General features: G+C 62.8%; 56 protein-coding genes and 1 tRNA gene. 40 read left to right on the forward strand and 17 right to left on the reverse strand.

The window, feature by feature from the left end:
- Positions 1-150 precede the first annotated feature (150 nt).
- From A11A3_RS10650 to A11A3_RS10680, 7 genes are all read left to right on the forward strand, one after another.
- On the forward strand, positions 151-1,536 hold the full coding sequence (locus tag A11A3_RS10650) for a YncE family protein (RefSeq protein ID WP_008929306.1): 1,386 nt from the start codon (positions 151-153) through the stop codon (positions 1,534-1,536).
- Between the two features lie 140 nt (positions 1,537-1,676).
- A complete protein-coding gene (gene gloA, locus A11A3_RS10655; RefSeq protein ID WP_008929307.1) occupies positions 1,677-2,060 on the forward strand; it encodes a lactoylglutathione lyase in 384 nt (127 codons plus the stop codon).
- A 7-nt stretch (positions 2,061-2,067) separates the two neighbouring features.
- Positions 2,068-2,502, forward strand: a complete 435-nt coding sequence (locus A11A3_RS10660) for an ATP-dependent zinc protease family protein (protein WP_008929308.1) — start codon at positions 2,068-2,070, stop codon at positions 2,500-2,502.
- Positions 2,499-3,407 (forward strand): 30S ribosomal protein S6--L-glutamate ligase, encoded by a 909-nt coding sequence (gene rimK / locus A11A3_RS10665; protein ID WP_008929309.1) that lies wholly within the window; start codon positions 2,499-2,501, stop codon positions 3,405-3,407. Before A11A3_RS10660 ends, rimK begins: the two co-directional genes overlap by 4 nt.
- A gap of 91 nt (positions 3,408-3,498) precedes the next feature.
- Positions 3,499-4,557 carry a succinylglutamate desuccinylase/aspartoacylase family protein gene (locus tag A11A3_RS10670; protein WP_008929310.1) on the forward strand — a complete coding sequence of 353 codons (1,059 nt, stop codon included), beginning with the start codon at positions 3,499-3,501 and terminating at the stop codon, positions 4,555-4,557.
- A gap of 134 nt (positions 4,558-4,691) precedes the next feature.
- Positions 4,692-5,207 (forward strand): PraA/PraB family alkane oxidation protein activator, encoded by a 516-nt coding sequence (locus tag A11A3_RS10675; protein WP_008929311.1) that lies wholly within the window; start codon positions 4,692-4,694, stop codon positions 5,205-5,207.
- Between the two features lie 128 nt (positions 5,208-5,335).
- Positions 5,336-6,013 (forward strand): hypothetical protein, encoded by a 678-nt coding sequence (locus A11A3_RS10680; protein ID WP_008929312.1) that lies wholly within the window; start codon positions 5,336-5,338, stop codon positions 6,011-6,013.
- Positions 6,014-6,057: 44 nt separating this feature from the next.
- Here A11A3_RS10680 and A11A3_RS10685 read toward each other — a convergent pair whose 3' ends face one another.
- Both A11A3_RS10685 and A11A3_RS18165 read right to left on the reverse strand, forming a co-directional pair.
- A complete protein-coding gene (locus A11A3_RS10685) occupies positions 6,058-7,416 on the reverse strand; it encodes a DEAD/DEAH box helicase (RefSeq protein ID WP_008929313.1) in 1,359 nt (452 codons plus the stop codon).
- 85 nt (positions 7,417-7,501) lie between these two features.
- On the reverse strand, positions 7,502-7,633 hold the full coding sequence (locus A11A3_RS18165; RefSeq protein ID WP_272942974.1) for a hypothetical protein: 132 nt from the start codon (positions 7,631-7,633) through the stop codon (positions 7,502-7,504).
- A 128-nt stretch (positions 7,634-7,761) separates the two neighbouring features.
- On the opposite strand from A11A3_RS18165, the gene A11A3_RS10690 reads away from it, so the two are divergent.
- Entirely contained in the window at positions 7,762-8,199 is a 438-nt protein-coding gene (locus A11A3_RS10690; RefSeq protein ID WP_008929314.1) for an MgtC/SapB family protein, read from the forward strand.
- Here the strand turns inward: A11A3_RS10690 and recQ are convergent, their stop codons facing one another.
- Positions 8,200-10,338 (reverse strand): DNA helicase RecQ, encoded by a 2,139-nt coding sequence (gene recQ, locus A11A3_RS10695; RefSeq protein WP_008929315.1) that lies wholly within the window; start codon positions 10,336-10,338, stop codon positions 8,200-8,202. It lies immediately after the preceding gene.
- Between the two features lie 295 nt (positions 10,339-10,633).
- On the opposite strand from recQ, the gene A11A3_RS10700 reads away from it, so the two are divergent.
- The gene (locus tag A11A3_RS10700; RefSeq protein ID WP_008929316.1) at positions 10,634-12,325 is read left to right on the forward strand and encodes an acyl-CoA dehydrogenase family protein; all 1,692 of its coding nucleotides are present in this window, start codon (positions 10,634-10,636) and stop codon (positions 12,323-12,325) included.
- 64 nt (positions 12,326-12,389) lie between these two features.
- Positions 12,390-12,983 (forward strand): TetR/AcrR family transcriptional regulator, encoded by a 594-nt coding sequence (locus tag A11A3_RS10705; protein ID WP_008929317.1) that lies wholly within the window; start codon positions 12,390-12,392, stop codon positions 12,981-12,983.
- Positions 12,984-12,994: 11 nt separating this feature from the next.
- On the opposite strand, the gene A11A3_RS10710 is transcribed toward A11A3_RS10705, so the two are convergent.
- The gene (locus A11A3_RS10710) at positions 12,995-13,741 is read right to left on the reverse strand and encodes a ParA family protein (protein ID WP_008929318.1); all 747 of its coding nucleotides are present in this window, start codon (positions 13,739-13,741) and stop codon (positions 12,995-12,997) included.
- A gap of 197 nt (positions 13,742-13,938) precedes the next feature.
- Between A11A3_RS10710 and A11A3_RS10715 the strand changes: the two genes are divergently transcribed.
- Complete coding sequence (locus tag A11A3_RS10715) at positions 13,939-14,976, forward strand: DUF4062 domain-containing protein (RefSeq protein ID WP_237738856.1); 1,038 nt, start codon at positions 13,939-13,941, stop codon at positions 14,974-14,976.
- 147 nt (positions 14,977-15,123) lie between these two features.
- Here A11A3_RS10715 and A11A3_RS10720 read toward each other — a convergent pair whose 3' ends face one another.
- Entirely contained in the window at positions 15,124-16,848 is a 1,725-nt protein-coding gene (locus A11A3_RS10720; protein WP_008929320.1) for a proline--tRNA ligase, read from the reverse strand.
- Between the two features lie 199 nt (positions 16,849-17,047).
- Between A11A3_RS10720 and A11A3_RS10725 the strand changes: the two genes are divergently transcribed.
- Entirely contained in the window at positions 17,048-17,467 is a 420-nt protein-coding gene (locus A11A3_RS10725) for a PaaI family thioesterase (RefSeq protein WP_157375602.1), read from the forward strand.
- Positions 17,468-17,779: 312 nt separating this feature from the next.
- On the opposite strand, the gene A11A3_RS10730 is transcribed toward A11A3_RS10725, so the two are convergent.
- The 8 genes from A11A3_RS10730 to A11A3_RS10765 all read right to left on the reverse strand — a co-directional run bounded on the left by A11A3_RS10730 (position 17,780) and on the right by A11A3_RS10765 (position 27,660).
- Positions 17,780-21,223 (reverse strand): translocation/assembly module TamB domain-containing protein, encoded by a 3,444-nt coding sequence (locus A11A3_RS10730; protein ID WP_008929322.1) that lies wholly within the window; start codon positions 21,221-21,223, stop codon positions 17,780-17,782.
- Entirely contained in the window at positions 21,220-22,923 is a 1,704-nt protein-coding gene (locus tag A11A3_RS10735) for an autotransporter assembly complex protein TamA (protein WP_040297071.1), read from the reverse strand. Before A11A3_RS10735 ends, A11A3_RS10730 begins: the two co-directional genes overlap by 4 nt.
- A 111-nt stretch (positions 22,924-23,034) precedes the next feature.
- Complete coding sequence (locus A11A3_RS10740) at positions 23,035-23,589, reverse strand: response regulator transcription factor (protein WP_008929324.1); 555 nt, start codon at positions 23,587-23,589, stop codon at positions 23,035-23,037.
- Complete coding sequence (locus A11A3_RS10745) at positions 23,579-24,766, reverse strand: sensor histidine kinase (RefSeq protein WP_040297060.1); 1,188 nt, start codon at positions 24,764-24,766, stop codon at positions 23,579-23,581. The genes A11A3_RS10740 and A11A3_RS10745 overlap by 11 nt, the downstream gene beginning before the upstream one ends.
- Positions 24,767-24,818: 52 nt before the next feature.
- Positions 24,819-25,436 carry a class I SAM-dependent methyltransferase gene (locus A11A3_RS10750; RefSeq protein ID WP_008929326.1) on the reverse strand — a complete coding sequence of 206 codons (618 nt, stop codon included), beginning with the start codon at positions 25,434-25,436 and terminating at the stop codon, positions 24,819-24,821.
- Between the two features lies 1 nt (position 25,437).
- Positions 25,438-26,661, reverse strand: coding sequence for a tetratricopeptide repeat protein (locus tag A11A3_RS10755; RefSeq protein WP_008929327.1), 1,224 nt, complete (start codon positions 26,659-26,661; stop codon positions 25,438-25,440).
- A gap of 186 nt (positions 26,662-26,847) precedes the next feature.
- Positions 26,848-27,144, reverse strand: a complete 297-nt coding sequence (locus tag A11A3_RS10760; protein WP_008929328.1) for a PA4642 family protein — start codon at positions 27,142-27,144, stop codon at positions 26,848-26,850.
- 132 nt (positions 27,145-27,276) lie between these two features.
- Complete coding sequence (locus A11A3_RS10765) at positions 27,277-27,660, reverse strand: HU family DNA-binding protein (RefSeq protein WP_008929329.1); 384 nt, start codon at positions 27,658-27,660, stop codon at positions 27,277-27,279.
- A 367-nt stretch (positions 27,661-28,027) separates the two neighbouring features.
- On the opposite strand from A11A3_RS10765, the gene aspS reads away from it, so the two are divergent.
- From aspS to A11A3_RS10840, 15 genes are all read left to right on the forward strand, one after another.
- On the forward strand, positions 28,028-29,791 hold the full coding sequence (gene aspS / locus A11A3_RS10770) for an aspartate--tRNA ligase (RefSeq protein WP_008929330.1): 1,764 nt from the start codon (positions 28,028-28,030) through the stop codon (positions 29,789-29,791).
- Between the two features lie 176 nt (positions 29,792-29,967).
- Complete coding sequence (locus A11A3_RS10775) at positions 29,968-30,702, forward strand: YebC/PmpR family DNA-binding transcriptional regulator (RefSeq protein ID WP_008929331.1); 735 nt, start codon at positions 29,968-29,970, stop codon at positions 30,700-30,702.
- A gap of 86 nt (positions 30,703-30,788) precedes the next feature.
- Entirely contained in the window at positions 30,789-31,307 is a 519-nt protein-coding gene (ruvC, locus tag A11A3_RS10780; RefSeq protein ID WP_008929332.1) for a crossover junction endodeoxyribonuclease RuvC, read from the forward strand.
- A 10-nt stretch (positions 31,308-31,317) separates the two neighbouring features.
- A complete protein-coding gene (gene ruvA / locus A11A3_RS10785; RefSeq protein ID WP_008929333.1) occupies positions 31,318-31,920 on the forward strand; it encodes a Holliday junction branch migration protein RuvA in 603 nt (200 codons plus the stop codon).
- 38 nt (positions 31,921-31,958) lie between these two features.
- Positions 31,959-32,990, forward strand: coding sequence for a Holliday junction branch migration DNA helicase RuvB (gene ruvB / locus A11A3_RS10790; protein ID WP_008929334.1), 1,032 nt, complete (start codon positions 31,959-31,961; stop codon positions 32,988-32,990).
- On the forward strand, positions 32,983-33,426 hold the full coding sequence (ybgC, locus tag A11A3_RS10795) for a tol-pal system-associated acyl-CoA thioesterase (RefSeq protein ID WP_008929335.1): 444 nt from the start codon (positions 32,983-32,985) through the stop codon (positions 33,424-33,426). Before ruvB ends, ybgC begins: the two co-directional genes overlap by 8 nt.
- Entirely contained in the window at positions 33,419-34,105 is a 687-nt protein-coding gene (tolQ, locus tag A11A3_RS10800) for a protein TolQ (RefSeq protein WP_008929336.1), read from the forward strand. Before ybgC ends, tolQ begins: the two co-directional genes overlap by 8 nt.
- 3 nt (positions 34,106-34,108) lie before the next feature.
- Positions 34,109-34,546, forward strand: a complete 438-nt coding sequence (tolR, locus tag A11A3_RS10805; RefSeq protein ID WP_008929337.1) for a protein TolR — start codon at positions 34,109-34,111, stop codon at positions 34,544-34,546.
- Entirely contained in the window at positions 34,539-35,330 is a 792-nt protein-coding gene (gene tolA, locus A11A3_RS10810; RefSeq protein WP_008929338.1) for a cell envelope integrity protein TolA, read from the forward strand. The genes tolR and tolA overlap by 8 nt, the downstream gene beginning before the upstream one ends.
- On the forward strand, positions 35,327-36,604 hold the full coding sequence (gene tolB, locus A11A3_RS10815) for a Tol-Pal system beta propeller repeat protein TolB (RefSeq protein WP_008929339.1): 1,278 nt from the start codon (positions 35,327-35,329) through the stop codon (positions 36,602-36,604). Before tolA ends, tolB begins: the two co-directional genes overlap by 4 nt.
- A gap of 46 nt (positions 36,605-36,650) precedes the next feature.
- Positions 36,651-37,223 (forward strand): peptidoglycan-associated lipoprotein Pal, encoded by a 573-nt coding sequence (gene pal / locus A11A3_RS10820; RefSeq protein ID WP_008929340.1) that lies wholly within the window; start codon positions 36,651-36,653, stop codon positions 37,221-37,223.
- A gap of 3 nt (positions 37,224-37,226) precedes the next feature.
- A complete protein-coding gene (gene ybgF / locus A11A3_RS10825) occupies positions 37,227-37,985 on the forward strand; it encodes a tol-pal system protein YbgF (RefSeq protein WP_008929341.1) in 759 nt (252 codons plus the stop codon).
- 110 nt (positions 37,986-38,095) lie between these two features.
- On the forward strand, positions 38,096-38,737 hold the full coding sequence (gene queE, locus A11A3_RS10830) for a 7-carboxy-7-deazaguanine synthase QueE (protein ID WP_008929342.1): 642 nt from the start codon (positions 38,096-38,098) through the stop codon (positions 38,735-38,737).
- Positions 38,738-38,757: 20 nt separating this feature from the next.
- A complete protein-coding gene (gene queC, locus A11A3_RS10835; RefSeq protein WP_008929343.1) occupies positions 38,758-39,426 on the forward strand; it encodes a 7-cyano-7-deazaguanine synthase QueC in 669 nt (222 codons plus the stop codon).
- A 71-nt stretch (positions 39,427-39,497) separates the two neighbouring features.
- Positions 39,498-39,573: transfer RNA gene (locus A11A3_RS10840), tRNA-Lys, on the forward strand.
- A gap of 1,020 nt (positions 39,574-40,593) precedes the next feature.
- Here the strand turns inward: A11A3_RS10840 and A11A3_RS10845 are convergent.
- A complete protein-coding gene (locus A11A3_RS10845; RefSeq protein WP_008929344.1) occupies positions 40,594-40,998 on the reverse strand; it encodes a DUF2493 domain-containing protein in 405 nt (134 codons plus the stop codon).
- A gap of 200 nt (positions 40,999-41,198) precedes the next feature.
- Here A11A3_RS10845 and A11A3_RS10850 point away from each other — a divergent pair, with 200 nt between their 5' ends.
- From A11A3_RS10850 to nadA, 7 genes are all read left to right on the forward strand, one after another.
- The gene (locus A11A3_RS10850) at positions 41,199-42,158 is read left to right on the forward strand and encodes a YbgA family protein (protein WP_008929345.1); all 960 of its coding nucleotides are present in this window, start codon (positions 41,199-41,201) and stop codon (positions 42,156-42,158) included.
- A complete protein-coding gene (locus A11A3_RS10855; protein ID WP_008929346.1) occupies positions 42,155-43,006 on the forward strand; it encodes a MerR family transcriptional regulator in 852 nt (283 codons plus the stop codon). The genes A11A3_RS10850 and A11A3_RS10855 overlap by 4 nt, the downstream gene beginning before the upstream one ends.
- On the forward strand, positions 43,003-44,469 hold the full coding sequence (locus tag A11A3_RS10860; RefSeq protein WP_008929347.1) for a cryptochrome/photolyase family protein: 1,467 nt from the start codon (positions 43,003-43,005) through the stop codon (positions 44,467-44,469). Before A11A3_RS10855 ends, A11A3_RS10860 begins: the two co-directional genes overlap by 4 nt.
- Positions 44,466-45,725, forward strand: coding sequence for an NAD(P)/FAD-dependent oxidoreductase (locus tag A11A3_RS10865; protein WP_008929348.1), 1,260 nt, complete (start codon positions 44,466-44,468; stop codon positions 45,723-45,725). The genes A11A3_RS10860 and A11A3_RS10865 overlap by 4 nt, the downstream gene beginning before the upstream one ends.
- Complete coding sequence (locus A11A3_RS10870) at positions 45,722-46,480, forward strand: DUF1365 domain-containing protein (protein WP_008929349.1); 759 nt, start codon at positions 45,722-45,724, stop codon at positions 46,478-46,480. Before A11A3_RS10865 ends, A11A3_RS10870 begins: the two co-directional genes overlap by 4 nt.
- Positions 46,481-46,501: 21 nt before the next feature.
- Positions 46,502-47,737 (forward strand): SAM-dependent methyltransferase, encoded by a 1,236-nt coding sequence (locus tag A11A3_RS10875; protein WP_040297061.1) that lies wholly within the window; start codon positions 46,502-46,504, stop codon positions 47,735-47,737.
- A 184-nt stretch (positions 47,738-47,921) separates the two neighbouring features.
- Positions 47,922-48,974, forward strand: a complete 1,053-nt coding sequence (gene nadA, locus A11A3_RS10880; protein WP_008929351.1) for a quinolinate synthase NadA — start codon at positions 47,922-47,924, stop codon at positions 48,972-48,974.
- A gap of 56 nt (positions 48,975-49,030) precedes the next feature.
- On the opposite strand, the gene A11A3_RS10885 is transcribed toward nadA, so the two are convergent.
- On the reverse strand, positions 49,031-50,461 hold the full coding sequence (locus A11A3_RS10885) for a M48 family metalloprotease (RefSeq protein WP_008929352.1): 1,431 nt from the start codon (positions 50,459-50,461) through the stop codon (positions 49,031-49,033).
- Between the two features lie 123 nt (positions 50,462-50,584).
- Here A11A3_RS10885 and A11A3_RS10890 point away from each other — a divergent pair, with 123 nt between their 5' ends.
- Positions 50,585-50,830 carry a sulfurtransferase TusA family protein gene (locus tag A11A3_RS10890; protein WP_008929353.1) on the forward strand — a complete coding sequence of 82 codons (246 nt, stop codon included), beginning with the start codon at positions 50,585-50,587 and terminating at the stop codon, positions 50,828-50,830.
- Positions 50,830-51,924 (forward strand): AI-2E family transporter, encoded by a 1,095-nt coding sequence (locus A11A3_RS10895; RefSeq protein ID WP_008929354.1) that lies wholly within the window; start codon positions 50,830-50,832, stop codon positions 51,922-51,924. Before A11A3_RS10890 ends, A11A3_RS10895 begins: the two co-directional genes overlap by 1 nt.
- Here the strand turns inward: A11A3_RS10895 and bcp are convergent, their stop codons facing one another.
- Entirely contained in the window at positions 51,925-52,389 is a 465-nt protein-coding gene (gene bcp, locus A11A3_RS10900) for a thioredoxin-dependent thiol peroxidase (protein WP_008929355.1), read from the reverse strand. It abuts the gene before it with no gap.
- A 20-nt stretch (positions 52,390-52,409) separates the two neighbouring features.
- The gene (locus tag A11A3_RS10905; RefSeq protein WP_008929356.1) at positions 52,410-52,937 is read right to left on the reverse strand and encodes a glycine cleavage system transcriptional repressor; all 528 of its coding nucleotides are present in this window, start codon (positions 52,935-52,937) and stop codon (positions 52,410-52,412) included.
- Positions 52,938-53,122: 185 nt separating this feature from the next.
- Here A11A3_RS10905 and dapA point away from each other — a divergent pair, with 185 nt between their 5' ends.
- The 4 genes from dapA to purC are packed head-to-tail and all read left to right on the forward strand — an operon-like array spanning position 53,123 to position 56,134.
- A complete protein-coding gene (dapA, locus tag A11A3_RS10910; RefSeq protein WP_008929357.1) occupies positions 53,123-54,004 on the forward strand; it encodes a 4-hydroxy-tetrahydrodipicolinate synthase in 882 nt (293 codons plus the stop codon).
- On the forward strand, positions 54,004-54,612 hold the full coding sequence (gene bamC, locus A11A3_RS10915) for an NlpB/DapX family lipoprotein (protein WP_008929358.1): 609 nt from the start codon (positions 54,004-54,006) through the stop codon (positions 54,610-54,612). Before dapA ends, bamC begins: the two co-directional genes overlap by 1 nt.
- Entirely contained in the window at positions 54,612-55,385 is a 774-nt protein-coding gene (locus A11A3_RS10920; protein WP_008929359.1) for an MBL fold metallo-hydrolase, read from the forward strand. Before bamC ends, A11A3_RS10920 begins: the two co-directional genes overlap by 1 nt.
- Positions 55,386-55,417: 32 nt before the next feature.
- Positions 55,418-56,134: a phosphoribosylaminoimidazolesuccinocarboxamide synthase gene (purC, locus tag A11A3_RS10925; RefSeq protein ID WP_008929360.1), complete on the forward strand. Its 717-nt coding sequence runs from the start codon at positions 55,418-55,420 to the stop codon at positions 56,132-56,134.
- Positions 56,135-56,159: the final 25 nt, after the last annotated feature.

Raw genomic sequence — 56,159 nt, forward strand, 5'->3', positions numbered from 1 at the left:
CGAGCCATGCAGCTCGCGGCGTTTTTTTATGTCCGCTGCCGGGGGGTGGCGTTACATAATGACAAGCAAAGCCTATTTAGTTTGCACGATGGTCTCATTTAGGCTCGTTGACTCTATAGCAATAACAACGGGCTGATTGAGGACACTGCCATGACCACCGGGCAACGCCATCTCCCCCTGGCTTCCCTGAGATTCACCACCTTTCTTGCCGCCCTGTTGCTGGCCGCCTGTGGCGGCAGCGAATCGGGCGCCACCAGCAATGCCACCTCCGGTGAGACTCCCCGGCAGGAAGAGCGCCCCGACGAGGTGGCCGACGATACGCCGGCGGAGCCCCGTGACGGGCCGCGCCAGGTGATTTTCGTGGGCAACAACTGGGAAGGCATGATCGATGTGATCGATGCGCAGACCTATCAGCGGCTGGGGCGTATCAACGGCATTCCGGACCAGCAGGCACGTGAGCAGGCCATTGCCTCCAACCCGCTGGATCTGCTGTTTTTCCAGGGCATTCGCGTGCTCATCGGCGAGGGCCATCACCAGTACGTGGATGATATGTACAGCTCCACGGACGGGCGCCTGCTGATCGTCTCCCGCCCCAGTTATGCGGATGTGGTGGCCATCGACGTGGCCAGCGGCGAGATTGCCTGGCGTTTCAAGGTAGACGGTTACCGCTCGGATCACATGGCCCTGTCTCCGGATGGCCGCCAGGTGGCGGTGTCCGCGTCCACCGGCAATGTGGTGCACCTTCTGGATGTGGAAACCGGCGAAGAGCAGGGCCGTTTCGCCTCCGGGGATTCACCCCACGAGAATGTCTACTCCGACGATGGCCAGCGTATCTACCACGCCAGTATCGGCACGGTTTACACGCCGCTGGACAACAAGCTGGTGGGCGATCTCACCGATGGCCTGCTGGGCCAGAATCTGCTGGATGCCACCAAGGGCGAGCGGGTGTTTCAGGTGGTGGATGCCAACAGCCTGGAAATCATCAAGCGTCTGGACCTGGCTGCGGACCTGGAGGCTGCCGGCTATGGCAACCTGAGCACGGCGGTGCGGCCCATGGCCCATACCTCCAATGAGCGCTACTTCTATTTTCAGCTGTCTTTCCTGCACGGCTTTATTGAATACGACATGCAGGAAGAAAAAGTGCTGCGCCTGGTGGAACTGCCGGACCTGACCAATGGCTTGCCCCGGGCACTCTACGTGAACGATTCTGCCCACCACGGCATTGCCATGAGCGACGACGACAAGACCCTCTGTGTGGCCGGCACCATGAGTGACTATGTGGCGCTGGTGGACCGCCGCTCCTCCCAGTATCAGCTGAAGACCGGTATCGGTGAAAAACCCTACTGGGTGACCACCAGCGAGGATGGCGAGCATTGCTATGTGTCCTGGAGCGGCACCGATCAGATGTCCGTGTTCCACTATGCCAGCGGTGAAGAAGTCGCCCGCGTCAACGTGGGCGACCATCCCCAGCGCATCCGCGAGGGCAGCGTGCCCGAGCGCTGGGTGGCAGAGCAGGACAGCGTCTTCCTGCCCTGACCGGGCACTGCGGGAGCGGCGCCTGGGTCGCTCCCGTTTTTTTGCCACTTTTTTATTGTCAATCCTGTCCGCTGCTCCCACTATTCGCCCTGACACGAGAGGGGGCTCCCTGGCCCGCTGATAACAGGAGCGAACTCATCATGCGAATTCTGCACACCATGCTGCGCGTGGGCGATCTGGAACGGTCCGTGGCCTTCTACACCGAGGTGCTCGGCATGCAGGAACTGCGCCGCAAGGATTACCCGCAAGGCCGTTTCACCAATGTGTTTGTCGGCTATCAGCCGGAATCCGAGGGGGCCGTGCTGGAGCTGACCTGTAACTGGGATCAGCAGCATTATGATCTCGGTGATGGCTATGGCCATGTGGCCCTGGCGGTGGACGACGTGTACGCTGCTTGTGAGCGTATTCGCGAACGGGGCGGGGTGATAAGCCGTGAGCCGGGCCCCATGAAACACGGCACCACGATCCTGGCCTTTGCCCAGGACCCGGATGGTTACAAGATCGAACTGCTGCAAAGGGACTGACAGGCTGATGACACAAACCACCGTAGGCTGGCGGGAATGGGCACAATTGCCTGAACTGGGTATCGACACCATCAAGGTCAAGGTGGATACCGGGGCCCGCACCTCGGCACTGCATGCCTTCGCAGTGGAAAGCTTTCAGCGTGACGGCGCCGACTGGGTGCGCTTTTCCCTGCATCCGCTGCAGGACAACGACACGGTGGTGGAATGCGAAGCCCCGGTGCTGGATCGGCGCGTGGTGTCCGACTCCGGCGGTCACCGTGAGGAGCGACCGGTGATTCGCACCGAGATTGTCATGGGCACGCAACGCTGGCCCATTGAAATTACGCTCACTGATCGCGACACCATGAAATTCCGTATGCTGCTCGGTCGCACGGCTATGGGCCGTTTGCTGGTCGATCCGACGGCATCCTTTCTGTTAGGCGGAAACCAAGAGCAACCATGAAAATTGCAATCCTGTCCCGCAACAAGCGGCTTTATTCCACCCGACGTCTGGTGGAAGCCGGCGAGGCCGCCGGCCATGAAATGCACGTGATCGACACCCTGCGCTGCTACATGAGCATGGTGTCCCACAAGCCGGAGATTCACTTCAAGGGCGAAGTGCTGGAAGGCTTTGATGCGGTGATTCCCCGTATTGGTGCATCCATTACCCAGTACGGTACCGCCGTGCTGCGTCAGTTCGAGATGATGGGCGTGTTTCCGATCAATGAGTCGGTGGCCATTTCCCGTTCCCGTGACAAGCTGCGCTCGCTGCAGTTGCTGTCGCGCAAGGGTGTGGGCCTGCCGATCACCGGGTTTGCCCACTCCCCGGATGACATTCCCGACCTGATCAACATGGTTCGTGGTGCACCGCTGGTGATCAAGATGCTGGAAGGCACCCAGGGCATCGGTGTGGTGCTGGCGGAAACCCGCAAGGCCGCCGAGTCAGTGATCGAGGCCTTCATGGGGCTGAATGTGTCGGTCATGGTGCAGGAATATATTCAGGAGGCCGGCGGCGCCGACATCCGCTGTTTCGTGGTGGGCGGCAAGGTGATCGCCGCCATGAAGCGCCAGGCTCTGCCCGGCGAATTTCGCTCCAACCTGCACCGTGGCGGCAGTGCCAGCCTGATTCGCATCACCCCGGAAGAGCGCGCCACCGCCGTGCGTGCGGCGCGCATCATGGGCCTCAATGTGGCCGGTGTGGATATTCTGCGCTCCAATCATGGCCCGCTGGTGATGGAAGTGAACTCCTCGCCGGGGCTGGAAGGCATCGAAAATGCCACCCACAAGGACGTGGCCGGCATGATCATCAAGTTTATCGAGAAGGATGCGCGCCCCTACCGTACGCAGACCAAGGGCGCCAAGGGGTAGACGCCGTTAACAGTGAAGCGGAAATCCCCACTGCGTGCAGGAGGGTGTCGTTGAGCATGGCTCGTGGTGCATTTCAGGTTTGTGGTGAAAAATGAAAAACACAAAAGAACCCAGGAACAAGCCCTTCGAGATTGATGGTGTGACGGTGCAGCCGGGCACCCGGGCCAAGGTGGAACTGCCGCTGGCCCAGCTCTATACCCAGACGCCGTTGAATGTGCCGATCCATGTGATCCATGGCCGCCGCCCGGGACCGGTGCTGATGGTCAGTGCCGCCATTCACGGTGACGAACTTAACGGCGTGGAGATCATCCGGCGCCTGCTGCGCCATTCCGCCCTGAAAAGCCTCAACGGTACCCTGATGGCGGTGCCGGTGGTGAACGTGTTTGGCTTCATCCACAAGACCCGTTATCTGCCGGATCGCCGTGACCTCAATCGCTGTTTCCCCGGCTCGGAAACCGGCAGCCTCGGCGCGCGCATGGCCTGGCAGTTCAAGAGCCAGGTGCTGGACCGTGCCACCCATGCGGTGGACCTGCATACCGGTGCCATTCACCGGGCCAACCTGCCACAGATCCGTGCCGACCTGTCCAGTGACGATACCGCTGCCATGGCCAACGCCTTCGGCGTGCCGGTGGTGATCAATTCGGTGCTGGGCGAGGGCACCTTGCGCGAGGTGGCCGAGGCCCAGGGCATTCCGGTGATTACCTACGAGGCCGGCGAAGCACTGCGCTTTGACGAGGGCAGCATCCGCGCCGGGGTCAAGGGGGTACTCAATATCATGCAGCACCTGGGCATGACCGGCTCGCGCCGCACCAAGGCGCCGGCGGAGCCCTACATCGCCCGCTCTTCAAGCTGGGTGCGGGCCGAGCGCGACGGTGTCTTCCTGTCACTGGTGGCGCTGGGCGCCTGGATCAAGAAGGGCGATCTGATCGGCCGCATCTCCAGCCCCTTCGGTGGTGAGGATGTGGATATCCATTCGCCCGCTGCCGGCATTCTGGTGGGTCGCAACAACCTGCCGCTGGTCAACGAAGGCGAGGCGCTCTATCACATTGCCCGCTTCGAGGAAGTCAGCGAGGTGGCCCAGTCCCTGGAAGAGTTCACCTCGGATATCGAAAAGGGCCCGACCCTGGCCGGCCAGCCTCCCATCGTCTGAGGCGCCGCTGTGGCGGTAATCACATCCTTGTGTATGCATGTCTTGGCATTTTTGCCGCAGCATGCCAGCATCAAACTGGATAGATACCGCCGGGGGGAATGACTGGCGGCTAACGCAACCAGGGAAGAACAATAATGCGAACCTGTAGCCTGCCAGCCGCCATGCTGGCCTGCGGCCTGTTGCTGACCGTGTCAGCCGGTGCTGCCGAGGTGTCGGTCTCTCCGGCCGGTGCCTTTTCCGCCTCCGGCGATCTGGCCATGAAAAAGGGCCATATCCCGGTCACCTGCGCCACCACCTTCGACGGTACCGTGGCCGGCGATGGCGCCATTGAAGTCACTGCGGTGCACTTCGGCGGCCTCAACCCCCTGTGCAAGAGCATCAAGGCCCTGGGCCTGCCCTGGCAAGGCCAGGTGGACAGCCCGCATCAACTCACCGTGCAGGATATGCAGGTGAAGGTGCGGGTCCCGGTGCTGGGCGGAATCTGCGGGCCCGGCCCGGTGTCGCTGGTGTGGCGCAATGCCCGGGCCTCCGCCGCCTTCGAGCAGGTCACCCTGGGACCGGACTGTGCCATGGATGGCACCATGATCACCTCGCCGTCGGTGGATATCCGCGCCGTGGACACCCTGTCGGTGGCAGAGCAAACCCGGTAAGGGTTTGTTGAGCTATTTGCCTCTGCGCGTATGAGCTTTGTTATTCCGGCCTGATCGGCGTTTCCCCTGACGGGAAACGCCCTATATCATAGCGCCCCACTGATACAGGCTGATGCAAGGACATAACGATGCAAAATGTGGTGGCGATTCCTGCCAATCCGGCGCTGGTTAACAGCACCGAAGATTTCCTGCACGCGGTGGAGCATGACCGCAAGGACAGCGCAGAAAAATTCATCCACATGGTGGATCATCTCACCGATCGCATTCTCAGCCTGTTCCTGGTGGAGCCGGCCAATATGGCGCAGCTGAGCTCCGGCCAGCAGAAGATCATCGACTTCGCTGTCAGCACCGGCGGCAAGGCCTCCAGCATGCTGACCCGGCAGATCTTCAAGAAGGTCACCAACAAGGAATTCGCGCCGGTGGTGGAAAACGTCAAGGCCATGTACTGGCAGGCCGGTGCCGACAATGACAACCACGCCTATATTGCCTTTCCGGTGGACGATGCCTTCGCCGCCCAGTTCCGCCAGGCCGCCGAGCTGTGCGCCGAGGGCAAGGGCACCCAGGACGTGGAGCTGGTCACCCGTGCCATGGGGTCCGTGGCGGACAAGATCATTGATGAGGTGTTTGTCGCCAATACCAAGGTGGTGAAGATCGGTTTCGTTACCCAGAAAGCCCTGAACGTGGGCGTGGACGGCAGCCGCAAGGCGGTGCATGCGGTCAACAACAAGGTCCTGCGCAACCTCAGCGATGAAGAGCTGAAAGGCTACATGGCGCACTATCAGGGGATCCTGCGCCAGCGCGGTTAATGACCGGGCGGCAATGAAAAACGGGGCCATCTGGCCCCGTTTTTTTATGCCTGGCTGGCAGGCTTGCGTGCCGGGCGCCGGCGGCGGCGCGGCGGGCCCTTGCGGGCGGGCGCACCATCGGCGCGACCGGCGGGTTTGTTGCTGCCGCGCGGTTGGCCGTTGCCGGCGCCGCGCTTCTGGCCGTTATTCTGGCCGGCGGGCTTATCGGACTTGGGCTTCTTCGGCCGCCGACGTTTCGGTGGCAGTGGCTCGCCGGCGTCCGGCACCACTTCCGAGGGCACAAAACCGTCGATCTGGCGACGTTCCAGTTTTTTCTGGATCAGTCGCTCGATGTCTTTCAACTGCTTGCTCTCGTCGGCGCTGACCAGGGATACCGCCTGGCCGCTGGCGCCGGCCCGGCCGGTGCGGCCGATACGGTGAACGTAGTCCTCCGGCAAATTGGGCAGGTCCACGTTGACCACCTGGGGCAGCTGGTCGATATCCAGACCGCGGGCGGCAATGTCGGTGGCTACCAGGGCCCGCAGTTTGCCGCTCTTGAAGTCCGCCAGGGCGCGGGTGCGGGCATTCTGGCTCTTGTTGCCATGGATGGCGGCGGCCTCGATACCACCGGCTTCCAACTGCTTGGCCAGCCGGTTGGCGCCGTGCTTGGTGCGGCTGAATACCAGCACCTGGTACCAGTTGTGGGTATTGATCAGGTGGGCGAGCAGGGCCGGCTTGTGTTTCTTGTCCACCGGAATGATCCATTGAGTGACCAGCTCGGTGGTGGTGTTGCGCGGGCTCACGTCAATTTCCACCGGCTGGTTGACCAGCCCCTTGGCCAGCGCCCGGATCTCCGGCGAGAAGGTGGCCGAGAACATCAGGTTCTGCCGCTTGGGCGGCAGCTTGGCGAGGATTTTGCGGATATCGTGGATGAAGCCCATGTCCAGCATGCGGTCGGCTTCGTCCAGCACCAGAATTTCCAGCTGATCGAAACGCACGGCATTTTGCTGGTAAAGGTCAAGCAGACGGCCGGGGGTGGCCACCAGCACATCCACGCCGCCGCGCAGACGCTGCATCTGCGGATTGATCTTGACTCCACCAAAGACCACGGTGCTGCGCAGGGGCAGGTTCTTGCCGTAGGTTTCCACGCTTTCGGCCACCTGGGCGGCCAGTTCGCGGGTGGGGGTCAGTACCAGGGCCCGTACCTGATTGTGGCGTACCTTGGGGCCATGGCTCAGACGTTCCAGCAGCGGCAGGGTAAAACCGGCGGTCTTGCCGGTGCCGGTCTGGGCGGCGGCCATCACGTCCTTGCCGTCCAGTACGGCGGGAATCGCCTGGGCCTGGATCGGCGAGGGTTGCGTATAGCCTTTTTCGGCCACGGCCGACAACAGGGCATCACTGAGCCCGAGATTGGAAAAACTCATGAAGGGGAATCGAATTATCGAGAAGGGGCGCGAAGACTAACCGATATCTTCGCGCAACACGAGCGCTTAATGGGACAGTTTTCGATCAGGCTGCCAGGATGGCGGCACGGATTTCAATGGTCTGCCAATCGCTGTGATGGTCGGCATGGCTGTCTTCAAATACCTGGGCCAGTTCGTCCGGTACCCAGTCGAAGGTGCTGATGTCGTCCTGTTCCATGGTAGTTTCCCCTTGTATGACAGCTTTACAGTAAGGGGTGGGCGACAATCGGGTCTGTTGCCCTGTTGTAAGCTTTTGCTTACAGAGCGTGACGATATTGGCTTTTTGTGCATGGCAGGGAGGTGGCAATGGAAGACCTGGACTGGGCCCAGATGGGCACGCACCTGTACCAGCTGGGGCTGGCATTCCTGCTGGCGCTGCCGGTGGCCTGGAACCGGGAGCGCCGGGCCCGGGGCGCCGGCCTGCGTACCTTTCCGCTGGTATCGGTGGCCGCCTGTGGCTACATGCTGGTGGGCATGCAGACGTTCAGCGGCTCGGATGCCGAGGCGCGGGTGATGTACGGCATTATCACCGGCATGGGCTTTATCGGCGGCGGGGCGATCCTCAAGGAGGGGGCCAATGTCAGCGGCACGGCGACTGCGGCCAGCCTCTGGAATACCGGTGCCATCGGCGTTTCCGTGGCGTTCAGCCGTTACGAGATCGCCGTGGTGCTGTCACTGATCAACTTCATCATTTTGCAGTTCTTCACCTCGTTCAAGCGCCAGCCCCGGGAACCCTTGGACTGATCAGCATTGCGCCAGAATGGCCTGGCGCACGCAGTGCAGTACCCCGGTGGGCCAGTCATCGCTCAGATGATCGCGTAGCTGGCGGTAGCTGAAGGTATCCTCGGCCAGGTTGGGCTGGCTGAGCAGGGCATCCTGAATGATGCCGATTTCCACCTCTGACAGGCCCAGTGCCTGCTCCAGTGTCAGCTGGCCGCTGGCCACCAGTTCCGCCAGCTGGCGGTAGACCGTCTGTTCGTTGATGCCCTGCTGGTTGGCGATCTGTGCCGGGCTCATATTGGCCTGGGCCAGTGCCAGTATCTCGTTACTGTCCGGGCCGGCGGGTTCCGCCACGCCATCGGCCGCATCGTCGTTGTCGTTCAGTACGGCCAGAAAATCATCGCCGTAACGCTCCAGTTTGCGATCGCCCACGCCGCTCACCGCGGCCAGTTCCCGGCGGTTGCGGGGGCGTACGGCCAGCATGTCCATCAGGGTGGCGTCATGGAAGACCACGTAGGGCGGCACCCCTTCTTCCTCGGCCAGGCGCTTGCGGCAGGCGCGCAGGGCTTCCCAGAGTACCCGGTCGGCCTCGGCCACGGCGGAGTGGCTGCGACGGGTGGTGGTCTTGCTGGCCTTGGCCAGCTCCCGGCGCAGGTGCAACGGCTTTTCGCCGCGCAGGTAGGGGCGGCAGGCTTCGGTGAGTTGCAGGGCACCATAGCCGTTCATATCCACGGTCAGCAGGCCCTGGGCCACCAGCTGTCGATAAATGCTCTTCCACTGGGTGGCGTTGAATTCGTTGCCGATGTTCCAGGTGGACACATGGTCGTGGCCGGCGCTGGCCACCTTGTCGGAGCGGTTGCCGGTGAGCACGTCGATCAGGTGGTTGACGCCGAAGCGCTGGCCGGTGCGGTAGACGCAGCTGAGCGCTTTCTGGGCGGCCTCGGTGGCATCGAACGTCTGTGGTGGGTTCAGGCAGGTGTCGCAGTTGCCACAGGGCTGGGCCAGGGTTTCGCCGAAATAGTGCAACAGGGCCTGGCGGCGGCAGCGGGTGATCTCGCATAGCCCCAGCATGGCCTCCAGGCGCTGGTGCTCGTTGCGTTTGTGCTGCTCGCTGCCGTTGCTCTGCGCCAGCATCTGCTTGAGCTTGATGGCATCTTCCAGGCCATAGGCCATCCAGGCGGTGGCTGGCTCGCCGTCACGGCCGGCGCGACCGGTTTCCTGGTAGTAGGATTCGATGCTCTTGGGCAGGTCCAGGTGCGCCACAAAGCGCACATCCGGTTTGTCGATGCCCATGCCGAAGGCAATGGTGGCGACAATGACCAGGCCGTCTTCGCGCAGGAAACGCTGCTGGTTCTTTTCACGGGTGCCGGCGGGCAGGCCGGCGTGGTAGGGCAGGGCGTTGATGCCCTGCTGGCAGAGCCAGTCGGCCACCCGCTCCACCTTGTTGCGTGACAGGCAGTAGACAATGCCCGCCTCGCCGCTGTGCTCGGTGCGCAGCAGGCGCAGCAACTGATTGCGCGCACCGTCCTTGCGTTCGATGCGGTACTGGATATTGGGCCGGTCGAAGCTGGAGACAAAATGGCGCGCCTGGGTCAGATCCAGCCGTTCGGCGATTTCCGTGCGGGTGCGGTTGTCGGCGGTGGCGGTGAGCGCGATGCGCGGCACGCTGGGGAATTCCCGGTGCAGCAGTGACAGTTGCAGATAGTCGTTGCGAAAGTCATGACCCCACTGGGACACGCAGTGGGCTTCGTCGATGGCAAACAGGGCAATGTCAGCCTGCTTGAGCAGCGACAGGGTTCGCGGCTGTATCAGGCGCTCCGGGGCAATGTAGAGCATGTCCAGCTCGCCCTGCAGCAGCGCCGCTTCCAGTTCCCGCACCTGATCAAAGGCCAGGGTGGAGTTGAGAAAGCCGGCCCTGACGCCCAGTGCCTTGAGAGCATCCACCTGGTCCTGCATCAGGGCAATCAGCGGGCTGATCACCACGCCGGTGCCCGAGCGGACCAGGGCCGGTATCTGATAACACAGGGATTTACCGCCACCGGTGGGCATCAGTACCAGGGCATCGTCGCCCTGGATCAGGGTATCGATGATGGCCTGCTGTTCACCGCGGAACTGGTGGTAGCCGAAGACGTGCTCGAGAACGGAATGGGCATCGGATTGCATGGCGCGAGTATACCTGCCGGGCCTGCGGTGTGACATCCATGAACCACTGCCGGGCATGAAATCCCGGCTGACAATGGTTGTCCGCCAGAGGCCCCGGGGGTTGTCAGCCAATCGCTTGCTCAAAGGTAGGAATTATGATTCACTTCTTTTAAAGAAATGAACTCAAGTTCCGATTAACTGCCGACTCCGGCGTCCGACAGGCGTGCACCCTGGTCGATGGCGGAGGGCGTAGACTGGCGAGAGTGCCGGCCGGGGGTCACTGACCCGGCGGCAAACTGCCCTGTGGAGAGCCACCATGAATGCCAAGCATGACACCCTCAACGCTGACCCCATGGCCATGACCCATGAAGTCTTCAACCAGGCCCGGGCGCTGGAAGACTACAACGCCTATGACAGCGACACGGCTCTGCGCGAGGCGGTGCGCCGCCATGGTGCCGGTTGGGCCGAGCCCCAGCTGTCCGCCCACGGCGCCCGCACCGGCAGCGCCGAGGTCATTGAGTGGGGGTTTCTGGCCAATGAACACAAACCCCAGTTCTTCAGCCATGACCGTCAGGGTTACCGGGTGGACTACGTCAAATACCACGAGGCCTACCACCGGCTGATGGCGCTGGGCCTGGAGGCCGGCATTCATTCGGCGCCCTGGGCGGCGCCACGGGCCGGGGCCCATGTGGCCCGGGCCGCACAAAGCTACCTGCAGGCCCAGGCGGAGGCCGGGCATGGCTGCCCGCTGACCATGACCTTCGCGGCGGTGCCGTCCATCAAGCTGACCCCGTCACTGGCCAAGGAATGGTTGCCGAAAATCCTCAATAACGCCTATGACCCGCGCAACGTGCCCCACACGGAAAAGCAGGCGCTCACCATCGGCATGGGCATGACCGAGAAACAGGGCGGCTCCGATGTCCGGGCCAACACCACCCGCGCTTACCCGATAGGTGCCGAAGGGCCCGGTGAGGCCTATGAACTGGTGGGCCACAAGTGGTTCACCTCCGCGCCCATGTGCGATGCCTTCCTGGTGCTGGCGCAGACCGGGGCCGGCGTCAGCTGTTTTCTGGTGCCGCGCTGGCGCCCGGATGGCAGCAAGAACCCGATCCAGGTGCAACGTCTGAAGAACAAGATGGGTAACGTTTCCAACGCCTCGTCGGAAATCGAGCTGCGTGGCGCCCTGGGCTGGCTGGTGGGCGAAGAAGGCCGTGGCGTGCCGGCCATCATCGAGATGGTGGCCATGACCCGTTTCGACTGCATGATTGGTTCCACCTCCGGGCAGCGCCAGGCCGTTGCCCAGGCCGTCAACCATGCCCAGGGCCGTGCCGCTTTTGGCAAGACACTGATCGATCAGCCGCTGATGCGTAACGTGCTGGCGGACCTGCAGCTGGAAGTGGAGGGCTCACTGGCCATTGCCATGCGCATGGGCGAGGCACTGGACAACACCACCCTGGACCCGGCCAATAGCCACGAAAAGCTGCTGCTGCGCCTGGGCCTGCCGGCGGGCAAGTACTGGATCTGCAAGCGCACCCCCTTCCATGCCTACGAGGCCATGGAATGCCTGGGCGGTAACGGTGTCACCGAAGACTTCATCATGGCCCGTCTCTACCGGGAGGCACCCATCAATGCCATTTGGGAGGGGTCCGGCAATGTGCAGGCGCTGGACATGCTGCGTGCCCTGGCCAAGACGCCGGCGGTGCTGGACACCTGGTTTGCCGAGCTGGGCAAGACCGCCGGCAGTGATGCCCGTCTGGACAAGGCGGTGAATGCCCTCAAGCAGGAATTCACCGACATGGACGATGCCGAATACCGGGCCCGGGATATTGTTGATCGCCTGTCCTTGACCATGCAGGCCAGCCAGCTGGTGGCAGCGGGCAACCCGGCCGTGGCGGATGCGTTTATCGCCTCCCGCCTGGGCCAGCACGGTGATCGCAACTACGGCACCCTGCCGCGGGGGCTGGACCTGGACACCCTGCTGCAGCGCGCCAATCCCTGGCAGGCCTGATGTTGGCCACTGACAGAGGCCCGGTGGGTCGGGATAATGTCGGTTTTGTCTGGAAGGCCGATTGATGGCGTACCGTGAAACTGATCAGGTCAGGGCCAGAAAGGCGGCGCAGCGCGAGCACCTGCTGGTCAGTGCCGAGCAACTGGTCCGTGAGGGCGGCTTTGCCAACCTGACCATGCAGACCCTGGCCCGTCAGGCGCGCGTGGGCGTGGGTACCCTTTACCGGTACTTCGATAACAAGGGGCGGCTGGCCGCGGAGGTGTTCCGCCGCGCCACCGAGCGTGAGGTGGCGGCGGTGGCGCAGGCCATGACCCACGGCGACACGGTGGTGGCGCGTCTTACCCATGTGCTGCAGGAATTTGTGCGGCGGGCCCAGTCGGCCCCCAAGCTGGCCTGGGCACTGATTGCCGAGCCGGTGGACCCGGAAGTGGACAGTGAGCGTCTGCATTACCGACGCCAGTACGCCAGCCTTTACCAGGCGCTGTTGCGTGAGGGCGTGGCGAGCGGCGAGCTGCCCGAGCAGAATATTGCGGTGGTGGCGGCGGCCATGGTGGGCGGCATTGCCGAGGCCCTGGTCGGGCCCCTGTCCGAGCCACTGGAGCAGGATGACGTGGCCGAAGCCCTGGTGGGCTTCTGCCTGCGTGCCATCGGTCTATAACCCGCGACGGCTCAGAGTTTCAGCTTGCCGGCAATCTCGAACCACAGGGCGCGATAGGCCTGGGCGGAGGGCGTGTAGGGCGCGAATTCGCCCACCGGAGCCCGGTGATCGCCCATCTGTTCCACATGGGTGGAGTAGGGGATCCAGGTTTTCAGCCCGCCTTTCATGCTTTTCGGGCGCTTGACCAGCATTTCCACGTGCAGGTCTCGGTGGCGGTCGACCATGTTGAAGAAAGGCACCACCGTCAGGTGGCCGAATTTCTTGTTGTCCAGCCATTCGCGTACCTGGTCGAAGGCACGCAGGGACAGGTGGGTGGGAATCACCGGCACGAACAGATAGTCCGCCGCTGCAAAAATGCTTTCCGCCACCGGGCTCAGGGTCGGCGGACAATCCAGAATCACCAGCTCGTAGCTTTCCCCCAGGGGGGCAATCAGCTGCTTGATACGGTTCCTGGCGCCGCCGTTTTCCACCAGCTTGATATCGGCGTTGCGCATGCTCAGATCCGCGGGGATGGCATCCAGATTGGGCCAGCGGGTGGCACACTTGAGCCGGCCAACGGGCTGTTTGCCCTTGAGCACGGTACCGGCCTTGTAGCCCTCGCCCTGGTCCACGCCCAGATAAAAACTGGCCGCCCCCTGGGGGTCCAGATCCCACAACAGCGTACGGTGTTTCCAGCGGGAGGCGTGCCAGGCCACGTTGACCGCCGTGGTGGTTTTCCCGACACCGCCTTTCAGATTGTAAAAGGCAATGGTTTGCATGACTCGGCTTTCCTGTAAGCTGTATATGTAGCGCAGACGACGGCGGAACCACAACGCCAGTGTGGGGTCAGGCTAGCATGAACCGGCCAGCCTGTCTCACGATGGCTTGTGGTGCCGGCCTGGTGGCGCTTTAATAGCGGTCCATACACGGGACCAGAAGAGTCCGAACGGCCACGGAACCGGTGGAAGAGGTCAGGGTGACAGCCGACAATCGCTATCAAGTTTTTATCAGCGCTACCTATCCGGATATGCAGGAGGCGCGTCAGGCGCTGATGGTGCCGCTGATGGACATGGGTCTGATGCCCACCGGGTTCGACAGCAGCGCCGCCGACGGCAACACCCTGTTGCCGGTCATTCAGCGGATGATCGAGGAAAGTGACTATTTCATTCTGCTGGTGGGCGGCCGTTACGGCACTCTCTCGCCCATGGGGCTCAGCGAGATTCATCGCGAATATATCTTTGCCGCCACCAAGCGCAAACCGGTAATCGCCCTGATCCACGACAACCCTGCCATGCTGCCCGAGAGCCGCCGGGAAACCACCCGTGAAGGCCAGGTACGTCGCGAGGATTTCGCCCGCCTGCTGGAGAACAAGGCCATCTGTTACCGCTGGAGCACCGAGAAGGGCCTGGCGGAACTGATCAGCAAGGTGATGCCCGAGGTCATGCGCGAGCACCCGGCGGATGGCTGGATCCGCGCCGACCGGGCCGGGCAGGGTGGTGGTGCCCAGAGCGCGGCGCTGAAGGAGCGTATTGCGGTGCTGGAGAAAGAGCGAGAAGAACTGCTCGCCCAGGCCCGCCCGCCGCTCAAGAGCCTGGCCCGCGGCAGTGACCAGGTCAGTCTGGATTATTCCTGCAATGTCTACGAAGGCGGTGACTGCAAGCTGGCCATGGCCAGCACCCGCATTAGCTGGGACCAGGCCTTTGCCTGCGTGGCGCCCCTGATGCTCAACCCGGCCTCGGAAATGTCGCTGCAGAAAGCGCTGGAAGACTACATCGGCCGGCGGGCGCTGGCGGACGTGCAGGGTGATTTCCCCAAGGCCCACGCGGTGCGCAACGTGGTCATGGCCAGCCATGCCTTCAACCAGGTCAAGGTGCACCTGCGTGCGCTGGGGCTGATCAACAAAAGCCAGGAAAAGGACAGCCGCGGCCTGCCCATGTGGCAACTCACCGCCCACGGCGATAACACCATGAGCCAGGTAATGGCGGTGAAGCGGTCGGTGAGGGTTAAGATTTAATTGATAATTTAGAATGGATAATTGATAACGGCGCGAAGGCGCTATTCAACTGTCTGAAAGCAAAGAGGCCGCGTCCATAGTCTGGACGCGGCCTCTTGCGTTTGATAACCAAGGAACTGGCTCGCGCCAGTTATCAATTATCCATTATCAATTATCAATTAACCCCACCTTACTCTTGATAAACGCCACAACCTCATCCAGCGGCACATCGGTATTCTCCGCGTCCCGACGCCCCTTGTATTCCAGCACGCCGTTGTCCATGCCGCGCTCGGCAATGACAATGCGGTGAGGGATGCCCAGCAGTTCGCTGTCGGCCAGTTTTACGCCCAGGCGTTCCTTTTCCCGGTCGTCAAACAGAACCTCGATGCCGGCGGCGGTGAGGTCGCGGTAGAGCTGCTCGGCCAGCTCGCGCTCGCGGGGGCTCTTCTTGATGTTCACCGGCACCAGGGCCACCTGGAAGGGGGCGATGGTTTCCGGCCAGATGATGCCGCGATCATCGTTGTTCTGCTCGATGGCGGCGGCCACCACCCGGGTGACGCCGATGCCGTAGCAGCCCATGGGCATGACCACGGACTTGCCGTTTTCATCCAGCACCTTGGCGCCCAGCGCTTCGGAGTACTTGGTGCCCAGCTGGAAGATATGACCCACTTCGATGCCGCGTTTGATGGTCAGGGTGCCCTTGCCGTCCGGGCTCGGGTCGCCTTCCACCACATTGCGCAGGTCGGCGACCTGCGGCAGCGGCACATCGCGTTCCCAGTTGATGTTGAAGAAGTGTTTGCCGTCTTCGTTGGCGCCGGCACTGAAATCACTCATCACTGCCACGCTGCGGTCGGCGATCATCGTGATGGGCAAATTGACCGGGCCCAGGGAGCCGGGGCCGGCACCGATTGCCTTGCGGATCTCTTCCTCGCTGGCGAACGCCATGGGCGAGGCCACCGCATCCAGCTTTTCTGCCTTGATATCGTTGAGCTCGTGATCGCCACGCACCAGCAGGGCGACCAGCTCACCGTCCTCGGCGCCTTTTACCACCAGTGTCTTGACGGTTTTCTCGATGGCCAGGTCGAACTGCGCCACCAGTTCTTCAATGGTTTTGGCATTGGGCGTGTCCACCTTTTCCATGTCGGCGGTGGCTGCCGCCCGTTCGGTGGTGGGAGCCAGGGCTTCGGCCAGCTCCACATTGGCGGCGAAGTCGGAGCTGTCTGAGAAGGCGATATCGTCCTCGCCGGAGTCCGCCAGCACATGGAATTCGTGGCTGGCGGCACCGCCGATGGCGCCGGTGTCCGCTTCCACCGGGCGGTAGTCCAGGCCCAGGCGGTCGAAGATGGCGCAGTAGGCCCGGTGCATGATCTGATAGGTCTCGGCCAGGGAGGCTTCATCAATGTGGAAGGAGTAGGCGTCCTTCATGATGAATTCCCGCGAGCGCATGATGCCAAAGCGCGGACGGATCTCGTCACGGAACTTGGTCTGGATCTGGTAGAAGTTGGCCGGCAGCTGTTTGTAGCTGTGTACCTCGTTGCGCACCATGTCGGTGACCACTTCCTCATGGGTGGGGCCCAGGCAGAAGGCATTGTCATGGCGGTCGGTGATACGCAGCAGCTCGGGGCCATAGGCCGGTGCCCGGCCGGATTCCTGCCACAATTCCATGGGCTGAACCACCGGCATCAGCACCTCCTGGGCGCCGGCCCGGTCCATCTCTTCACGGATGATGGTTTCTACCTTGCGCAGTACCCGCAGGCCGGTTGGCAGCCAGGTATAAAGCCCGGAGGCCAGTTTGCGAACCATGCCGGCACGCAGCATCAGTTGGTGGCTGATGACAACGGCATCAGCGGGGGTTTCCTTGACGGTGGCAAGCAGGTATTGGGAGGTGCGCATAATCGCTCTTAGTGACCAGTGAATGCGGAAACGCCGATTCTAGGGCCTGAGCCGGGGATTGGAAACCGGCATGCCGGTTTTCCGGTATGGCCGTAACGCCGTCAGCGGTTGTGAAGCGGTCAGGCGAAAATGGATGGCGAACTGCTATCATGGCGTTTTCGAACCATGTTCATTTGTGATCGAGGATCAGGGCCTCCTTATGCTGAACGCACAACAAGTACAAGAAATCATTTATCAGGGATTGCCGGCGGCCTCCGAGGAAGGGCTGCGGGTCGAGCAGGTCGGCGATCATCGCGCCCGGGTCAGAACCCCGTTTCGCGAGTCAGCACTGCGCCCCGGCGGTACCCTGTCCGGGCCGACCATGATGGGGCTGGCCGATGCGGCCATGTACGCGGCCATCCTGGCGGCGCTGGGGCGGGTGGAAATGGCTGTCACCCAGAACCTCAATATCAACTTCCTGTCCCGCCCGGCGCCCCGCGACCTGATTGCCGAGGCAGTAATCCTGCGTCTGGGGCGCCGCTCGGCGGTGCTGGAAGTGCAGCTGTTCAGTGAAGGCGGTGAAGAGATGGTCGCCCATGTCACCGGCACCTATGCGCTACCGGCATCCACCAGGGCCTAGGGTCTGTTAAAAGGCCCATCGCGGATTCGCTGGAAAACGTACAAGGCCTGACGTCAGGCGTCTGACTCCAGGCTCAACCCCTTACAGCTGGCGCGGCGGTGATGTTTCGGGGTGACCCTTGCATGCGCACGCCTGTCCCCTTCACCTGCAAGCCCTCGCTTTGCCTGTGGGAGCGTGCTTGCACGCGAACAAGCCCTGTTGGTTGACAAACAAACGCCCGCAGGGGGGTAGCCGGTGAAGGTTTTGGCGTTGGGGTCTTTGGGGTTTCAGTCTATCGCGTCTGACGTCCGACCTCTGGCGTTGGACCAGGCTCTAATGCAGCTCTTTTTCCCAGATCAGGTCCAGGCTGTTGGCCTTGCTGCTTGAACGTGCCTCCAGGTGCAACTGGGTGGTCAGGGTATAGCGCAGCATGACCGTGGAAACGGCATCGAACAGCCCCACCGCATAGGACAGGTAAAGCCGGTCGGAAATCTGTTTGCCGAGCATCAGAGCTGCATCATTGGTTTCCCAGTCGCTGCCCACGGTGACCTCATCCAGGCCCAGCTTGTCGCCGATCTTCTCGGTCACGCCGCTGCCTTTTTCCAGCCCGTACAGGGCCAGGGCCTGGGCCACCCGGGCGCCATCGCTGTTGGAGCCCCGCTCCAGGGGGCGACCGGTGAGCAGGTAGGACATGGCCTGGCTCTGTTCCAGATTCGGTTCCGAGAAGATGGTCGCTTTCGGTTCCTGCAGGGTACCGGTCAGGCGCACGCCCACGGTCTGGTTCTCGCTGGGGATCTTGCGGATGGCACGGATATCCAGGCCGGGGTTGTCCGGTGCGCCCTGAAAGACAAGACGCCCGTCACTGATGGCCAGGTTCTGGCCGTAGGCCCGGTAACGCCCCTTGCGAATCAGCAGCTCGCCATTGAGCTGTAACGGCTCGCCGGGCTGTTGCTGCACCTGCACGCTGCCGCCCAGGTCCGCATTCAGGCCGAAGCCATTGAAATGCACCTGCTCACCCAGCGTCAGGGTAACCAGCAAGTCCAGGTCGGTACCGCGGCGGGTGTCTACCTGCTGGTGCACCAGCACCTGGTCGTCGCTGACGGTGATGGCGCCGGCGGGCAGTTCCACCGGGCGGATATCCGCCTCGGGAATGGCCAGTTTGCCACGCAGGGTCAGTACGCCGTCGCGGCTACCCAGGGTCAGATCCGGGCTGACCCAGGCCTTGGCATCGGGCCGGTCTGCCACCAGTAGATGGTCGCCGCGGATCTGGATGGCCATATCCAGCGGTTGCCGGGCCGGGTTCATGTTGCCGGTGATGTGCACCGTGCCATCGCCCAGCCGCGCCTGGCCCTTGAGGTTCAGTTCGCCCAGCGGTGAGCCATCCAGAGTCAGGGCCAGGTCATTGACCTCCACACCCAGGCGCGGCACCAGCGCGTGGCCGCCGGTCAGGCGTGCCTGGCCCTGGATGATCGGTTGGTGCGGTGTGCCGCCCAGGCGAAACTGGCTGTTGATGCGGCCTTCCACATTGCGCACATCCGGCGACAGAATGGACAGGGCGGACAGATCATCAATGTTCATGGTCAGGTCGCCGTCCATGGGCGCGGTGGCAGACAGGCCGTTTTGCAGGTTCAGTTGCACAATGCCATGGGGCGTGCGTGCATCCAGCTTGCTGGTCAGCCGGCCGTTATCGAGCTGGCTGTCCAGTTGCAGCTGTTCGATGGCCAGCGTCTGTGGCTGATCCGGATCATCAATCAGCAAATGAGCCTGGCCGGTGCGGGCACTCAAGGTGCCCCGGGGCGCGTCCACCGTGCCACTGAGGGCCAGTTTTGCCGTCAGGTTGCCGTCCAGGCGTGCCAGCGGTGCCATCAATCCATTGGCCAGCGACAGCGGCAGGGCATCCAGTTGCAGGTCGGCCTGAATGCGCCCGTCGTTACCGTGCTGGCCGGCCAGGCAGAGGTCACTGTCGCCGTTTTTCAGACACAGCGAGCCCAGGGACTGCTGATCGGCGCTGACGGTCAGCGCCGCCGGGCTGGCCTGCTGCCAGCTACCCAGTTGCTGTTGTTGCAGGCGGGTCTGATCAATCCGGCCCTGCCAGACCCACGTCTCGCTCAGGGCGCCTTGCAGACGCGTGCTCAGACCTACATCGTCATGCTCCAGGCGCACCGCCACACGGTGTTGCTGGCGACGGCCGTCGGCGTCCACGGTCAGATCGCCCAGTACGCTCTGGCCTTGCTGCTGTATTCCCCGGGCCGTCAGTTGCAGGGCCATGGGCTGCTTGCCCGGGCCCAGTTGACGAAACTGGCTGTCCACATGATCCACCTGCCATTGTTGCCAGCGCAGCCGGTTGCCTTGCAGTTGGCCGCTGACTTGCGGAGCCTGCGGGCTGCCGGTGAGGCGAAGGTCCGCGTTGAGTTGTCCGCCCAGGCGGCGGTCCAGCAGGCCGGTGCGGGGCAGGGTGGCGCGGGCATGCAGTGCCAGGCTGTCGCCGGCACGGCCCTCAAGCCGAATCCGGTTATCGGCCCAGCTGGCCTGGCCCTGCAGGTTCAGCGCCCGGGCGTTGCCGGTCACGCTGGCGCTGGCATGGGCGGGCTGATCGCGCAGCGTACCGTCCAGGGTCAGGTGGGTGTCTTCCAGCTGCCAGCCCTGTTCGGTCAGCTGCCCGCGGCTGTTGCCGTTGAGAGTCAGGGAGCCGGGCAGGCTGGCCAGCAGCCATTGCGGGTTGAGCTTGCCCTGCAGATCCAGTTGCCAGCGCCGGGTGGTCAGTGCCAGTTGTCCGCTGGCGGTGATGCTTTGCTGACCGTCGCTGAGGGTCAGGGGGGACAGGCTCAACTGCTGGTTGGCCAGCTTGCCGTCCAGCGCCACCGTCAATGCCTGCTCGCCGCTTTTCAGGCCGGTACGCAGTTGCAGCTGCTGGGTGTTCAGGTCGCCCCGGGTAATCAGTTGGCCCTGCCCCAGTGCCAGCGGTTGCGGCAGCTGCAGCGGCAGTGGCTGGGCCTGCCAGCGATGGGTCAGATCGAAACGCCAGTGACCGTCTTGCAGGGCCAGCTTGCCCTGGCTTTGTACCTGTACCGGCGCGCTGAGGCGATGTTCGATGGCCAGGTTTTCCAGCGGGCCGGATAACACTAACTGGCCGCGGGCCTGGCTGGCCTTAAGGGTGTCACTGTCCGCCAGCGGCATTTGCCAGTTGAGCTGACCCTGCATCGGGTAGGGCTGTGTCAGTTGCCCCTGCAGGTTGGCATCCAGCTGTACGCCGGCCACCTCCGCGCTCAGGCGGGCCAGGTTGAAGCGGCGCCAGGCCACCAGCTGCTGGCCTTCCAGATCAGACACCAGGGGCCGGTCATTGACGATCAGTTGCTGCAACAGCAGGTGCTCAATGCGCACGCCAAGGGGCAGCGCCAGGCTGTCGGGCAACGTGAAGGGGGGTTGCTGTTCGGTGGGTTCGGCCGGCGCCGTGTGAATCTCAAGGCGGCCCAGCTGTAGCTGATCCACCGTCAGCCAGCCTCGCAGCAGGGCGCTGGGCTGATAGTCCAGGCCCAGCCGGTCCAGCGTGACGGTGGTGCCGGCATAACGGTAATCGATACCGCCCAGTTGCAGACCGGTGAGCAGGGTGCCCTGCCATTGTGTCACGCTCAGTTCGCCGGGAATCAGCGGGCGCACCCGCTCCAGCAGCCAGCGGTTGCCGGTTTCGCTGCCCAGTAGCAGGGCCGCCCCGGCCAGCAGCAGGGCCATCAGCGCCAGCAGGGTCGCCAGGGTGAGGGTCAGGCCACGTCGAATCACAGGTCAGGCCCCATGCTCAGGTGAATGCGCCAGCTGCGGGACTCATCCAGGGCGCGGGCGAAATCCAGCCGGATCGGCCCCAGGGGCGAGCGCCAGCGAATACCGGCGCCGGCGCTGTATTTGGGGTCGAAGTTGTTCAGCTCGTTGAAAGCATTGCCGCCATCGGTGAATACCGCGTAATGCCACTGCCGGGTAATCGGGTGGTCGAATTCCAGGCTGGCGGTGGCCAGGTCCCGGCCACCGATCACATCACCATTGCTGTCTTCCGGGCCCAGGGCTTCATAGCCGTAGCCACGCACGCTGGAGTCGCCCCCGGCGAAGAAGCGGATGGACGCCGGCAGGTCGGTGACATCGGCCACATCGGTGTAGCCCAGGTCCAGCCGGGTGAGAATCCGCCCGCCGAGGACCGGCTGAATCAGCTTGCCGCTCAGGGTGGTCTGCACAAAGCTGGTGGACGATAGCAGGGCATCGTCGGCAAAGCGGATCTTGCCGCTCAGGCGCCATCCCTGGCGCGGGTAGATGGGATCATCGGCTTTCACGCGGCTGAGCTGAAAGCCGGGAATCAGCAGTTCGGCACGGTCGATCTGGTCGGCCACCTGATAGGTTTCATGCAGCCATTCCAGTGAGGTAGTGGCCACCCACTTGTTGTTCAGCTCGACAATATAGTCGGCGCCGGTGCTGAAGCGCTCGTTGTCATTGCTGTCGGTGGTTTCGTTCACGTAGCTGGTATGCAGATCCAGCCGTTCATGCACCGGGTCCTTGAGCGGAATCTGGTAACTGGCGCCGGCACCCTGGCGCACTTCCGACAGTTCGCTTTCCACGCTGAAACGGTGGCCGGCGCGGTTGACGCGGCGGTTCTCCACCCCCAGTCGCAGGCGCGGGCCGGTGTCGGTGCTGGCACCGATACCGGTGAGCAGCGACCAGCGATTGTTGTCGGTGAAGGTAATGTCCACCGGGATGCTGTGGCTGGCCCGGTCCGGCTCACCGCGTTGTACCCGTACGGCACTGAAATAGCTGGTACCCAGATAGGCCTGCTGGGTGGCCAGCAGGTCGCCATTGTCGAACGGGTCATCCTGCCGGTATTGCAGGTAGGCCCGCAGCAGCCGGTCGTTGAGGTTGCCGCCATGCAATGTGGTCTGGCCAAAATGGTAGCGCGGACCGCTGTCCACATGCAGGGTGACGGTGGCGGTATTGGCGCGGGTATCCACGGTCAGCCGGTGTTCGGTGAGCGAGCCTTCCACATAACCGCGGCTGATCAGGCTCTGTTGCAGGGCCTTGCGCAGGGAGCTGTAGTGATCATGGCGCAGCGGGTCATCCACGTTCAGGCCGGCCTTGTCCTGCAGCTTGCGAAACGCCGGGTCGCTGGCAGCATCACCCTGGATGCGAATATCCACCGCGCTGATGTGCACCACCGGGCCGGGTTGCACGTCCAGATTGACACTGGCGCAGCTGTCCTGATGTTGCGGGTTGAGGGTCAGGGTCAGGCGTGGGTGGTAATAACCCATGGCCTGCAGGGCGTCACTGGCGTGGCTGCGGATCTGCTGGCGCAGCAGGCCGTACTGGGCACGCGGCGGGTGACAGGGGTAGCGCTCGATATTGACCAGGTTGCGGATATTGCTGATGACGGCGTCATCCGCCGTGCCGCTGAACGTCATGGCGGGCACATCATCTTTGGCCTGTACCAGGGCCGTTGCCAGCATCAGGCATACAAAAAGTCCCGGCCAGATGCCGCCTCTGAATACCAAGCCTTGCCGTCCTGTGGTTGTTCGGTTTCGCACCGGCACAGTGTACGGCAAGGGGCGGGAAAACAGTTAGCGTTCGCGGTCGTAATTGCTGGCGCTGGGACGTTTTTTCAATCGCCGTTGCAGGGTGCGCCGGTGAATGCCCAGTGCCTGGGCGGCGCGGGAGATGTTGCCGTCATGGGCGTCCAGGGTGCGCTGGATATGTTCCCATTCCAGCCGCTGTAGTGATGGTGGTGTTTCGGGCAGGGTGGGCGGTTGGCTGGCCGGGTCCATGTGCAGGGCGGCGAGAATCTCGGTCACATTGGCCGGCTTGGTCAGGTAATTGTGTGCGCCGCGGTGGGTGGCGGCCACCGCGGCGGCAATGCTGCCATAGCCGGTGAGGAGCAATACCCGGCAGTCCGGGAAGCGCGCCAGGATCGGTGCAATCAAATCCAGGCCGTTATCCTGGCCCAGGTTCTGGTCCAGCACCGCGGCATCCAGCCGTTCGCTCCGGTTCAGATGCTGGCTGGCTTCGTGATGGTTGTGGGCCACCTGCACGGTAATGCCGTGACGCTCCAGGGCGCGGGCGGTCTGACGGGCCAGCAGGTCGTCATCTTCCACGATCAGCAGGTGTTCAATGTCCATGGTGGCTCCAGCGTATGCGTGCCTCGGTCCATTGGCTGCCGAAGTCCAGTTCCAGTTCGGCGCCCAGTTGCTCCAGGGTGGTGGTGATCAGTGCCAGCCCCAGGCCCAGTCCCTGGCGCTCCGAGGCGCTGTGTGCCGGGCCATTGTCGCTGACCTGCAGCAGCCAGTGCAGCGGCTGGCGTTGCAGGCTGATATTCAGTTCCGTGGCGCCGGCATCCATGGCGTTATAGGCCAGGTTGGTGAGCACCCGCAACCAGCTGTCCGCATCCGATAGGGGCTGCTGGTCCTCGCCTTGAAAGTGAATACGCAGCGTTGGCGCCAGATGATTGAGATGCTGCTGTAGCCTGCCCACCAGTGCCCCGGCCGGCAGTTGTGCTGGCAGGTCGGTGTGGTTACTGCTCTTGAGCCGGTTGGCCACGCGCCGGGCCAGGGCATCCACCTGTTGCAGATCGTCGCGCAGCGGGGCGGGCAGGTCCGGGGTCTGCAGCATGTTGTCGGCCAGCATCACCAGGGTGCCCAGGGGGGTGTTCAGTTCATGGGCCTGGTCGGCCAGGGTGGCGGCAATCTGGTACATGCGCTCGCGCCGGCCGGCCAGGGCCAGGGCCTGTTCCTGCTGGCGGCGCTGTTGGCGCATCAGATGCTGAATGATCTGGCCCAGCAGGGTCAGCACCATCAGCAGGGCAATGAATACCGCGGCCATGCCGACACTGTGCAGGGCGCTCAGCTCCAGGCTCAGGGCATGCATGGGGCTGTCCATGGCCGGCATCTGATACCAGCTCAACGACAGCAGGTAGCCGCCCAGCACCAGCACGGTGATCAGCAGGGTGTTGGCCAGTGGCAGGGTGATGGATGCCAGCAGGGCCAGTACCAGCAGGTAGAAGGACAGCGGGTTGCCGCCGCCGCCAAAACCCTGCACCAGACCGATGAACAGAAGCACATCCAGCGCCAGCTCCAGCGTCAGCATCTGCCGTTGCCGGCGGATCGGCAGACGCAGGGTGACGGCGGTGAGCAGACAGGGCAGCAGCAGGGCGCCCAGCCACAACAGTTCCGGGCGGTGGTAGCCGCTGTGGCCCAGGGTACGCAGTGCCAGCAGGGCCAGGGCGATAATCAGCACCAGACCACAGCGCAGCCAGATCAGGCGCAGGCGCCAGTTGAGCAATGAAGGTTGAAAGTCCATGGCGCCATTGTAGAGGGTTTGGCGGTTGGCGGGGTGTGGCAGTTTGTCCGGGTCAGGGGCGTATCAGGGCGCCGTCCAGCAGCTCTGAGGCAAAGGCCGGCAGTTTCGGGTGGCGACGGTGAACGCTGTCGACATGGCGGAAACCGGCATTGAGAAAGGTGCGGGTAGTGTCGCGGGTCAGCTGACAGCCGCAGGCCAGGTGGCGCCAGGCCGGATTCATGCCTTTCTGCACCCGTTGTACCCAGCGCCGTTCGCTCAGTACATGCTCCAGGGCCAGCAGGGTGCCGCCGGGTTTGAGCACACGATAGGCTTCGGCGGCGGCCTTGTCCGGGTCGGGGATGGTGCAGAACACCAGACAGGCGATCACGGTGTCGAAGTGCTGGTCCGGGTAGGGCAGTTGCTGGGCGTCCCCGGTTTGCAGGTGAAAGCGTTGCGGTTGCTCACAGTGGTCGGCGGCCTGGCGGGCCAGGCCCAGTAATGCCTCGGCCGGTTCGATGCCGTGGATCTCGGTGGCCTTGTCACTGTAGAGGGGGAAGTTGGCGCCGGTACCGACGCCCAGTTCCAGCACCCGGCCGCTGGCCCTGGCCAGCAGCCGTTGCCGGTCCCGGTAGAGAGGACGGGTGGCCCAGTCCAGCAATACCGGGAAGAGTCGGTCTTCGTAGAGACTCATGCTATTTCTTTTCGGGCAGTTTGTACTTTTCCGGGTGGTTGAGCATGTCCATGGTGATCGGGTCGCTCAGCACACTGGTCAGGTTGCGGTCGGTGATCTTGCTGAACTTGCGGCGCAGTTTCTCGAACTTGCGGAAGCTGCGGAAGTTCAGGGCATACAGGCGCACTTCCTGCAGGCGCTTGTAGGAATACATCACGTCCAGCGCGTCCATGGAATACTCCGGGCGGATCTTCATGGCCTTTTCCAGGTAGCTGATGGCCTTGTTCAGGTCACGCTTGCGGTTCATGTAGATCAGGGCGTTGGCGTATTCGTAATTGATGATGGGGATGTCCGGGGCCAGTTCCAGCGCCTTGGCAAAGGAGTCTTCCACCGTGGTGGTACGGGCGCCGTAGGTCATGCGGCCGGTGAACTTGCCCACCCGGCGCATGATGCCCGCGTCCACGCCGGCGCGGAAGGCATAGGCCAGCGGCTGGGTCGGCATGATCTTGACGATATCGTCGGCGCTGTTCTTGATCTTGCCAATGTAGCGGCGGGCAACGATGATCGGCACCGGTGACTCTTCGGCAATACGGGCGATGGCGTAGGCATAGCCCAGCTCCACCACGGCAATAATGGGCGCCACCTCCGGGTCACCCCGGGCCTCGTCCATGTCGTCGAAGTATTCCTCGGCGGTGTTGGCCACATCCTGCAGCAGCATGTACTTGGTGCTCTGCCGCTCCGTCAGGTAGATGGCGTTCATCAGCTGGGAGAACAGTGCCGGAATCTTGCCGATGGTGCCCAGTTTCAGGCCTTCCACGCGGGCCTTCTGGAAGTCGCCGGCGAAGAACAGCCGCCACACGTCCAGGTAGCGTTGCTCCAGCTCGTTGTAGTCACCATGGAAATTCTCGATCCCTTCCTTCATGAAGGGATACTTTTCCATTTCCTTTTTCAGGTAACTGGCGGACGGGTAGGGCACCTTCAGGCCGCGCATCAGATAATCCCACTTTTGGCGGATCTGGGCGTCGGTGTAGGTGAAGTAGCTTTTCTTGTAGGGAACGTCGTTCCACTTTTCCTGGAAGATACGCTGGTCTACCGGAATGTCCTGCATTTGCAGTTCTTCCGCGGTGACTTCGTCCATCTCGTCGTCGGCTTCATCGTCATCGACGGCAGCATAGACATGGAGACTGAACAGGCACAGCACAAACAGGCACAGATAGCGCCAGTGGGATTGAGCGGATGCGGTCATGATCTTGCAGCTCTTGTTGTTGTTGTTTGTTCAGGCGCGCGGGCGCCATGAATGGGTCTTCCCTCGGAGGTTCCCCTTTATGATGTCCTAACAATGCCATGGGGTTACCCGGCGGACAAGTTCTCGCCGGTATGTGAAATGTAAAGTGGCGGGTGAGGCACCCTGTGCCAGGGTGCCGGAGGGCGGTTAGCGGGCGCCGGCCTCGCGCAGGGCGCGGGCGTAGTTTTCACTGCGGCCATGCTGCTCAATGATGCTGAGCATGGTGCGGCCCTTGGGGTCGCAGGCATCGATATTGCGGCCCTGGTCCTGAAAGAAGGCCACAAAACGGGCGAAATCCTCGGCGCGCAGTGCCCGGTAGGCTTTTTCCAGCACATGGAAATCCGCATCCACGCCGTCTTCGGCGGGGAAATCCAGAAATACCTTGATCTGCTCATCGGTCATCGGCTCGCCGATCACCTTCTGTTTGTCTTTACGCTCTGCCATGGGTTACTCCTCACTGTGCGGCGCGCATTATAGGCGCTGACAGCGGCCCGGGGCCAGTGGTGGGGAGGTTGGCGGCAGGATGTGGCGGGAAGCGGGAACACCGGGCGGCACGCCGCCCGGTGGGCAGGTCTGTCAGAGCACCATGTCCTTGAGCTTTTTCAGCGGACGAACCTTGACCGTGGTACGGGCCGGTTTGGCCGCAAAGGTGGTTTCTTCGCCGGTGAAGGGGTTGATGCCCTTGCGTGCCTTGGTGGCCGGCTTCTTCTGGGTCACGATTTTCATCAGACCGGGCAGGGTGAACTGGCCGGCGGCACGTTTTTTCAGGTGGCCTTCCATGATCACGCCCAGCTCGTCGAAGACGGCATTGACGTCTTTCTTGGCCAGGCCAGTGGTTTCACTGATCTGGTTGACGATCTGGGTCTTGTTCATGGGTTCGGTGATGGTCTTGATCTTGCGAGCCGGTGCGGCAGCCTTCGCCGCGGTTTTCTTGGCAGCGGCTTTTTTCTTTGCAGCCATGGATTGCTTACCCCTTTTTGGTGTCTTCCTGTGGTTCGGGCTCAACCCTTCCCCGGAAACAGGGGGGTGCCCTTTGCTTGGCTTCCTTGTCAGGTACGCCTCCGGACTGCACAACTCAGAGGGTCACTGATAGTGTCCGCATCCTGTTATATGCCAAGCCATTAGCGGGTACAAGGCGTGAAACCCCGGTTTTTTGCGATGATTTGCAGTTATTGGCGTCATTGCACCACCGTGGACCCCGAATGCACGGCCGGCATGGCCCGGCGGCGGTGGAATCGCTATACTGTGGCGCCTTTTTCAGCGGCCGGGGGGATCAGCGCGTCTGACCCGGGCTGCTTCATCGGAAATACAAGCGGATAAGAGAAGCATGCGAAGCCATTATTGCGGTGATTTGCGGGCCTCCCATGACGGAGAAACGGTTGAACTGTGCGGTTGGGTACACCGCCGCCGGGACCACGGCGGGGTGATCTTCCTGGACCTGCGCGACCGTAATGGTCTGGTGCAGGTGGTGTTCGACCCGGATACCGAGGAAGCCTTTGCCCGAGCCGACAAGGTGCGCAGCGAATACGTGGTGCGTTTGAGCGGCCGCGTACGTATGCGTGACGAAGCCGTGCGCAACGCCAAGATGGCCACCGGTGACATCGAGGTACTGGGCAAGGAGCTGACCATCCTCAACGAAGCCGCCACGCCACCGTTCGAGCTGGACGAGCATGGCGGTGCCGGTGAAGAGGTGCGCCTCAAGTACCGCTACATGGACCTGCGCCGCCCGGACATGCTGCGCAACTTCCAGTTCCGCTCCCGCCTGACCCACGTGGTGCGTGCCTTCCTGGAAGGCCAGGGCTTCATGGATGTGGAAACCCCCATCCTGACCCGCGCCACCCCGGAAGGGGCCCGCGACTATCTGGTGCCCAGCCGTACCCATGCCGGCAGCTTCTTTGCCCTGCCGCAGTCGCCGCAGCTGTTCAAGCAGCTGCTGATGGTGGCCGGCTTCGACCGCTACTACCAGATCGCCAAGTGCTTCCGTGACGAGGACCTGCGCGCCGACCGTCAGCCGGAATTCACACAGATCGACCTGGAAGCCTCCTTCGTGGAAGAAGAGGACATCATGGGCATCACCGAGAACATGGTGCGCTCCGTGTTCAAGGAACTGCTGGATGTGCAGCTGCCCGAGTTCCCGCGCATGCCGTTCTCCGAAGCCATGCGTCGTTTCGGCTCCGACAAGCCGGACCTGCGCATCCCGCTGGAGCTGGTCGACATCGCCGACCTGCTGGCCAATGTGGACTTCAAGGTATTCTCCGGCCCGGCCAATGATCCCAAGGGCCGGGTGGCGGCCATGAAGGTGCCCGGCGGCTGCAAGCTGTCGCGCAAGGATATCGACGGCTACACCAAGTATGTGAGCATCTATGGCGCCAAGGGCCTGGCCTACATCAAGGTCAACGACCTGGAGGCCGGTGCCGAGGGCCTGCAATCGCCGATCCTCAAGTTCCTCACCGAGGACGCCATCGAAGGCATTCTGTCGCGCACCGGTGCGCAGACCGGCGACCTGATCTTCTTCGGCGCCGACAAGGCCAAGATCGTCAACGAAGCCCTGGGCGCGCTGCGCGTCAAGGTCGGCCACGATATGGGCCTGGTGGAAGGCGACTGGGCGCCGCTGTGGGTGGTGGACTTCCCCATGTTCGAGGAAGAGGACGGTCAGTACTACGCGCTGCACCATCCCTTCACCATGCCCAGCTGCAGTCCGGAAGAGCTCAAGAGCAACCCGGAAGGCGCCCTGTCCCGGGCCTACGACATGGTGCTCAACGGCACCGAGCTGGGCGGCGGCTCCATCCGTATTCACAACCCGGCCATGCAGCGTACCGTGTTCGAGGCGCTGGGCATTTCCGACGAGGAAGCGGAAGAGAAATTCGGCTTCCTGCTCGACGCCCTGAAATACGGCGCGCCGCCCCATGGTGGCCTGGCCTTCGGCCTGGACCGTATGGTGATGCTGATGACCGGCTGCGACTCCATCCGTGACGTGATCGCCTTCCCGAAAACCCAGACAGCGGCCTGCATGATGACCAATGCCCCGTCCCCGGTGGACAACAAGCAGCTGCGTGAGGTGGGCGTCCAGGTCCGCAAGGAAGACGATTGAAAGGCGATGTCGGACGTCGGATGTCTGACGCGGGACACGTAACCGGTTCTGAAATCGTGGCAGTGCTTCCTGTTGATCGCTCATGGATTGGCAGGACGCTCAGTCTCTAATTGCGGGTTTTGGCGCTCGACGTCAGACGTTTGACATCCGACCTCAAGCAGCAAGCGGAGAATTCAATGGCAGGACATAGTAAGTGGGCCAACATCAAACACCGCAAGGCGGCCCAGGATGCCAAGCGAGGCAAGATCTTCACCAAGCTCATCCGTGAGCTGACCGTGGCCGCCAAGATGGGCGGCCCGGAGCCGGCGGACAACCCGCGCCTGCGGGCCGCCATGGACAAGGCCCTGGGTCAGAACATGACCAAGGACACCATCGATCGCGCCATCAAGCGCGGCGCCGGCGGTGACGACGGCGGCAACATGGAAGAGATCACCTACGAAGGCTACGGCAAGGGTGGCGTGGCGGTACTGGTGGAAACCATGACCGACAACGTCAACCGTACCGTGGCCGAGGTGCGCCATGCCTTCTCCAAGTTTGCCGGCAACCTGGGCACCAGCGGTTCGGTGGCCTTCCTGTTCACCAAGCGTGGCGAGATCTTCTTCGAGCCCGGCGTGGATGAAGAGAAGCTCATGGAAGTGGCGCTGGAGGCCGGTGCCGAAGACGTGGAAGAAATGAATGATGGCAGCTTCCTGGTCATTACCACCCCGGACAAGCAGTTTGGTGAGGTGGTCGATGCCCTGCGCGAAGCGGGCCTGGAATTTGCCGATGCGGAAGTGACCATGCACCCGTCCACCGAAGCGGAGATGGATGCGGACACCGCCGAGACCGTGCAGAAAATGATCGACATGCTGGAAGACCTGGACGACGTGCAGAACGTCTACACCAATGCCAGCTGGCCGAGTGAGGAATAAATCTGTTACTGGACATTTGGACAGCTGACAGGTACAAGATAGGCAGGTACGCAGTACCTGCCTTTTTTATTGCTGGTCAAAGGGTTATGGCACTCATTCTGGGTATTGATCCGGGTTCGCGGCGCACCGGTTACGGCCTCATCGAGCAGGTGGGCAACCGCAGCCGGGCGCTGGATTTCGGCACCATCAGCACCACCCACAAGGACATGCCGCCGCGGCTGGGGGACATCTTCGCCGGTATCGAGCAGGTCATGCGTCAGTTCGGCCCGGCGGAAGTGAGCGTGGAAAAAGTGTTCATGGCCCGCAATGCGGATTCCGCGCTCAAGCTCGGTCAGGCCCGCGGTGCTGCCATTGCCGCAGTGATGCAGGCGAAGGTGCCGGTGTTCGAATACTCCGCGCGCCAGGTCAAGCAGGCGGTGGTGGGCAAGGGCAGTGCCGAGAAAGTGCAGGTGGCGGAAATGGTCAAACACCTGCTGGGCCTCGACGCGCGCCCCCAGGAAGATGCCGCCGATGCCCTGGCCATTGCCCTGTGCCATGCCCACATGCGGGTATCGCTGGCGCGCATGGCCGGCGCTACGGCGGTGAGAAACAGAAGAATACGATGACGGGACAACCATGATTGGACAACTGCGCGGCACCCTGCTGGAAAAACGCCCGCCGCTGCTGCTGCTGGAGGTAGGCGGCGTGGGCTATGAAGTGGAAGCGCCCATGACCGTATTTTATGACCTGCCGGAAACCGGCGCCGAACTCACCCTGCATACCCACTTCGTGGTGCGCGAGGACGCCCAGCTATTGTATGGCTTTGCCTCACGCTACGAGCGTGAGCTGTTCCGCTCGCTGATCAAGGTCAACGGCGTGGGCCCCAAGATGGGCCTGGCGATCCTGTCCGGCATCGAGGCGGATCGACTGGCCCAGTGCATCCGTGATCAGGACACGACCTCGCTGGTGAAGGTGCCGGGCATCGGCAAGAAAACCGCCGAGCGGCTGGTAATCGAAATGGGCGACCGGCTGGACAAGATCGACGGCGCACCGGCCAGCCTGCCCGGCAAGATCAGCATCGCCGGCCCGGATGATGCGCGCAGTGATGCCATCGCCGCGCTGGAGGCACTGGGCTATCGCAACAAGGATGCCGCCAGCGCCGTGGCCAAGGTGACCAGTGAAGAAGAGCTCAGCAGTGAACAGCTGATTCGCCGGGCCCTGAAAAGTCTGGCAAGGTAAGCGCAGCACGCGCTAGTGCCTGATGTGAAAGTGGGAACATGGATAACGAGCGTTTGATATCGCCGGCCACGGTCGGCAGCCAGGAAGACCTGCAGGACCGGGCCATCCGCCCCGCCAGCCTGGCCGATTATCACGGCCAGCCGAAGGTCCGTGAGCGCATGGAAATCTTTATCGATGCCGCCCGCGGTCGCCGCGAAGCGCTGGATCACACCCTGATCTTCGGTCCGCCGGGCCTGGGCAAGACCACCCTGGCGCACATCATCGCCCGGGAAATGGGCAGCGAATTGAAATCCACCTCCGGGCCCGTGCTGGAAAAGGCCGGTGACCTGGCCGCCATCCTCACCAACCTGGAAGAGGGTGACGTGCTGTTCGTGGACGAGATCCACCGCCTGTCGCCGGTGGTGGAGGAAATCCTCTACCCGGCCATGGAGGACTACCAGCTCGACATCATGATCGGCGAGGGCCCCGCCGCCCGCTCCATCAAGCTGGACCTGCCGCCCTTTACCCTGGTCGGTGCCACCACCCGCGCCGGCCTGCTCACGGCGCCCCTGCGCGATCGCTTTGGTATCGTGCAGCGGCTGGAATTCTATTCGGTGGATGATCTGGCCGGCATCGTCACCCGCGCCTGCGAAATTCTGCAGATCCCCATTGAAAACGAAGGGGCCCGGGAAGTGGCCCGCCGGGCCCGTGGCACCCCGCGCATCGCCAACCGACTGCTGCGAAGGGTGCGCGATTATGCCGAGGTCAAAGGGGAGGGCGTGATCACCGAGGCCATGGCCCAGCGCGCCCTGGACATGCTGGAAGTGGACAGCTGTGGCCTGGACGGCACCGACCGACGATTGCTCAATACCATCATGCACAAATTTGATGGTGGCCCGGTGGGGCTGGACTCGCTGGCTGCGGCCCTCAACGAGGATGCCGGCACCCTGGAAGAAGTGGTGGAGCCCTACCTGATTCAGCAGGGGTTTATCCAGCGCACGCCGCGCGGGCGCATGGTCACCAACCACGCCTGGCGCCATTTTGGCCTGAGCCGGCCGGGCAGCGGCCCCGGGGATTTGTTTAATGAGTGAAAAATCTCCGCAATATGCGGAATTTACCCTGCCGGTGCGCGTCTACATCGAGGACACTGATGCCGGTGGCATCGTCTATTACGTGAATTACCTGAAATTCATGGAGCGGGCGCGCACCGAGTTCATGCGCGGCCTGGGCTATCAGCACTACGCCCTGGCCGACCAGAACTTTCAGTTTGTGGTGCATTCCGCCGAAGTGCTCTATAAACAGCCGGCCAGAATCGATGATGCACTGACTGTCAGTGCCCGCATTGAAAAACTCGGTCGAGCGGCCCTGGTATTTGACCAGCAGGTTCGCCGCGACGGCCAGCTGCTCTGCCAGGCCCGTATCAAGGTGGCCTGTGTCAGCGCCGATACATTGAAACCGGTGGCCTTGCCGCCGGCGTTATACCAACAATTTAACGCAGCCTGTGAAGGAGAGGCGGCCCATGGTTGAAGCATCGAGCATGTCCATTGTCAGTCTGATCATGAATGCCACCATCGTGGTGAAACTGGTGATGGCCCTGCTGATTGTGGCGTCGCTGATGTCCTGGTACATGATTGCCGGGCGCTTTCGGGTATTGGGCCGGGCCCACCGGGCCGGGCGAGCCTTCGAGGAGCGGTTCTGGTCCAGCGATGACCTGGCCTCGCTCTACAATCACTGCCGCCAGAATGCCAACCAGGATTCCGGTACCGAAGCCATCTTCCGTGCCGGCTTCCAGGAATTCGTGCGCCTGTCCAAGAGCACCCGCGGCGCCGCCGCCGTCATGGATGGTTCCCAGCGCGCCATGCGCGTGGCCCTGCAGCGTGAGCAGACCCGCCTGACCCGGCACCTGCCATTTCTGGCCACGGTCGGGTCCACCAGTCCCTATGTGGGCCTGTTCGGGACCGTCTGGGGCATCATGCATTCCTTCATGGCGCTGGCCAACGTCAAGCAGGCGTCACTGAGCGTGGTGGCGCCGGGTATTGCCGAAGCGCTGATTGCCACCGCCATCGGCCTGTTTGCCGCCATTCCTGCGGTGATGGCCTACAACCGCTTCTCTGCCCAGAGCGATGCACTGCTCACCGAGAACGAAATGTTCGCGGAGGAATTTTCCTCCGTGCTGCACCGCCAGGCCCACGGCCGCGAGGGGTAAGTCATGAGTGGCGTGAAGGTAAGGGTGCCACGCAAGCTGGTGGCGGAAATGAATGTGGTGCCCTACATCGATGTGATGCTGGTACTGCTGGTGATCTTCATGACCACCGCGCCGATGATGACCCAGGGTATCAACGTGGATCTGCCGGATACCGCCAGTGAGTCCATAGATACCACCAAGGACCAGACGGTGATTATCTCGGTGGCAAGGGACGGTAACTACTTTATCAATGTGGGTGGCGACACCCGCAAGTCCGCCAACCTGGAGACGGTCAAGGGCCATGTGCTGAGCATTCACAAGCACAAGCCCGATACCCTGTTTCTGGTGGAGGGCGACACCAATGTGCCCTATGGCAAGGTGGTGGCACTGATGGGGGCGCTGCAGGGCGCCGGCATTACCCAGCTGGGTCTGGTGACCGAACCGCAGGGCAACGATGAGTGATCGTGCGGCGGCGCTGCTCTTTACCCTGTTCCTTCACCTGCTGGTGGTGTGCCTGCTGGTGTTCAGCTGGAGCAGCCACCCGGATGTGAAGCCGCCAGTGGTGCCACCCCATGTGAAAGCGACCATGGTGGAAGTCTCCAAGCAACGCCAGCAGCCGGTGGCCAAGCCGGAACCCAAGGTGGAGCCGAAGCCGAAGCCAAAACCGAAACCGGAAACGAAGCCCAAGCCCAAACCGAAGCCAAAACCGGAGCCCAAGCCGACGCCGAAACCCAAGCCAAAGCCAAAGCCGGAGCCCAAGCCCGCGCCGAAGCCCAAACCCAAACCGGCGCCCAAGCCTGAGCCGAAACCGGACCCCAAGCCCGAGCTCCCGGATATCAAGGAGCCGAGCATTGAGGAGATGATGGCCGAGGAAGAGCTGCAAATGGACGAGAAACAGCAGCAGGCTGATGCAAAGCAGCAGGAGCAGCAGAGCAATGCCCAGCAGGCAGATGTGGAGGTGGCCAGCTACACCGATGCTATCCGTGCGGCGGTGGCACAACGTTGGCGGATTCCCGGCAATTACCGTAACCGCACAGACATCAAGACCCGGGTTCGGATAAACATGATTCCCGGTGGCGAAGTGGTGAATGTGGCCGTGGTGAAATCCAGCGGCTACCCGGATTTTGATGAATCGGTAATGACGGCGGTCAAGCTGGCCAGCCCGTTGCCGGTGCCGCAGGGTAAACTGTTTGACCAGACTTTCCGCTCGTTAGTGATCGAGTTTGATCCAGAGGTAGTTAAATGATGCGTTTGTTGGTGGCCGTGGTGACGGCATGCTGGGTGATGACCGCCCAGGCCGAGTTGGTAATTCGCGTGACCGAAGGCCGGGCCGATGCCGTGCCGATTGCGGTGGTGCCTTTCAGTGGTGCCAGCCAGGCCCCGGAGGATGTCTCCCAGATCGTCGAGGCCGACCTGCACCGCAGTGGCCAGTTCAAGCCGATCCCGGCCAGTGACATGCTCAGCCGCCCCCACAATGAAAACCAGATGATCTATCGGGATTTCAAGGTCATCGGTGCCGAGTACGTGATTGCCGGCAGCATGAAGAAACAGGAAACCGGCGGCTACGAGGTCAGCTATGCGCTGTTCGATGTGGGCAGCCAGAAAAAGCTGATCGAGGAGACCTACCGCCCGCCGGCCTCCCAGCTGCGCGATGTGGCCCATGCCATCAGTGACCGCATCTACGAGCAGCTCACCGGTATCCCCGGTGCCTTCTCCACCAAGATTCTCTACGTCACCTTCAACCGCAAGGTCGATACGCCTTATCAATTGCAGTATGCCGATGCGGACGGCCACCGGGTGACCACCATCCTGCGCAGCAAGGAGCCGATCATGAGCCCCACCTGGTCGCCGGATGGCAGGAAAATTGCTTACGTCTCCTTCGAGGATCATGGCCGGCCCGCCATCTATATCCAGAACCTGGCCACCACCGAGCGGCACAAGGTGTCCAGCTTCGATGGCATCAACGGCGCGCCGGACTGGTCACCGGATGGCCAGAAGCTGGCGCTGACGCTGTCCCGTGACGGCAACCCGGAGATCTACATGCTGGATCTGAACAGCAAGGCGCTCACCCGCCTGACCCACAACTACGCGATCGATACCGAGCCGCGCTGGTTGCCCGATGGTGAGCACCTGATCTTTACCTCCAGCCGGTCCGGCGGCCCGCAGATTTATAAATTGGACATAAATGATAAGTCTGTCCGGCGGGTATCCTTTGAAGGTAGCTATAATGCGCGGTCGGATGTCACACCCGACGGACATTATCTTGTTTATGTGCACCGACGTAACGGCAAGTTCAACGTCGGTGTCCAGGACCTCCAGCGGGGCACGTTCAACATCGTGACCAAAACCGATATGGATGAGTCCCCCAGTGTTGCGCCCAATGGAAGTATGGTAATTTACGGGACGCAAGATCGCGGGACGGGGGTCCTGGAAGCCGTATCCATTGATGGCAGTGTCAAGGTAGAACTGCCGTCGAAGGAAGGGGAAGTCAGGGAACCGGCCTGGTCGCCGTTCCTCTGAACGGAACTCGGAATCCAACGATTAGGAAACTATAGGAGCTTTACGCATGCGTTCATTCATCAACCCGCTGTTTGCACTGATTCTGGCTGGCGTCCTGGCAGCCTGTTCCAGCACGCCCACCGAGGAAGACACTTCTGCGACCGACAACATGGCGCAGCAGACTGACACCACGCCGACCCAGCCGGTTGAGCCCGTGGCGCCGGTCAAGCCGGACACCAGCAGCATTCCGCTGACCGCTGACAACTTCTACAACCATCCGTCCAACTACGACGGCACCACCGACACCCGCGTGATCTACTTCGCGTTCGACAGCAACACCGTTCCGGCGGCCGCTTTCGAAACCCTGCGTGCGCATGCCACCTACCTGAAGAACAACGCCAACGCCAAAGTGCGTCTGGAAGGTAACGCTGACGAGCGTGGCACCCGCGAGTACAACGTGGCGCTGTCCGAGCGTCGTGCCAAGGCGGTAGAGAAGTTCCTGCGCGTTCAGGGCGTGTCTGCTTCCCAGATCGAAACCGTTGCCTACGGTGAAGAGAAGCCGGCGGCCTTTGGTCACACCGAAATGGATTGGGCCAAGAACCGTCGCGTTGAAATCAACTACCTGTCCGGCCGTCCGTAAGGCATGAAGGTAGCGAATCGCTGGCGCCTGTTCGCAGGCGCCACGTTCAGTGCCCTGGTGCTTTTTGCCCATGCAGAAAGCACCGGTCCGCTGACCGTAGAAGACCGCAGTCTGGCCAGCGCCCAGGCGGGCATGGCTGACACCGGCTCGTCGTCCGGCGACGATGCCAACATCCTCCTCATGCAGCAGCAGGACCAGCTGCAGGAGCAGATCCAGCAATTGCAGGGGCAGATCGAAGAGCTGCGCCATGAGCTCAACAAGCTCAAGGACGGCGAACGCGAGCGCTACCTGGACCTGGATACCCGAATCAATACCCTGGCAGAGCAGGGCAAGACCGAAACCCCGGACGAGCAGGCCGCCCAGGCCAGCAATGATCCGCAGGCGGACCGGGATGCCTACGATGCTGCCAAGGACAAGTTGCTCAAGCGGGATTTCCCCGCCGCGGCCACGGCCTTCGAGACCTATCTCAAGGACTTCCCCAAGGGACAGTTCCGCGCCCATGCCCACTTCTGGCTCGGCAAGGTCTACAGCAACATGCCCGACCCGCAGATGGACAAGGCCCGCGAGCAGTTCCAGGCGGTGGTCGATGAGCACCCGGATCACAGCAAGGCACCGGCCAGCCTCTACTCCCTGGCCGTAATCGATGCCCGCAACAGCAAGGTGCCGGAAGCCAAGGTCGAGCTGCACAAGCTGATCAAGCAGTACCCGGATACCTCCGAGGCCAGCCAGGCCAAGACCCTGCTGGACCAGCTCGACAAGTAGGGCCGCCACAGTCCCCGGCAAAGGTGGTAGAATCCGCGCCACCCGGGCCGGGGCGATTTCCTCCCGGTAGTGTGACCGCAGGTCGGACCCCCTGATCTGCCGGAGGTGCTGTGGAATTACGACTGACCGAAATCTTCTTCTCCCTGCAGGGTGAAGCCCGTACCGTGGGCTGCCCCACGGTATTCGTGCGCCTGACCGGCTGCCCCCAGCGCTGCGTCTGGTGTGACACCGAATATGCCTTTTCCGGTGGCGAAAAGTGGTCGCTGGCGGCCATCCTCGAGGAAGTCGGGCGCCATGGTGCCCGCTATGTCACCGTCACCGGCGGCGAGCCCCTGGCCCAGCCCCATTGCCTGACGCTGCTCGGCGCGCTCTGTGATGCCGGCTACCAGGTGAGCCTGGAAACCGGCGGGGCCATGGATATTGCCGGCGTCGATGAGCGCGTGTCTGTGGTCATGGACCTGAAGGCACCGGGTTCCGCCGAGCAGCACAACAACCGTCTGGAAAACATCCCGCTGCTGCGCCCCCACCACCAGGTCAAATTCGTGCTGGCCGACCGCCGGGACTACGACTGGGCCCGTTTCATGCTGGACCAGCACAACCTGGCCGAACGGGTCAGCGACGTGCTGTTTTCGCCGGTACAGGGGCAGCTGGCGCCGGGGCAACTGGCCGACTGGATCATCGAAGACCGCTTGCCGGTGCGCTTCCAGCTGCAGTTGCACAAGTTGCTGTGGGATGACGCCCGCGGGCGCTAACCGATTTGGAGGAAACAACCATGAAGAAAGCCGTGGTGCTGTTGTCCGGCGGCCTGGATTCCGCCACCTGCCTGGCCATCGCCCGCGACCAGGGCTATCAATGCCATACCATCGCCTTTGATTACGGCCAGCGCACCCGCTCCGAGCTGGATGCCGCGGCCCGGGTCTCCGAGGCTCTGGGGGCTGCCAGCCACCGGGTCATTGAGCTGGGCATGGGCAATATTGGCGGCTCGGCCCTCACCGACCACAATATAGAGGTGCCGGAAGACGGCGGCGAGGGCATCCCGGTCACCTATGTGCCGGCCCGCAATACCGTGTTTTTGTCCCTGGCGCTGGGCCTGGCGGAAGTCACCGGCGCCGAGGCCATCTACATTGGCGTCAATGCGGTGGATTACTCCGGCTACCCGGACTGCCGCCCGGCCTTTATCGAGGCCTTCCAGACCCTGGCCAACCTGGCCACCAAGGCCGGCGTGGAGGGCAACACCATCCGCATCGAAACGCCCCTGATGCACCTGAGCAAGGCGCAGATTATCCAGCAGGGCGAGGGGCTGGGGCTCGACTACGGCCTTACCGTGTCCTGCTACCAGGCCGATGCCGAAGGCCGTGCCTGTGGTCGCTGCGACAGCTGCCGGCTGCGCAAGCAGGGTTTTGCCGACGCATTGGTTAAAGATCCAACAAACTATCAATAATCCGAAAAAAATTGGCGCCAACCCCTTGTCAGCCGGAAATAAATCCGTATTATTTGCGCCTCCTTCGGGACGGGTCGTTAGCTCAGTTGGTAGAGCAGTTGGCTTTTAACCAATTGGTCGCTGGTTCGAGTCCAGCACGACCCACCATCTTCTAAAAAGGCTGCCAGATATGGCGGCCTTTTTTTATGCCCGGTGCCAGCGGACGGGCTCGCCGGCCGGCCAAGGCCACCCGGCGGCTGGACTTTCCGGCCCGCCATCACAGATGGCGGGCGTTCGCGGCACGGCGAGCAGTACTCGCCATAAAACGTGCCGCTCACCCAGCACGACCCACCATCTTCTAAAAAGGCTGCCAGATATGGCGGCCTTTTTTTATGCCCGGTGCCAGCGGACGGGCTCGCCGGCCGGCCAAGGCCACCCGGCGGCTGGACTTTCCGGCCCGCCATCACAGATGACGGGCGTTCGCGGCACGGCGAGCAGTACTCGCCATAAAACGTGCCGCTCACCCAGCAAGACCCACCATATTCCAAAAAGGGCTGCCAAATCTGGCGGCCCTTTTTTATGTCCGGTGCCAACAGGTGGGCTCGCCGGCCGGCCAAGGCCACCCGGCGGCTGGACTTTCCGGCCCGCAATCACAGATGACGGGCGTTCGCGGCACGGCGAGCAGTACTCGCCATAAAACGTGCCGCTCACCCAGCACGACCCACCATCTTCTAAAAAGGCTGCCAGATATGGTGGCCCTTTATTTGGTTCATCGCGGCATTGCGGGAAAACGTACAAGGTCGGACGTCAGAGGTCGGACGCCAATCTCAACCCCGAAAGTTGGCACGGCACTGAGATTTCGAGGCACCTCCTGCACGCGAAGCCCTATCCATTTGCAAACAAACACCCTTAGAGGGCGTAATGCTGTTCACTTAAGCGGTGTCAATCTGGCTCAACCCTTTCAGGCAGGCCCCTCTCCCCAACCCCTCTCCCGCAAGGGGAGAGGGGCTTAACATCTAAAGTGAACAGCATTGCCACAGGTGACGAGCCGGTGAAGATTATTGGGGTTCGGGGTTTCAGCCTATCGCGTCCGACGTCCGACTTCAGACGCTGGACCAGGCCGATTTCCCCATAATCCGCTAAGAACCTTTTTTATGCCCGTTGCCGACGAGTCCGGGCTTTTCAGCACTAGTACAGCGACTTCTCCTCCCGGGATGCCTTGTCCCGCACCACCGGTTGCGGACCCTCCTGGGTGGGCAGCCACACCGGCAAACCGGCCTGCTCCGCCAGACCAACCATGTCGGCGGTGCCACGCCCGCCCGGGAAGGCCACCACCGCCTGGGGTTTGCCATGGTGCAGCATGCGCCGGTTGCGCATGGGACCGGCGGCTCGGCCGTGGGCCTTCCAGTTGGCCGGGTAGCAGACCTGATCCACCCCGCGGTCGTGGGCCCACTGGCTGGCCAGGCGGTCGGCGCCGCTGGCGTCGCCGTGGATCAGCAGGCTGATCTTGCCGCTGCGCCACAGATGTTCCATATAAGCTTCCAGTTGCGGGCGGTCCTGGTAGTCCCGCCCGCCACATACCAATACACGCATAGTGCTGTCCTTATGATCAGTATGAGTAATTATGACTTTATCCGCAGCGGATTGCATGTCGATGACGGTCTGATCGCCGTTTGACGGCACCAGGGCCGTTGGTCGCCCGGTGAAAAGGCTTCACGGGCCGTTGACCTGATAGACGCTTAAAATTGTACAAAGATAAAATCTTGTACAGGTCAACGTCGGGAGAGACTGGCATGGACACAACGACTCGCATTCCTGTTGGTATCAGTGCCTGTTTGCTGGGCCTGGAAGTACGCCACGACAAGGCGCACAAGCATTCACGCTTCTGTACCCAGACCCTGGCCCGCTATTTCGAGTTCCGCTCCCTGTGCCCGGAAATGGGCTCCGGCCTCGGTGTGCCGCGCAAGTCCATGCACCTGCGCGATGTGCAGGGGGACGGCCAGGTGCGGCTGGTGACCACCGATGGTCAGCGCGATTACACCGACCTGATGAACGACTTTATCGAACGCACCCTGCCAATGCTGGCCGGCCTGCGCGGTTTTATCCTCATGGCCAAGTCGCCCAGCTGTGGCATGGAGCGCATCCGCGTCTACCGCAAGCCCGGTGAAGTGCTGCATCGCGAGGCCAGTGGCCTGTTTGCCCAGGCCTTGATGGCCCGCTATCCACTGATGCCGGTGGAAGAGGAGGGCAGGCTCAATGATGACCGCCTGCGCGAGAACTTTGTCGAGCGCGTGTTCCTCTACGACGACTGGTGCCAGATGCGCGAGCGTGGCCTGACGCCCCAGGCGCTGATCGATTTCCACAGTCGCCATAAATTCCAGCTGCTGGCCCACTGCCAGAAAACCTACCGCCAGCTGGGGCCGTTGCTGTCCGACCTGAAATCCCGCCCCCTGGACGAGATCGCCGATGAATACATTCAGGCGTTGATGCCGGCCATGGCCAAGCGCGTCACCCCCGGTGCCCACGTCAACACCCTGCAGCATCTGGCCGGTTTTCTGCGTGGCGACCTGGACCCGGCGGACCGTCAGCTGATCCAGGAACAGATCGAGGCCTACCAGCGCGGTGAAGTGCCGTTGATCGTGCCCATGACATTGCTGCGCGGTGGCCTGCGCAAGGTCGATCAACCCTACCTGCAACGCCAGCGTTACCTGAGCCCCTATCCGGATGATCTGGGCCTGAGAAACCGGGTATGACAGAGCACACCGCCCTGACCATCCAGCAGGTCAGTCAGGCCTGCGGCATCAACCCGGTGACCCTGCGGGCCTGGGAGCGCCGCTACCAGTTGCTGGCACCGGCGCGCACCGGCAAGGGCCATCGCCGTTATCACCCGGAAGACGTGACCCGTATTCGCCAGATACAGGCCTGGCTGGACAAGGGCGTGCCGATCGGCCAGGTAGCGCCGTTACTGACGCAGCCCTCGCCGGAGCCGGCCGTGACCGCGTCCCCCTGGCCGGCGCTGATCGATGAGGGCCTGAGCGCCCTGCAAACCCTGAATGGTCGGCGCCTGGAGCAGTTGCTCAATCGCCTGCTGCGCGATTACAGCCACGACCAGGTGATTCGTGCCTTCACCGACCCGCTACAGGCGCATCTGGCACAAAGCCCGCTGATGGCCGGGCGCCGGGCCCTGCTGGACGCGGTGCTGATGCAGAAATGGTCCGCCCGGGCCCTGTCACTGGCGCCCCGGCGCGGCGAGACCGGCTGGTTGCTGGTGCCGGTGGGCAGCCCGTTACCGGCCCTGGAGCTGGCCATGGTGATGGGCCTGCCGCTGTGGTGCCTGCAACGGCCGGTGGAGGCCGATGCCCTGGCCGTGCTGCTGGCAGAACGCCCCCATACCGGTGTGCTCTGGGTAATCAGTGAGCGGCCCTCCACCTCGCACTCACGCAGCCTTTGGCAAAGTGCGCCGCCGGTCAGCGCCTGCGCTTGCTGGGGGCCGGCGGCGGCCCTGGTGAAACGCCCGGCCTGGCTGCCCCTGCTGGAGGCTCCCCGCGAGCAACTGGCGCCGCGTTTGCAATCGCTTTATCAGGAGACAAGTACACAGTGAAACTGGTCTGGTTCCGCAATGATCTGCGCCTGCATGGCCACACGCCGCTCACCGAGGCACTGGCCACCGGCGAGCCGGTGATGGCGGTCTATTGCCTGTGCCCGGCCCAGTGGGACGCGCATCAGGTGGCGCCGCTGCGCCGCTGGTACGTGCTGCACAGTCTGCTTGAGCTGGGCGACGCCCTGGCCGACAAGGGCGTGGACCTGCATGTTCTCGAGTGCGATGACTTTGCCGGCGTGGCCGACGCCCTGACGACGCTGGTGCAGGAGCACGGCATCACCGCGCTCTACTGCAACCGTGAATACCCGCTCAACGAGCTCAATCGTGACCGGGCGGTGGCCGACACCCTGCGCCCCCTGGGTGTGACCCTCAACGGCAGTGATGACGGCGTGCTGGTGCCGCCGGGTGCCCTGCGCACCGGCAAGGGTACCCCCTATACGGTATTCGGCGCCTACAAGCGGCGCTGGGATGTGTGGATGGAGCACCAGCCGCCGGCGGCCCCGGCCAGCCCCAACTGGCCCGCTGGCAAGGGCCGGTTCGTTGGCCGTCAGCGGGTCGAGCAGGCCCTGGCCGCGATTGATCTGCCCGTGCGGCTCACCGATCTCTGGCAACCCGGTGAACAGGCGGCCCTGACGCAGCTGGCCCGGTTTGCCGACAAGTCGCTGGCCGGTTACCGCCAACAGCGGGATTTCCCGGCACTGGACGGCACCAGCAGCCTGTCCACCGCCCTGTCCGCCGGCACCCTGTCGGTGGCCGCCTGCTACCGGGCCGCCATGCAGGCCATGGCCGATGCCGGCGCCCGGGATGGCGCCGCCTGCTGGGTGGGCGAGCTGGCCTGGCGTGACTTCTACCGGCAGATCATGGCGCGCTTTCCGCGCCTGGCCCGTGGCGCCGCCTTCCGCCCGGAAACCGACCTGTTGCAGTGGCACGACGACGAGGCCCTGTTCCAGGCCTGGTGCCAGGGCCGCACCGGTTACCCGCTGGTGGATGCGGCCATGCGTCAGCTGGTGGCCACCGGCTGGATGCACAATCGCCTGCGCATGTTGACGGCCATGTTCCTCAGCAAGCATCTATGGATCGACTGGCGCCGGGGCGAGGCGTTTTTCATGGAGCATCTGATGGATGGCGATTTCGCCGCCAACAATGGCGGCTGGCAATGGAGTGCGTCCACCGGCACCGATGCGGTGCCGTATTTCCGGGTGTTCAGCCCGGTGCGCCAGAGCCAGCGGTTTGACCCGGATGGCAAATTCATTGCCCGCTACGTGCCGGAGCTGGCCCATCTGGACAACAAGACTATCCACGAACCCTGGAAGCAGCCGTTGCTGGCACCGGATTATCCGCCGCCCTGCGTGCCCCACGCCGGCGTGCGCGAGCGCGTTACCGAGCGCTTCAAACAGGCCAAGGCCGACTACGACGCGGCTGATCATTCCCCCCGTACCTCCACCCAGAAGGAATCTCCATGAGTCAGCGTATTGCCATTGTCGGCGCCGGCATCAGCGGCCTGACCGCCGCCTGGTATCTGGCCCGCGATAATGAGGTCACGGTGTTCGAGGCCAACGACTATCTCGGTGGCCACACCTGCACCGTACCGGTGAAGCGTGACCATGGTGACTATGCCGTGGACGTGGGGTTTATCGTCTTCAACGACCGCACCTACCCGAATTTTCTCAAATTGCTCGATGAGCTGGGCGTGGGCCGGCAGCCCACGGACATGGGCTTTGCCGTCAGTGACCAGCGCAGTGGCCTGGAGTACTGCGGCGATGGCCTGGGCGGCATCTTTGCCCAGAAGCGCAATCTGCTGAGCCCGACACACTGGCGTTTTATCGGCGACATCCTGCGTTTCAACCGCCAGGCACCGGGGCTGATGGATAGCGACGAGGGCGAGTTGCCGCTGGGCGAGTATCTGCGCCGTCACGGCTACAGCGACGCCTTTCGGCGTGATTATGTACTCGCCATGGGCGGCGCCATCTGGTCCTGCTCGCTGGCGCAGATGGAGCAGTTTCCGGCCCGCTTTTTCGTGCGTTTTTTTCACAACCACGGCCTGTTGTCACTGACCAACCGGCCCCAGTGGTACGTGGTACCCGGTGGCTCCAACAGCTATGTGAAGCCGCTGGTGGACAACTGCCCGGCACGGTTCCATGTCAATACACCGGTTACCCGCATCCAGCGCCATCAGGACCATGTGCTGGTGGAGGCCGCGGGTGAGACCCGCCAGTTCGATCAGGTGATTCTGGCCTGCCACAGCGATCAGGCCCGGGCCCTGCTGGCGGATCCGGACGACCGCGAACGCCAATGCCTGGCGGCACTGGATTACCAGAACAACGATGTGGTGTTGCACACCGACACCCGTCTGTTGCCGCGCAAGCGCCGGGTCTGGTCCAGCTGGAATGCACTGCTGTTTGATCGCGAGCAGGAATACGTTCAAGTCACTTACAACATGAATATCCTGCAGGGTATCGAGGCGCCGGAAACCTTCTGCGTCACGCTCAACGCCAGCGACCGGATTGATGAGGACAAGGTGATTGCCCGCTACCGGTTTGCCCACCCGCTGTTCACCCCGCAGACCCTGTCGGCCCGTGAGCAGCTGCTGGTGGCCAATGGCGAGCGTCGCACCTGGTTTGCCGGCGCCTGGTGCCGCAACGGCTTCCACGAGGATGGGGTCGTTTCCGCGTTGAATGTGGTGCACGGCCTGCAGGGGCAGGGCGGGGGCACACCATGATACCGGCCATGGCGCTGGCCAGCGGGCGGGTGTGGCATCAGCGGCGCGAGCCCTTCAGCCACCGCTTCGACTACCCGTTATGGCTGGTCTGGTGCGAGCTGGAGCAGACCGGCTCGCTGCTTGACCGGCATTGGGCCTGGGGGCGGCGCTGGCGGCCGGTGACCTTCCGCGATCGCGATTATCTGGACAACAACGACACGCCGTTGGCGCAAAAGGCCCGCGACCGTGCCGCCGCCGAGGGCCTGGACTGGTCCGGCGGGCGGGTGTTCATGCTTGGCCAGTGGCGCACGCTGGGTACGCTGTTCAACCCGCTGGTGCTGTATTTCCACATTCCGGAGGGCAGTGACCAGCCCGACAGCATGCTGGCGGAAGTGCAGAACACCCCCTGGCGGGAGAAACATCTCTATGCCCTGCGGTTGAGCGCCGATGACAACGGTGAGCTGACCGTGGATCACAGCAAGGATTTTCACGTCTCGCCGTTTCTGCCCATGGCCCTGCGCTACCACTGGCGCCTTCACGTGGCTTTTCCCGAGCTGCGATTAACGTTGCAGGACAAACAGGGTGAAACCGTGGTGTTTGCCGCTGGTTTTACGCTGCATCTGGAGCCCCCGGAAAAGGCAGCCATGGGGCGGGTCATTCGGCGCTTCGGTGCCCAGGGCTTCGCCACGCTGCGCGGTATCTACTGGCAAGCGTGGCGCCTGTGGCGAAAAGGGGCACGCTTTTACAGCCATCCGAACAAGGCTGATAACGACTAACAGGTTGGAGAGAGAACCGTCATGGCATCCGTGCAAAAGGGATTGGTGACAAGATCAGCGAGCTGGGGGCAGGCGCTGGCACGCAAATTGGTGCTGGGGCGTCTGGAGCAGCTCCCCCACGGTAGCCTCGTGATCGAGGAGCCGGACGGTAACCGTGTTTGTCTGGGCCATGGCAACGCGCCGGCCATCATCACCGTCAACAACTGGGACACCTACCGCATGATGATGAGCGGCGGGTCACTGGGGGCGGCGGAAGCCTATATGGAAAACGGCTGGGACAGCCCGGATCTGGTGGCGGTGATTCGTTATTTCGCTGCCAACATCAACGCGCTCAATGCGCTGGAGGGCGGTCTGGCGGTGCTTAGTCAGCCGGCCCTTAAACTGCTGCACGTCTACAACCGTAACTCCCTGCGCGGTTCCCGCCGCAACATCGCGGCCCACTATGATCTGGGCAACGACTTCTTCGCCCTGTTTCTCGACCGCACCATGATGTATTCCAGTGCGGTCTATCCCACCGAACAGGCCAGCCTGGAAGAGGCCTCGGCGCACAAGATGGATCTGATCTGCCAGAAACTGGACCTGCAGCCGGGCATGAGCCTGCTGGAAGTGGGCACCGGCTGGGGCGGTCTGGCGCTGCATGCTGCCCGTCATTACGGCGTGCAGGTGACCACCACCACCATTTCCCGGGAGCAGGCCCGCTATGCCCGCGAGCGGGTTCGCGAGGCCGGGCTGGACGATCGCATCACCGTACTGGAAGAGGATTACCGTGACCTCACCGGTGTCTACGACCGGGTCGTTTCCGTGGAGATGATCGAAGCGGTGGGGGCGGAGTACCTGGACGGTTACTTCCGCCAGTTGGGCGAGCGCCTCAAGAGCAATGGCGTTCTGTTGCTACAGGCCATCACCGTGCCCGACCAGCGCTATCACTACGCGCTCAAGCAGGTGGACTTCATCAAGCGCTACATCTTCCCCGGCGGTTTCCTGCCCAGCATTTCGGTCATGTGCGACAAGCTGACCCGTCATACCGACCTGGTTGTCATCGGCCTGCAGGATATCGGTTTGGATTATGCCCGCACCCTGCATGACTGGCGCGAACGTTTCCTCACCGAGCGGGGCCGTATCGAGCGGCTGGGCTTCGATGAGCGTTTCATGCGCATGTGGGATTACTACCTGTGCTACTGCGAAGGCGCCTTCCTGGAGCGTGCCATCAGCACCGTGCACCTGGTGGCGGCAGGGCCGGATTACCGCACGGCCTGACCGGTTGCGGCAGGCCCCTTGAAAGCCGTGCACGGCAAGCCCATTCTGAAGACAGGCCATTGGGCCAAAATTGACACGGGACTGTCAGGTGGCAGTTCCCGGTTTGTGGTATTATGCCCGCCTGACACCTGTGTGTTTCGTGTAAGTTGTTGATTAATGGGGGAAACCCCGGGCGGAACAGCCTATGAATGCCAAGGCTCAAGAACTGGTTCGCAGTCATCTGGACCATCTTCACGATGAGGGCAGTGCGCTCAGCGAAGAACAGCGCCTAGCCTATCGTCAACGTATTAAGGATTTATTGCAGCAGCGCGACGCGGTGCTGGTGGCCCACTATTACACCGACCCGGAGATCCAGTCCCTGGCGGAGGAAACCGGTGGTTGTGTGGCCGACTCCCTGGAAATGGCCCGCTTCGGCAAGGAACATCCGGCGTCCACCCTGATCGTCGCCGGCGTCAAGTTCATGGGCGAGACGGCCAAGATTCTCAGCCCGGAAAAACGGATCTTCATGCCCACCCTGGAAGCCACCTGTTCGCTGGACCTGGGCTGCCCGGAGCAGGAGTTTGCCGACTTCTGTGACCAGCACCCGGATCGCACCGTGGTGGTATACGCCAATACCTCGGCGGCGGTGAAAGCCCGTGCCGACTGGGTGGTGACCTCGTCAATTGCCGTGGAGCTGATCGAGCACCTGGACCGGCAGGGCGAGAAGATCCTCTGGGCGCCGGACAAGCACCTGGGCGGTTATGTGCGCGACAAGACCGGCGCCGACGTGCTGTGCTGGGACGGTGCCTGCATTGTCCATGAGGAATTCAAGGCCAAGGGCCTGGATGACCTGAAGGCCGCCTACCCCGATGCGGCTATCCTGGTGCACCCGGAATCCCCGGCGTCGGTGGTGGCAATGGCCGATGTGGTCGGCTCCACCTCCCAGCTGATCAAGGCGGCCTGCGAGATGGACAACAGCACCTTCATCGTCGCCACCGACAAGGGCATCTTCTACAAGATGCAGCAGCTGGCCCCGCAGAAGACCTTCATCGAAGCGCCCACCGCCGGCTCCGGCGCCACCTGTCGCAGCTGTGCCCACTGCCCGTGGATGGCCATGAACGGCCTGGAAAACATGCTGGCGGTGCTGGAGGCCGACAACGGCCTGGGTCAGGAAATCTTCGTTGACCCGAGTCTGGCCGAGCGCGCCATGGTGCCGCTCAACCGCATGCTGGATTTCGGCCAGTCCCTCAAGAAATAACGCACCCTCGCACCGCTCCCGGTCCTCCCCCTCAATGAGGGGGAGCCAGGGGGTGGCTAGAATTTCTCTTCCGACAGTTGCTGCATGGTCTTCAGCCGTGCATTGAGTTTGCTGTGCAGGGCAAAGTCGTCGCGGGCGTCGTGCAGGGCGTACTGCATCTGTTGCAGGGCCTTGGGGTCGTTACCGCGCAGGAACTGGTACTCCGCTCGCGCATGCAGGGCGCGGGCCTCGTCGCCACTGTTGCCGTAGGCATCGGCAATCAGGTCCCACACCTGGGGGTCATCGCTGCGCTCCAGTGTCAGCGGCTTGAGCAGGGGCAGGGCCTCGGCGGGCTGCTTGCTGCGCAGGTAGGCGCGGCTCAGCAGCATGGAGGCGGCATAATCGTGGGGGGCAATTGCCAGTACCCGACGCGCCTGTTCGATGGCCTTCGGGTAGTCGCCGTCGGCAATGTCCACCTCCGCCAGGCCCAGTCGGTACCAGAGTTCATTGGGGTGTTTGCTGGCCAGTTCCTGCAGCAGGTTGCGGGCCCGGTCGTAATCCTCGGCGCGCAGGTAACTCATGGCCAGGCCATAGGTGGCGGCCTGCTGGGCCAGCACACTGTTGTCGCCCTGGTTGCGCATGAAGTAGCTGATGGCCTGGTCGGCGGTGGTGATGAATACCGACTGAATGCGCGCCTTGGTAAGCAGAAAACGCATGGAAATGGTCAGCGGCGGGTGGGGCAGGTTGCGGGCCCGGGCGCGGCTGTCGGCGATGCGGTCTTCAGTGACCGGGTGGGTGAGCAGAAACTCCGGCGGGTCGCCGGCATAGGCACGACTGTTGAGCATGCGTTCGAAAAAGCGCGGCATGGCTTCCGGGTCCATGCCGGCGTTGGCCAGGGTCTGCATGCCCACCCGGTCGGCTTCCCGTTCGTTCTGGCGCGAGTAGGCCAGCTGCGCCTGGATGGCGCCGGCCTGGGTGGCGGCGATACCGGCCATGCCGGCATCCGCATTACCGGCAATGGCCACCGCCAGGCTGGCCAGCATGGCGGACAGCACCGCCACGTTCATTTTCTTGGAATCCAGATAGCGGCGGGCAAAGTGGCGCTGGCTGACGTGGGCGATTTCGTGGGCCACCACGCCGCCCACTTCATCTTCGGTGGCGGCGCTGAGAAACAGCCCGGCGTTCAGGCCGATCACGCCGCCGGGCACCGCAAAGGCGTTAATCTGGCGACTGTTGATCACCACGATGGTCAGGTTCGGTTCTTTCAGGTCGCTGTAGGAGGCCAGCCGGTAGACCAGGCTCTCCACGTATTCCTGTACCAGCGGATCGGTCATGATGGAGGTCTGGCTGCGCAGGTTGCGCAGCCAGCTGCGGCCCAGGCGATATTCCTGGTCCGGTGACATCAGTGAGGCGGTGGGATCACCCAGCACGGGCAGGTCATCGGCCGGTGCCGGCACGGCCAGCCAGCAGCAACCCAGTAGTAACAGCGTACGTGCAAACAGCCTCAAGCAATGACTCCTGAAAAAGGGGTGTTGTGCTTCCTGCACGTGCAGGATTATTCAGCGGCCCTTCGGCACACTATAATGCCGGCAGGTGAAAACGGAATCGAGCACGGAGCCCACAAAACGCTCATGTCTGACCAACCAGTGGATCTCCTGGTGGATGCCAGCGGCCTGCAATGCCCGCTGCCGCTACTGAAAACCCGGCAGGCCCTGCGCCATCTGGCGCCGGGTCAGCTACTCTCGGTCACCGCCACGGACGAGGCGTCCAGCCGGGATATTCCCGCCTATCTGGGACAATCCCCGCACCAGCTAGTTCGCTGTCAGCATGATGATGACGGCTACACCTTCTTGATTCGCCGCGGCGAGGAGCCTTGATGTTACAAATCCTGAAGAACTGGGCCGACAGCTATTTTTCCGATGAAGAGGCGGTCTATCTGCTGGTGGTGCTGGTGGTGGGCGCCCTGGTGATTGCCTTCTTCGGCGGCATGCTGGCGCCAGTGCTCACCGCCATTGTGCTGGCCTACCTGATGCAGGGGCTGGTCAACGCGCTGGAAAGGCACGGCATGCGCTCTCTGCTGGCCATCAACCTGGTGTTCGTGCTGTTCATGGGCATGCTGGTGTCCACCCTGGTGGTGCTGTTGCCCATGGTCTGGCGGCAAACCCTGCTGCTGGTACGTGACCAGCTGCCCTACATGCTCAAGAACGGTGAGATCTGGCTGCGCGCCTTGCCCGAGCGGTACCCGGACATGGTGTCCATGGATCAGGTGGATGCGCTGGTCAATCTGATCCAGAAGGAAGTGGCCCAGGGCGGCCAGTCCATGCTCACGGTGTCGTTGGCCTCCATCCCCAACCTGGTGGAGCTGATGGTGTTCGTGGTGCTGGTGCCGTTGCTGGTCTATTTCTTTCTCAAGGACAAGGACGCCATTCTCAACTGGGTAATCAGTTTCCTGCCCCGGCGCCGGCGTATCCTTTCCCATGTCTGGCAGGAAATGGACGGTCAGATCGCCAACTATGTGCGCGGCAAGGCCATCGAGATTCTGCTGGTCGGGGCCACCACCTTTGTCTGCTTCCTGTTGCTGGGCATGCACTACACGGTGTTGCTGGCGGTACTGGTGGGGTTGTCGGTGGTGGTGCCCTACATCGGCGCCACGGTGGTGACGCTGCCGGTGGCGGCGGTGGCCTATGTGCAGTTCGGCTGGAGCGGTGACTTCGCCCTGGTGATGCTGGCCTACGGCATCATCCAGTTCATCGACGGCAATATTCTGGTGCCGTTGCTGTTCTCCGAGGCGGTCAACCTGCACCCGGTGGCGATCATTACGGCCATCTTGCTGTTCGGCGGGTTGTGGGGGCTGTGGGGCGTGTTCTTTGCCATTCCGCTGGCCACGCTGATCAAGGCGGTGATCAATGCCTGGCCGCGCAACGAGGCCTACCAGCAGCCGCTGCCGGAGGCCTCGGAACAGGACGTCTGATTACAGCGCCTTGACCGCGTCCAGCACCGCCTGGGCGTGTTCCTTGACCTTTACCTTGCGCCATTCCTCGCGCAGCACGCCATCCTCGTCGATCAGGAAGGTGCTGCGCTCGATGCCCAGGTACTCCTTGCCGTAGAGCTTCTTGAGCTTGATCACGTCGAACAGCTGGCAGACGTTTTCGTCCTCGTCGCTGATCAGCTCGAACGGGAAGGCCTGCTTGGCCTTGAAGTTCTCGTGGCGGCGCATGGAGTCCTTCGACACCCCGAAAATTTCGCAGTTGGCCTTCTGGAAAGCGTCATACAGGTCACGGAAGTTCTGCCCCTCGGTGGTACAACCCGGTGTGCTGTCCTTGGGGTAGAAGTAGATCACCACCTTCTTGCCACGCAGTTCGGACAGGGTCACGGTGGTGTCGCTGGTGGCCGGGGCGGTGAAATCGGGAACCGGGTTGCCGACGGTTACTGTCATGGTGAGTCCTTGAATCGGGGTTAACGTTTGGGCGTCATGCTGGCATCCAGATTGCGGGCCTCGCAGAAATCCAGGAAGGCTTCGCGCAGCAGGGCCACGGATTGTTCAGCGTTCATGCGCAATACCAGGTGAAGGCTGAACATGGGCGTGCCGGTGTGCGGCGCCGCATAGGTGCCGGTGGACAGGTCCTCGATGCTGATGCCGCGAACCGAGAAGAAATTGGCGATCTCGTGGACGATGCCCGGGTTGTCCATGGCCACCACGTCCACCTCGTAGGGCAGGGCGGCGGCCTGGTCGTTGCGCTTGTGGGTGCGCTTGAGGGTGATCAGCAGATCCAGCTGCTGCTCCAGGCTCTCGCGGGAGGCTTCCAGCTGGGCCAGGCCGGCGTCACCGGCACTGACCAGCATCAGCACCGCGAATTCGCCGCCCAGCACCGTCATGCGCGAGTCGAGAATGTTGCCCTGCAGGTCCAGCACGGCCCGTGACAGGGCCTGCACGATGCCCGGGCGGTCCGAACCCAGGGCAGAGATGACCATCAATGATTCCATGGCGTATTCCTCTTATTCGTCCCGGCCGATGCGGTCGGCCGGTGAGGCATCAGTGTAGCAGGGAGTCGACAGCTTATGGCTCCCTTGTTCACCGTCAAGGCGAGGTTTACCATAGCGCCCTTCACCCCACCACAGGGCCCGACGCGGCGCAGTCACTGCGATACCGCTGAGAAAGGAGATTAGGCATGATTCGCGGCAGTATAGTGGCGTTGGTCACCCCCATGCGTACCGACGGTTCCGTTGACTGGGAACGTCTGCGCAACCTGGTTAACTGGCACGTGGAGCAGGGCACCCGTGCCATTGTCGCCGTGGGCACCACCGGTGAATCCGCCACCCTGGGTTTTGAGGAACATGACAACGTCATCCGCGAAGTGGTCAACCTGGCCGCCGGCCGGGTGCCGGTGATTGCCGGTACCGGTGCCAACAGCACCGAGGAAGCCATTCGCCTGACCCGCGATGCCAAGCGCGATGGTGCCGATGCCTGCCTGCTGGTCACGCCCTACTACAACAAGCCGCCCCAGGAAGGCCTCTACCAGCACTACCTGGCCGTGGCCCGGGCCGTGGATATTCCGCAGATTCTCTACAACGTGCCGGGGCGCACCGCCTGCGACATGCTGCCGGAAACCGTGGAGCGCCTCAGCAAGGTGCCCAACATCATCGGCATCAAGGAAGCCACCGGCAACCTGGAGCGCGCCCGGGAAATTCGCGAGCGCTGTGGTGAGGATTTCCTGCTGCTTTCCGGTGACGATGCCACCGCCATGGACTTCATCCTGGCCGGCGGCCACGGCGATATTTCCGTCACCGCCAACGTGGCACCGGCCAAGATGGCGGCCATGTGCGAAGCGGCCCTGGCCGGCGACGCCGACCGTGCCCGTCAACTCAATGGGGAACTGGAACCCCTTCACCGTGATCTGTTTATCGAAGCCAACCCGATCCCGGTGAAATGGGCACTGTATGAAATGGGCCTGATCGACGCGGGGATTCGCCTGCCGCTGGTGCCCCTGTCCGAGGCGGCCCAGCCGCGTTTGCGCGAAACCCTGCGTCAGTGTGGCCTGCTGGAGGCATAATGAAAAAAGCGGCGATAACGCTCGCGCTACTGGCAGCCGGCTGTAGCTGGCTGCCGGACAAAAGTCTGGAATACCGTGACGCACAGGTTCTCAAACCGATCGAGGTGCCCGAAGGCGGCGTCTTCATCGGTGAATCGCCGATCTACCAGGTGCCCGATCAGGAAGACCGCCTGACCGGCCCCCGCGAAGGCGAGAAAAAGTTCGAGCCGCCGGAGCCGCCGCAGCTGGTGTCCCTGGCCAGCCAGACCGGTGGCGACAAGGACGCCCCGCCGGCGCCCAAGGACCAGCCGACCCATGCCTTGCTCAGCAAGGATGGCAACGGCTACCCGATCATCATGCTGTCCACCCGCTATGCCTGGGCCTGGGAGTATGTGGGCGATGCGCTGAAGAAGACCGACCTGAAAATCAGCGACCGGGACCGCGAAGTGGGTATCTACTTCCTCAAGGTGCCCGAGCGTTACAAGCTCAAGGACAGTGAGGCTCAGCTGAAACTGAGCCACACCACCAACGGTATTCAGGTGGCGGTCCTCAACCGTAAAGGCACGGCGCTGGTGGACAAGACCCCGGGGCAGGCCATTCTGGACAGTATCTACCAGGAACTGCAGTAATGCGTCTGGCCTCCCTGGGCAGTGGCAGCAAGGGCAACGCCACCCTGGTGCAGGCCGACGATACCCTGGCACTGATCGACTGCGGTTTTACCGTCAAGGAAACCGAGCAGCGCCTGGGCCGGCTGGGCCTCAGTGGCGCGGACATCAGCGCCATCCTGATTACCCACGAGCACGGCGATCACGTGCGCGGGGCCGGGGCGCTGGCCCGCAAGTTCGGCTGTCCGCTGTACAGCTCCTTTGGCACCGCTGCGGCGGTGCGTGGCCGGCGCGCCCATTTTGATGGTGCCGACTGGCGTGAGGTGCGCCCGGGCCGGGCCTTTACCGTTCAGGCCCTGGAGGTGTTGCCGGTGATGGTGCCCCACGATGCCCGCGAACCGTGCCAATACCGGTTCAGCTGGCAGGGGCGGGTGACCGGCGTGCTCACCGACCTGGGCTCGGTGACGCCGCACGTGGTGCAAGCCTACGGCGATTGCGATGCGCTGGTGCTGGAATGTAACCACGATCGCGATCTGCTGGCCCAGGGCCCGTACCCGCTCTCGTTGAAACGCCGCGTGGGCGGTATGCTGGGGCATCTGAGCAACGAACAGGCGGCGACCCTGCTGGCCCAGGCCAACGTGGATCGCCTCCAGCATCTGGTGCTCTCGCACCTGAGCGAACAGAATAATACGGTCGACCACGCCCGCGGGGCGGTGGAGCAGGTGATGACCTGTGGCCGTGAACGCATTCGGGTGGCCAGTCAGGGCGAGGGCTTTGACTGGCTGCACGTACATTAAGTTAACCACCGACCTGAGTAATGGGCCTTTCCATGGAAAAACGCGACGAGCTGTACGCCGGTAAAGCCAAATCCGTGTACACCACTGACAATGCCGACCAGCTGATCATGGTGTTCCGCGACGATACCTCGGCGTTCGACGGCAAGAAGAAAGAAGCGCTGGCGCGCAAGGGCGCGGTGAACAACCAGTTCAACGCCGCCATCATGGACAAGCTCAAGGCCGCCGGCATTCCCTGCCACTTCGAGCGTCTGCTGTCGCCCACCGAAGCCCTGGTCAAGAAACTCGACATGATTCCGGTGGAGTGCGTGGTGCGCAACATCTCCGCCGGCTCCATCTGCCGCCGCCTGGGCGTGGAAGAGGGCCTGGACCTGACCCCGCCGACCTTCGAGTTCTTCCTCAAGAACGACGAGCTGGGCGACCCCATGGTCAACGACTACCACATCCGCAGCTTCGGCTGGGCCACCGACGAGCAGGTGGCGCGCATGAAGGAGCTGACCTTCCAGGTCAACGACGTGCTCAAGCAACTGTTCCTGGACGGCGGCATGCTGCTGGTGGACTACAAGCTGGAGTTCGGCGTGTTCAACGGTGAAGTGCTGCTGGGCGACGAGTTCAGCCCGGATGGCTGCCGCCTGTGGGACAAGGACACCCGCGAAAAACTCGACAAGGACCGTTTCCGCCAGGGCCTGGGTGGCGTGGTGGAAGCTTATGAGGAAGTGGGTCGCCGTTTAGGCATGACCTTCGAGTACTGATACCATGACATTATCGCCGGGCGCA

It is taken from the genome of Alcanivorax hongdengensis A-11-3, assembly GCF_000300995.1.
In the GTDB taxonomy this organism is placed as follows: domain Bacteria; phylum Pseudomonadota; class Gammaproteobacteria; order Pseudomonadales; family Alcanivoracaceae; genus Alcanivorax; species Alcanivorax hongdengensis.

Coding starts and splice junctions, on each gene's coding strand:
- A11A3_RS10650 (WP_008929306.1), top strand. CDS start 151: ATGACCACCGGGCAACGCCATCTCCCCCTGGCTTCCCTGAGATTCACC.
- gloA (WP_008929307.1), top strand. CDS start 1,677: ATGCGAATTCTGCACACCATGCTGCGCGTGGGCGATCTGGAACGGTCC.
- A11A3_RS10660 (WP_008929308.1), top strand. CDS start 2,068: ATGACACAAACCACCGTAGGCTGGCGGGAATGGGCACAATTGCCTGAA.
- rimK (WP_008929309.1), top strand. CDS start 2,499: ATGAAAATTGCAATCCTGTCCCGCAACAAGCGGCTTTATTCCACCCGA.
- A11A3_RS10670 (WP_008929310.1), top strand. CDS start 3,499: ATGAAAAACACAAAAGAACCCAGGAACAAGCCCTTCGAGATTGATGGT.
- A11A3_RS10675 (WP_008929311.1), top strand. CDS start 4,692: ATGCGAACCTGTAGCCTGCCAGCCGCCATGCTGGCCTGCGGCCTGTTG.
- A11A3_RS10680 (WP_008929312.1), top strand. CDS start 5,336: ATGCAAAATGTGGTGGCGATTCCTGCCAATCCGGCGCTGGTTAACAGC.
- A11A3_RS10685 (WP_008929313.1), bottom strand. CDS start 7,416: ATGAGTTTTTCCAATCTCGGGCTCAGTGATGCCCTGTTGTCGGCCGTG.
- A11A3_RS18165 (WP_272942974.1), bottom strand. CDS start 7,633: ATGGAACAGGACGACATCAGCACCTTCGACTGGGTACCGGACGAACTG.
- A11A3_RS10690 (WP_008929314.1), top strand. CDS start 7,762: ATGGAAGACCTGGACTGGGCCCAGATGGGCACGCACCTGTACCAGCTG.
- recQ (WP_008929315.1), bottom strand. CDS start 10,338: ATGCAATCCGATGCCCATTCCGTTCTCGAGCACGTCTTCGGCTACCAC.
- A11A3_RS10700 (WP_008929316.1), top strand. CDS start 10,634: ATGAATGCCAAGCATGACACCCTCAACGCTGACCCCATGGCCATGACC.
- A11A3_RS10705 (WP_008929317.1), top strand. CDS start 12,390: ATGGCGTACCGTGAAACTGATCAGGTCAGGGCCAGAAAGGCGGCGCAG.
- A11A3_RS10710 (WP_008929318.1), bottom strand. CDS start 13,741: ATGCAAACCATTGCCTTTTACAATCTGAAAGGCGGTGTCGGGAAAACC.
- A11A3_RS10720 (WP_008929320.1), bottom strand. CDS start 16,848: ATGCGCACCTCCCAATACCTGCTTGCCACCGTCAAGGAAACCCCCGCT.
- A11A3_RS10725 (WP_157375602.1), top strand. CDS start 17,048: ATGCTGAACGCACAACAAGTACAAGAAATCATTTATCAGGGATTGCCG.
- A11A3_RS10735 (WP_040297071.1), bottom strand. CDS start 22,923: ATGCTGGCAACGGCCCTGGTACAGGCCAAAGATGATGTGCCCGCCATG.
- A11A3_RS10740 (WP_008929324.1), bottom strand. CDS start 23,589: ATGGACATTGAACACCTGCTGATCGTGGAAGATGACGACCTGCTGGCC.
- A11A3_RS10745 (WP_040297060.1), bottom strand. CDS start 24,766: ATGGACTTTCAACCTTCATTGCTCAACTGGCGCCTGCGCCTGATCTGG.
- A11A3_RS10750 (WP_008929326.1), bottom strand. CDS start 25,436: ATGAGTCTCTACGAAGACCGACTCTTCCCGGTATTGCTGGACTGGGCC.
- A11A3_RS10755 (WP_008929327.1), bottom strand. CDS start 26,661: ATGACCGCATCCGCTCAATCCCACTGGCGCTATCTGTGCCTGTTTGTG.
- A11A3_RS10760 (WP_008929328.1), bottom strand. CDS start 27,144: ATGGCAGAGCGTAAAGACAAACAGAAGGTGATCGGCGAGCCGATGACC.
- A11A3_RS10765 (WP_008929329.1), bottom strand. CDS start 27,660: ATGGCTGCAAAGAAAAAAGCCGCTGCCAAGAAAACCGCGGCGAAGGCT.
- aspS (WP_008929330.1), top strand. CDS start 28,028: ATGCGAAGCCATTATTGCGGTGATTTGCGGGCCTCCCATGACGGAGAA.
- A11A3_RS10775 (WP_008929331.1), top strand. CDS start 29,968: ATGGCAGGACATAGTAAGTGGGCCAACATCAAACACCGCAAGGCGGCC.
- ruvC (WP_008929332.1), top strand. CDS start 30,789: ATGGCACTCATTCTGGGTATTGATCCGGGTTCGCGGCGCACCGGTTAC.
- ruvA (WP_008929333.1), top strand. CDS start 31,318: ATGATTGGACAACTGCGCGGCACCCTGCTGGAAAAACGCCCGCCGCTG.
- ruvB (WP_008929334.1), top strand. CDS start 31,959: ATGGATAACGAGCGTTTGATATCGCCGGCCACGGTCGGCAGCCAGGAA.
- ybgC (WP_008929335.1), top strand. CDS start 32,983: ATGAGTGAAAAATCTCCGCAATATGCGGAATTTACCCTGCCGGTGCGC.
- tolQ (WP_008929336.1), top strand. CDS start 33,419: ATGGTTGAAGCATCGAGCATGTCCATTGTCAGTCTGATCATGAATGCC.
- tolR (WP_008929337.1), top strand. CDS start 34,109: ATGAGTGGCGTGAAGGTAAGGGTGCCACGCAAGCTGGTGGCGGAAATG.
- tolA (WP_008929338.1), top strand. CDS start 34,539: ATGAGTGATCGTGCGGCGGCGCTGCTCTTTACCCTGTTCCTTCACCTG.
- tolB (WP_008929339.1), top strand. CDS start 35,327: ATGATGCGTTTGTTGGTGGCCGTGGTGACGGCATGCTGGGTGATGACC.
- pal (WP_008929340.1), top strand. CDS start 36,651: ATGCGTTCATTCATCAACCCGCTGTTTGCACTGATTCTGGCTGGCGTC.
- ybgF (WP_008929341.1), top strand. CDS start 37,227: ATGAAGGTAGCGAATCGCTGGCGCCTGTTCGCAGGCGCCACGTTCAGT.
- queC (WP_008929343.1), top strand. CDS start 38,758: ATGAAGAAAGCCGTGGTGCTGTTGTCCGGCGGCCTGGATTCCGCCACC.
- A11A3_RS10845 (WP_008929344.1), bottom strand. CDS start 40,998: ATGCGTGTATTGGTATGTGGCGGGCGGGACTACCAGGACCGCCCGCAA.
- A11A3_RS10850 (WP_008929345.1), top strand. CDS start 41,199: ATGGACACAACGACTCGCATTCCTGTTGGTATCAGTGCCTGTTTGCTG.
- A11A3_RS10855 (WP_008929346.1), top strand. CDS start 42,155: ATGACAGAGCACACCGCCCTGACCATCCAGCAGGTCAGTCAGGCCTGC.
- A11A3_RS10865 (WP_008929348.1), top strand. CDS start 44,466: ATGAGTCAGCGTATTGCCATTGTCGGCGCCGGCATCAGCGGCCTGACC.
- A11A3_RS10870 (WP_008929349.1), top strand. CDS start 45,722: ATGATACCGGCCATGGCGCTGGCCAGCGGGCGGGTGTGGCATCAGCGG.
- A11A3_RS10875 (WP_040297061.1), top strand. CDS start 46,502: ATGGCATCCGTGCAAAAGGGATTGGTGACAAGATCAGCGAGCTGGGGG.
- nadA (WP_008929351.1), top strand. CDS start 47,922: ATGAATGCCAAGGCTCAAGAACTGGTTCGCAGTCATCTGGACCATCTT.
- A11A3_RS10890 (WP_008929353.1), top strand. CDS start 50,585: ATGTCTGACCAACCAGTGGATCTCCTGGTGGATGCCAGCGGCCTGCAA.
- A11A3_RS10895 (WP_008929354.1), top strand. CDS start 50,830: ATGTTACAAATCCTGAAGAACTGGGCCGACAGCTATTTTTCCGATGAA.
- bcp (WP_008929355.1), bottom strand. CDS start 52,389: ATGACAGTAACCGTCGGCAACCCGGTTCCCGATTTCACCGCCCCGGCC.
- A11A3_RS10905 (WP_008929356.1), bottom strand. CDS start 52,937: ATGGAATCATTGATGGTCATCTCTGCCCTGGGTTCGGACCGCCCGGGC.
- dapA (WP_008929357.1), top strand. CDS start 53,123: ATGATTCGCGGCAGTATAGTGGCGTTGGTCACCCCCATGCGTACCGAC.
- bamC (WP_008929358.1), top strand. CDS start 54,004: ATGAAAAAAGCGGCGATAACGCTCGCGCTACTGGCAGCCGGCTGTAGC.
- A11A3_RS10920 (WP_008929359.1), top strand. CDS start 54,612: ATGCGTCTGGCCTCCCTGGGCAGTGGCAGCAAGGGCAACGCCACCCTG.
- purC (WP_008929360.1), top strand. CDS start 55,418: ATGGAAAAACGCGACGAGCTGTACGCCGGTAAAGCCAAATCCGTGTAC.